The sequence below is a fragment of the Oribacterium sp. P9 genome (assembly GCF_046365365.1).
Classification (GTDB): Bacteria; Bacillota; Clostridia; order Lachnospirales; family Lachnospiraceae; genus Oribacterium.
Map to the genome: position 1 here is coordinate 1 of NZ_JBKEIS010000007.1, position 57,671 is coordinate 57,671.

Here is a 57,671-nt window from a genome sequence, read left to right on the forward strand (position 1 = left end):
CGGCAACGGAGGCACAGTACTCCGAGACCGGTTCAATCTAAGCCGGGGACCCTAAGCGGCACTAGGCCCTCTGCAATCGCTGAGTTTTCTTCATGAAAACTCAGCGTTGCTAGAGGGTGCTAAGGAAAAAAGTACCAAGTGCCGCTAAGGGGACCCGGCTTGATTTCACACGGTCTCTACGTATGGCCTCCGTTGCCGCCCCTTCGTAGCCCCTGGCTAACGTTCCTATCCAATATGGTTTGATTATGAAAATACTGGATATGTTTTTTGCCTGTAAGCATGACAGGCGGCTGCAAACTATCCACTCTTAGGCGATTTCAAAAATACTGGATACGAAAAACCTTATTTCCTAAGAGGAATCCGGGCTCGCGTATCCAGTATTTAAAAAAAGAAGTGTTATTGGATATCTGCCGAAAGAAAATCTTCTCTGAAGTCAGAAATACATATCCACTATTTTAAAAAGCGAGGATTATTCGATGGTACGCATATATGCGTATGCCTGATTTCGCAGAAAACTATCCAATAAGCTCCTTATTTCGAAATCGTGGATATTTTAGCTCTGCGCACAAAAATGATAGATGGTGCTAAAAATATCCACGATTTCAAAATTAACCGGTTATTAGATAGTGCCATCCATCTTCATCCAGTTCATCAGTTAAAATTTCCGGGCCGCGCGCGATAATCGTCTGGAAATCGAGCAGTATTCCAGCGCGGCAGAGTTACCGTTCACAGGTGTACTGATCAGGCAGAGGGGCCGGTTTACGAGTGAACAGTAATGGCCAGACTGTTACGTTTCTACATCGCCATGTAAGCGCTTTCCATACTGCGTCATCGGTGATATAATCGTAAAGAAGAACATAAGCGTGCTGGTCGACAGCATTCCATAGAAAAAGGAGGATTTTGATATGGCAGATATGGCGAAGGAACATCCAGACTGTGCGTACTGTGCAAAGGGTGAGCTGGTAAAGAAGTTCGGTTATGAGATCTGTGAGCTTCCGGCTTCCACCGTTTATCTTTTCAAGGAGCAGAGCCATCCGGGCAGATGCATCGTGGCATCGAAGCACCACGTATCCGAGATGCTGGAGCTCAGCGAGGCAGATCGCGCAGCATTTATCGCGGATGTCGTCACGGTTGCAAATGCGATTCATGCGGTATGCCACCCGAACAAGCTGAACTACGGTATGTACGGCGACACGGGCTGCCATCTTCACATGCACCTCGTTCCGAAGTATAAGGATCAGTTCGAGTGGGGCGGCACCTTCGCGATGGATCCGAACATGAATAAGATCACTGACGAGGCCGAGCTCGAGAAGATCGCTGCACCGCTTCGCGACGCGATTCTCGGAAAGTGAAATCAGAAACTGAAAGGCGGGAGGATATCGATTCCTCCCGCCTTTTCTGGACCGCCGAAATAGACTCTTCTGACGACGGGTGCTGATAGATTCCCGCCTGTAGAACCGTGGATCCATGTTTATAAACCTCAAAACCGGAAGACAGCTCTGCAGTGCCTTCCGGTTTTTTTATTTCTTCACTTCGTCGAGAATCTCCGCAAGGGCAGCGACCTGTGCGCTCGTGGTCGCCCAGGAGCTGCAGAAGCGGACGACCATCTGGTCCTCGCCGTACGGCTCCCATGGGGTGCAGATGACGTCCCGTGCCTTCAGCGCCTCAAGCGTCGTCTTCGGCAGGATCACAAACTGCTGGTTCGTCGGAGAGTTCAGGAAAAACGCGTATCCGCGGTCACGGAAAACCGCCTTGAGCTCCTCTGCGCGGTCGATGGCATTGACCGAAATCTCCGTGTAGAGCTGGTCGGTGAACAGCGCGTCGAACTGCACGGCGTTGAGGCGGCCCTTCGCGAGCAACGCGCCATGCTCCTTGATCATCGTCACCATCTGCTTCGGTGCCCCGCCGTGCGGATACACGACAGCCTCGCCACAGAGTGCGCCGACCTTCGTGCCACCGATGTAGAACACATCCGTGAGTCGGGCAATGTCTTCGATCGTTACGTCGGTGTCACGGCTCATGAGTCCGTAGCCGAGACGTGCGCCATCGAGGAAGAGCGGAAGCTTCCACTTCCGGCAGACCTCAGCGATCGCCTCGAGCTCCGCCTTCCGGTAGAGCGTGCCGTACTCCGTCGGATGGCTGATGTAGACCATGCCCGGGAACACCATGTGATCGTGGTCGCCGTCCGCATAGAACGCTGCCACCATGTGGTCGAGCTCCGCGGCATCCATCTTGCCGTCGTGGCTCGGAAGCGCCAGGACCTTGTGTCCCGTGAACTCGATGGCGCCCGCCTCATGACAGTTGACATGACCGGACTGCACAGCGACCACACCCTCGTACATCCGAAGCGTCGTATCGATCACCGTCTGGTTCGTCTGCGTGCCACCGGTCAGGAAAAAGATTTCCGCCTCCGGATGCCCGATGAATGCACGGATCTTCTCCTTCGCACGGTCACTGTAGATATCGGTACCGTAGCCCGTCAGCTGCTCCATATTCGTCCGTGTCAGTGCCTCCAGCACCTTCGGATGACAGCCCTCTGTATAATCACTTGCAAAATTCAGCATGATAGTCCTCCTGGATTTTTCTCCGCCCTGTGCGGAAACATACATAGATAGCATTTTAACACTGCGCGGCGTTAAAGCCAACTGATTTAAAGATTTTGATGACGTCCCTGTCGTCTGTCGAAAATGTACCTCCTGCAAGCAGAAAATCCAGTCGAAAAGGCGACTGGATTCATATAAGTTTCGAACCTCCGGCTGCCGTCCGCCGTGTCACGAGTGAACAGTAACGTTTTGCCAGGGGCAGCGGAGAGGTAGCCTATCAAAGCCATATAGAAGAATACTCCATAGCCCCTTAAGGAAAAATAGTGGAGAAATAATGGAATTTTGAATCGTTCCGCAACTCGTAAACCAGCGTATCCGTTCCTATACGCTCAGCGATTTTGCAAAGAATCATGAAGCTGAGATCCTGAAGGAAATCGGATAGGCACAACAGTGCTCATGATAACTCTTTTAACACGTCACACAGCAGTTCAAAGCCGGTCTGTATATCCGCTGCAGCGGTGGCTTCTGCCGGATTATGACTGATACCTCCGATACTCGGCACGAAAATCATCGCGGTCGGGAAATGCTTTCCGAATACCATCGAGTCGTGACCTGCACCACTGTTCATATGCTTATATGCCAGTTGTTTTTCTTTACAGTGCCGTTCGATCACCTGAATCACGTTCGGATCCATCTGTGCGGACGCCAGACAATGGTTCTGTCTAAGCCGGGTCTTAAAGCCCTTGCGTTCGATGGATTCCAGCGCACGCTTCAGAATCACTTCATCCTGAAGCAGTGCCTCTTCGCTGCCATCGCGCATATCGATGCGCAGATCTACGTGATCTGCGATGACGTTCTGCATCCCAGGAAATACCTGCAGCATGCCATAGGTCAGGGTGGCGGAAGGGGCCTGCTCCATCATCTGACGGGTAGACTCTGTGATAAATTCCGCAGCAGCCACCACCGGATCGTGCCGTAACGGCATCGAGGTGGTGCCTGCATGGTTCTGGCTTCCCTGAATGGTCAGCTCATAGTTAAAGATACCGACGATGCTGTCCACAATACCGATCTGCTTCTGCTCACTTTCAAGCACCGGTCCCTGTTCGATATGCAGCTCTACGATCGCTCGAATATCATCACGTTTCGCGCTTTTCAGCGCTTCCGGCTGATACCCGGCAGATAACAGTGCTTCACGAAGTGTGACACCATCACGGCCGACTTCCTCAAGATCCTCCTCTTTCAGCGTGCCACAGATCGCACGGCTCCCCTGACAGCCAGAAGCGAAACGACTGCCCTCTTCCTCCATCAGACCGACCACTTCCAGGCTGTGCTTCGGAACGTAGCCCGACTGTTTGAGGTATCCCAGCGCGGCTACACCGGTCACAACGCCCAGTGCGCCATCATATTTTCCACCATTCTTTACAGTATCCAGGTGGGATCCCGTCAGTACGGTACCTGGCTCTGTCCCCGGAAGCCGCCCATACACGTTCCCGATCGCATCCTCTCTGTATTCCAGCCCCTGCTCTTCGATCCACTCACGCAGGATGGTCTTCGCGATTCTGTCTTCCGGAGTGTACGCTGCACGCCAGATCTCTCCGTCGATACGTGTCGCATCGGCCAGCTGACACAGCATCTCTTCTATTTTCAACCCAGCTTCGTTTCCCATCATAAATGTCACCTCATTTTATCGGCTGTTTTCTGTCAATATTTCCCGAAATCGGATAGGCCATCCGCAATCATTCATCATATCCATACTGCACTGGTCTTTCAGCGACCATGCTTAAATCCGGTTGCGGCTGGTAGGAATACTTCGGCCTGTCATATTCATGCTGCCCCATATCATTGTTATCCGTCCACAGCTCACACTGTGTCATCACCGTCTGCACAGCATCGTCCATTCCCTCCGGCGGATAACGATGACTTCTGAGCAGACGTTTTATCATGATACGCATCCTCGCTCTTGCCGAGTCGCGCTTCTGCCAGTCGATTGTACGATTTTTGCGTAATGTATCTGCCAGCTCTTTGGTAATCGCAATCAACTCTTCATTTTCATAGAAATCCTTGATTGCCTGTGGCTTCGTCAGCGCATCATAGAATGCCAGCTCATCTGCTGTCAGTCCGAGCTGCTCTCCTTCTTTATTTGCCGCTGCAATCTGCTGTGCAAGATTTAACAGTTCCTCGATAACCTGCTCGTTCGTTAACATGCCGTTCAGATAAGCATTCATTGCCCTCTGAATGATCTCGCTGAACTTCTGCGATTTTACGACATTCGTATGACGGTAAATCTGTACCTGCTCTGCAATCAGCTTTTTCAACAGCTCTACGGCGAGATTTTTCTCCTTCATCTTCGAAATTTCCTCAAGGAATTTCGGATCAAAGAGTGAAAATTCCCTATCAACATCTGAGAAAAGATTAATGACACCTTCGCTCTGCACGCTGGCTTTCAGAAGCTCGTTAATCCGGGCATTCATTTCCGGCAGAGATATCTTCTTGCCTTCGCCCTGGTTCATAAGCCGCGTTACAAGCACGCGCACAGATTCAAAGAATGCCGCTTCTACGCGCATATCCTTCTCTACCAGAGAAGAACACAGCGATAACGCCTGTCCGAGAAGCAGTCCTTCTTTCAGAAAGTCCTCACGCTCCTGCTCCTTATCTACGCCAACGATAAAATTCACTGCGCCACTGATCGCTTTCGAGCGTTCCAGATTCGTGCCACTTATGAACTTCGAATAGTTATATCCATGGAACAGATCCCGGCAAATCGACAGCTTTTCGAGGAACTTCGGATATGCTACCTTTGCAATATCCGTATCTCCATAATTCTTCTTATCGCGGGCGGTATAGTCGTTCATCGCCTGCTTAAGAGCAGATGCGATTCCCACATAATCTACAACGAGGCCGCCTTCCTTGTTGCCAAATACACGATTAACTCTCGCAATCGCCTGCATCAGGTTATACCCCTGCATCGGCTTATAAACATACATGGTAGCCAGGGACGGAACATCAAAGCCTGTCAGCCACATATCTACAACGATCGCGATCTTGAGCGGACTGTCATTATCCTTAAACTGTTTTGCAAGTTCATCCTTGCGATGCTTATTCCCTATGATTTTATTCCATTCCTCTGGATCCTTGTTGCTGCTGGTCATGACAACAGCAACCTTCTCTGTCCATGACGGACGCAGCTGAAGGATGCGCTCATATATCTTCATGGCAATTGGTCGCGAATACGCTACGATCATTGCCTTTCCGGTCAGCAGACTGGCACGATAATTTTCGTAGTGGTTCAGGATATCATCCACCAGCGAATGGATGGTCTTCTCATTACCGAGAATAGCCTCCATCTGTCCCAGCTCTCTCTTGCTTTTCTCGATAACACCAGGATCCGCATTATTCGCCATGATATCATATTCCTGATCGATGAGCTTCAGTGTCTGCTCATCCAGCTTCAGCTTAATGACACGGCTCTCGTAATATACCGGACGGGTGGCACCATCTTCCACCGCCTGCGTCATATCATAGATATCGATATAATCACCAAACACCTCACGAGTGTTGCGATCTTTCAAAGAAATAGGTGTACCAGTAAATCCGATGAAGGTCGCATTCGGCAGCGCATTTCGGATGATACGCGCAGAACCGATTTTGATTTCACCGGTCTTAGCATCGACCTTTTCCTTTAAGCCATACTGTCCACGATGCGCCTCATCCGCCATAACCACAATATTTCTACGTTCAGAAAGGCAATCGAAGGACTCCTCGAACTTCTGCATCGTAGTAAAGATGATACCGTTCGCTTTTCTGCCATCCAGCAGTTTCTTCAAATGTGCGCGGCTCTCAGCATGAACCGGCTCCTGCCGCAGGAAGTCCTTACACTTTGCAAACTGCCCATACAGCTGGTCATCCAGATCGTTACGGTCTGTGATGACCACAATGGTCGGACTATCCAGCGCATCCTGCAGACGATGTGCATAGAAAACCATCGACAGGGATTTTCCGCTGCCCTGCGTATGCCAGAACACGCCGCCCTTACCATCCGTTTTCGTAGCGCGTCTGGTAGATGCTACCGCCTTATTGACCGCAAAATACTGATGGTATCCTGCCAGAATCTTAAATTGCTTTGTGCCTTCGTTGGAGAAACAGATAAAATTCTTTATGATATCCAGCAGACGCTCCTTTTCAAAGATGCCCTCAAAGAAGGTATCAAACTGAGCATACTGCGTATTCTCGTAGCTGCCGTCCTTGGTTTTCCACTCCATGAAGCGATCTTCACCGGATGTGATTGTGCCGGCCTTTGAAGTCATAAGATCACTCATGACGCAGATACAGTTGTAGATAAACATGGAAGGAATCTCATGCATGTAATTCCGGATCTGCGAGTACGCCTCCGATGCATCTGTCTCCTCACGAGACGGAGATTTTAACTCCACCAATACCACAGGCATACCATTCAAGAACAGCAGAACATCGGGGCGCTTATTGCTGTTCTCTACGAACGTCCATTGGTTCGCTACGATAAAGGAGTTGTTGCCAGGATTACTATAATCCACAAGATAAACAAGACCTGAGCGCTCTTCACCCTTAACAAAATAGCGCACTTCAACACCATGCTGCAGATAATCCATAAACAGGGCGTTTTTCTGCACCAGCTCAGCATTTTCAAAATTTTTCAGCTTATACAGCGCATCTGCAATCGCATCCTCCGGCATAGTCGGATTCAGACGGTGCAGTGCATCGTCCAGTTCTTCTTCATATAGAGGGCTTTTAAAATCACGCTCCAGGTCAGGAGCATAGACATGCCGATACCCCATGTTCTGAAACATCTCTATAACAGAATTTTCATAGTCTGCTTCGGTATAAAAACCTGCCATAGGTTAATCACACTCCTTTTTTCGTTATATTTTTCGTGGCAAACAAGAATTTAGCGGCCTAAAGGTCAATGTCAGAGACATCAAGCTCACCGGACATAAGTTTAGGTAAGAGTGTGTCTCGAAGAATTTCTAACCGCTTATTTTGCAAACGGTTATTTACGATTTGCTCTATCATTGGAGCAGTTATTGAATCAAAACTATCAAGTGTTGCTTCATCGGGAAGAATAATTTCAAATGCATCGAAGTCTTTTTTGCCGATATGAATTACTGTTGTAGCAACTTGTGTTTGTTCAATTTTATTCAAAAGAGGTTTTATAGTATAGAGAACAAATGCTTTTCCTTGAGGGCGATTGTTTTCAAAAATGCAAACTCGTTGATTTAACCAAGCAGGCTCATTTCCCCAAATATACGGACGAAATTCGCCATCCATACCTACAACAATATCTCCGGGTTGAATTAAATGCCCTTTTGGATGTTCTTCGGTAGTAAAAGTCACAAATGCTTGTTCTTTCAAGTCACGAATACGGATAATTGGTTTACCGAGTCCATCTGTATTAAATAGCTTGGAGGCAAAAGGCGCACCATATATGATGTTTGCAATAGCGTATATGTTTGTGTCATTCCAGTTAGAAGGTCTAACGCCACCAAAAGGCTCGAAATCAACAAACCAAGCTTTGTAAAGAGCTTGCATTTGCTCAAGTAAATTCTTGTTTATCTTGTTATTTAACTCAATTTTATCATCAAGTGTAGATAGTATAGAGGCGATTTTACATTGCACCTCGATTGGCGGATAAGTAATAGGTACTTCACCCATAAACTTAGTGTTGATTGATGGCATTGTAGCTCCAGTAGCTATTCCACGTACAAATTTCTTTGTTGATTCAAGTGTGAAATAGTAATAGAGATACTGTGAATCAATTTCACTAAGCGGACGAACCCTTAAACAACGCCCTGAGAACATCCACCCATCATAATCATCACTAACATAGGAACAACGGTCTACCGAACCGACACGACTAAAAACGATATCACCCTTTCGCAAAATATATTTGCTGAGGCGTGCTTTATCCGTATCAGAAACACATGGCAAATTCTGTTCGGTGAATTTTTTCTTACCCAAATGTTCAACCGTCACGATTGGAGTTCCAGTCTGGACATAGTCTTCTTTATGTAGCTGACTGCCAAAAGGTCCAGTCTGTATGTCTGCAAGGTCAGAAAGAGGCTTCGCTATAAACTCAGATTTCATACCCAATCGCCCCCAGTTTTCTTCTAATTTCATCCTCCAGCTCATGGGACTTCGCGAACATATCCGACAGTTCCGATGTCAGGCGTGCCATTTTCTCCTCGAACGGTTCACCGTCATCTTCCTGTTCCTCAATTCCCACATAGCGTCCAGGAGTCAGAATATAATCCTGCTTTGCGATATCCTCTATAGTTGCGACCTTACAGAAGCCCTGCACATCTTCCAGTGTGCCGTTCTGGAATGCTTCAAAGATATCTGCCAGTTTCTGAATATCCTCCTCGGTAAAGTCACGATGCTTGCGGTCAACCATGTGTCCCATTTTACGGGCATCAATGAACAGTGTCTTGCCGGACTGCTTCTTGCCTTTTGTGATGAACCACAGGGTAACCGGAATCGTTACGCTGTAAAAGAGCTGTGTCGGCATAGCGATGATACCTTCGATCAAATCATCCTCGATGATTCTTTTACGGATTTCACCTTCGCCGCTGTTCTGGGTAGATAAAGCACCATTCGCAAGCACCAAACCGATTTTTCCGTTCGGAGCCAGGTGATGAATCATGTGCTGAATCCATGCATAGTTTGCATTGCCCGCAGGCGGTGTTCCGTACTTCCAGCGCTTATCATCCAGCAGTTTTTCCTGATTCCAAGGATGATAGTTAAAAGGTGGGTTAGCAAGGATAAAATCCGCCTTCAATGTCGGATGCAGGTCATTTGTAAAGGTATCTGCATTGTACGGTCCCAAGTCTGCATCGATACCACGAATCGCCATGTTCATCTTCGCCATCTTCCATGTATCTGGATTTGCTTCCTGTCCATACACAGAAATTGAACCGCGCTTGTGTCCGTGCGCCTCAATGAATTTTTCGCTCTGAACAAACATACCGCCACTGCCGCAACAGCAATCGTATACGCGACAGTTATCGAACGGACGCAAAATGGATACCAGCGTTTTTACCACACTGGACGGCGTATAGAATTCACCACCGCCGACACCTTCCTTTTCTGCAAACTGTGCAATACAGTATTCATAAGTACGACCGAGCAAGTCTTCACTTGCCATCGTATCGCTCATGTCGATGTTGTTGGTAAAGATATCTACCACATCGCCCAACACTTTCTTATCCAGGTCAGGGCTTGCATAATTCTTCGGCAGCACATTCTTCAGCTTCTTATTCTCGGCTTCAATGGCTCTCATGGCATCATCGATAGCCGTACCGATTTCCGGAGTATGTGCCTGAGATGCAATATTGTCCCACCGTGCCACTTCCGGCACAAAGAAGACATTATCCATCTCATATGCATCACGGTCATTCTCGAATCCGTCTCCCTCATCTACCAGCTTCTGATGCTGCTTATCAAATGCTGCTGAAATGTATCGAAGAAAAATCAGTCCGATGATGACCTTTCTGTATTCTGCTGCTGGGATATGCCCCCACAGGACGCAGGCCGCATCCCACAATTGCTTTTCAAAACCGATATTGGCATTTGTCTTATCCGACATTGAATTCCCCTCCATCTGTTGGTTGACTTCCTATATACTTTTGCTTACTCGTCCAGTGTTTCATGACTGACTAAAACGGCAATGAATCGTTCCACCGATACGCAGAGTTCATACGTAGTAAACCTTTTAGACAGATTATAGCACGTCCCCTCCGCTCAGACATCACTCTGCTCGTCGATGCAGGGCGAAAACACCCGAAGATCTAATAATATCGTAAGAATCGGTAAGCTTCTCTCTATAGCATTTTTCGTTCGGATTCGCTAACATAGAGATAGTAAACTTCGCGGGACGTGTGTCCCGGAAGTTTTTGGAGGGTGAATGTATGAGAAAGAGCATGAAGAAGTATCTGGCGGCGGTTGTGGCGATGAGCGCGCTGCTGCAGCTAACCGCGTATGCGGGGCCTGGTTTTTCGGCGAGCAGCTCGCGGGAAGCGGCGGCAGCGGCAAACGCACAGTATGAGGCGGCGGCTCAGCAGGCAGCAGCTCAGCAGGCAGCGCAGCAGAAGGCGCAGAATAGCACGGGTACGGGCGCTTCCATCAACATGAATTCGATCAATCAGGGCACCGTATCCCCGGCGGAGGCCATGGCCATCGGTCAGAAGCTTGCCACCGTGAACGGCATGAGTGTCACCTACCAGCTGCCAAACAATCAGACGGAGGTCCTCGACGGTCTGACGATCGCAACCTGGGTAAATGGCAGTCAGGGCCTGACCGTATCCGTCGATGCGGCGAAGGTGGCCGCCTATGTACAGGGGCTCCGGAATAAATATGATACCCCGGCCGGTACACAGACCTGGCAGAGTGCGGACGGCACGGAGAAGTCCATCAAGACGAATTATGGCTGGCACATCGATCAGGCGAAGGAAACCGAAGCCCTGATTGCAAACATTCAGAGCCTGCAGTCCGTGACCCGCGAGCCGGTATACGCCTCCCGCGCCGTGCAGACTGAGATGCCACAGTGGGGAAAGACCTTCGTGGAAATCGACCTCTCCTCCCAGCATGTCTACTTCTATCAGGATGGCAACTGCGTCTGGGACAGCAAGTGCGTGACCGGTACCGCAACAGATCCGGACCGTGCCACCCCGACCGGTGTCTTCGCGCTGAAATACAAGCAGCGGGACCGTGTCCTCCGCGGACGCATCAATCCGCAGACCGGAAAGCCGAGCTATGAATCTCCGGTCGCCTACTGGATGCCGTTTAACGGCAACATCGGTCTCCATGACGCAAACTGGCGCTCCAGCTTCGGCGGAAACATCTACCTGAAGAACGGAAGCCACGGCTGCATCAACCTGCCACCGAAGAACGCGAAGACGCTCTACGAGCTCATCACGCCAGGCACGGTCATCGTGGTATGTGACTGATGAAAGGTCGGAGACATTGACCTAAGCCAGCGTGTTTTCGGCTATCATGACCAAACAATAATCCACCAGATGGCGGTTTATAGCCATCTGGTGGATTTTTTGTTCAGTCAAAGTCTTATTATGCTGCTGACCCTTTGATTTGTTCGTATATTGTTCGGGTTCTATCAAAGTCGCTATCTTCAGCCGCAATTATGTAGACAACGTTCGGATGATTCTGCTGCAGTTGTCCGATTGCCTGTAAAATCCTTTTTAAGAATAATTTGTTAATTACTGTCATTGGCGAGCAATAATCAATTTTAATGACTAACTCTTCAAGACTATTCAACAGGTCAATCTGGCCAGATATCATCGCAAGGTCATCTATCAGAAGTCTGGAACCTGGCAGGACGCGCCTGCAATGAGGAAAATCGAGTACATTGAGATCAGCATCTATAAAGAACAGATTTTCGTCCTCTGAAGACCACGCCCTCACTTGAACATCCTTCGCAAGTGGTCTGCCATCTAAATACGAGGACAAAATTTGATAAGTTGACTTCAAAAATATCCTCCTCAAAAATCGAAGCTCATGCCCGTATCATTCTGGATTGCAAGATCCGACAATTCCAGCATGGTTTCATATACCTTCTTTAACTGGCGGTCAGCCGGACTCTTCAGTCTCTGTTCGATCCATTCTTTAAATTTCACGCATCTTTCAGGGTGAAAGTACTCATAGTCACCCCAATCAAACATTGCATCCAGTTTGGACCACATTTCTGAAAGAAAACCATCTTCTTCCAATGCCTTTGCAGTCTCATCGCCAAAATAAAATTCTTTGATATTCTCTCCATCCACATACGTATACTCAGGGCTATTGCCATAGTGAACGGCATTCTTATCCAGAGCTACACGAATCCACATACTTACATCTCCTCTCTACGCTTGATCTTAAAATGCGTCTTTTCCGGATTTTTTGACAACGTTCCATCAAGTAAGCAGTAGGATTTTTCTTTTTTATCGTAAATTCGCAGATAGCCAGCAACTTTATCGCATCGAACAATATACCGGCTTCCTTCAAAATTATATTTCACGCCACCTTCTGTGCGCTGTGTTACAACATCGCCATTTTCTGGAATGAACTGATCAACGATTTCATTCAGATTAACTTTTTGCTTGATCCAGTTCTCATTGTTATTTGCCTCACGTACCTTACTACGGTCATACCGTTCCTGTTCCAAAGAACTTGACGGAACCAGATTTTCAATATAGTCTTTCGAGATATCAGAGTAAGCCGATTTGTAATCTGCCATTATGCGACCCTCCTTCTCTCAAACGGACGAGAAGCCCTCTTGCTACGAGTATGGAAGTCAGAAAAGTAGCGATAGTCAATTCCTAAAATATCAAGTTGGCTATCAACAATGGAATCATGCTTCCCATATATCATCAGTTTTGAAGGTCTTAAACCAAGTATCTTGTTTACATACGGAGTTGCAGAAATGGCATCCTCAGCATTGTCACAGCCAAGAAAACCTGATGCACACATGACGTGTCTTGGTACATTTTTGAAGTGACGAGTCGTTATCTGAATTCCACTCCGAGTATTGAACACGATTTTTACGTTGTTTGCTACCAATACTGCTGCAAACAACTGGTTTGCCAGCATCGCCATTTCCTGCATTTCACAGTCCATATCCCTGGTGATCGTTATATCTGGAACTACAACACCTAAGTAGCGCTGATAAACCGGAATATCATCCGGAAGATTTTTGAACCGACGAAAGTTCTGAACGTCTCCCATGTAGAAACATAGAACCGTTTCTGTTTCTGGTAAAATCAGGTTACTCTTTCTGTTTTCGTACGTAACCATATCTCGAGGCCATTCATCCAGAAAGTGTTCTTTCTGAAAGATGGGCCACCCATCTGAATCAAATTCAATTTTCCCATATGCACATCGGTATAATTCGTCCGATATGTGTATCAGTTCCATCAAAGTCATACTGACCTCCTTCTGGCGTTCAATCAAAAAGGGCGCCGACAAATTGTACACTTTGTACAAAACGCCAATTGTTGCATAGAGTCAGATATGCTAAAATGCAGATGTTCGATTTGCTAATAGCATATCTGTATGAAGCGCACTGGATTGCCGCGGGTACGGCTTTTCAGTGTGCTTTATTATTCACAAACATAAACATCACCACCTTTCATCGATCACTTCCACAATGAAACAACATGCGCTATTGTGCTCTTGCCAAATCCACCAGTTGGACGAAGTAATACTTTCTTCCACGTTTGCGATCATCTCCCAGAAGAATCTGCTTATCCTCAAGTTTGTCTAAATAGCGTTTTGCTTGTCCATTCGTTACTGAAAGCTGCTCGGCAAGATAAGCCACGCTAAGAATTGGTTGTGTGAAGATACATTCGATGATCTGATCGAATTTAGGGCTGTTGATCGCTTCCTTGACTTCAGCCTTTGTTTTTTCGTAAAGCTTGTTAAGATCATCGATGTAACCACTCAATTTTTTGGCCTGCACAATACACTTCTAGTGCATATCTGAATTTCCGACGATAAATGAAAAGACGAGCCGGATAAATAATTCGCTCATATCGAGTCCGCGCTGCGCGGAATAGCGCTCGATCACCTTCGCACAGCGCTCATAGGAGCCCCTGTATTTGTCCTGCGTCAGTCGGAGATCCAGCTGGCAGAAATCTTCCATGGCAATCTTCCGTACGCCCGTCTTTTCAGGGATGCGATCGATTCGTTTCGTGATGTACGCGAACTGGTCATCTGCCCGGATCAGTGCAAGTGGCACCGTCGCGATTCTGGCTGCATCCGCCATGCACATGACGAGCTGCTCTGCTTCGGGCAGTGCTTCGAATTACTAAACCTGTGGCATTAAGATATAGCCGTTCGGATAGTTAACGAGCGTTAGCCGTGGCTGTTCTTCATTTGACAGCAGGTGGAGTGACAGCTTTTTCCGGACACCGGTCACGGTATATCCATGTTCTGTATTATCCTTTGTAATCTGCCCCAGCGTTTCTTTATCGAGTTTGATTTCCGGAAGTACACTCGTTCCGAAAAAGCGCTTGATGCACTTTTTATAATTTTTATTTTTCCAGTATCTGCGGATCCAGAAGAAAGTCATAAATATTCACAGTCAGGATACCATACTCATCGTAATATGGCTGAACGATGTCTTTGGTAACAACGATTTTCTTGAAAGAATCATCAATCTTTCTAAACGGTCTGATTTCCTGAGTGCGCTTTGCTTCATCTGGCAGCGAGTATGCAGACTGGATATAGTATCTAAGCGAACCAAGATTGCATACAAAATCAACCTCAAGTTGTTTGCGAATAACTTTACCGTCCTGATCACGATCTGCAATGGGGATTACACCTACATCAACACTGTAACCACGCATACGAAGTTCATTATAAATTACGTTCTCCATAGAATGGGTTTGCTCAAACTGGCGAAAATTGATTCTTGCATTGCGAAGTCCAAGATCGGAAAAATAGTATTTCTTTGGAGTTTCGATATAATCCTTTCCTTTAATGTCATATCTTTGTGCTGATTCAATCAGGAAAGAATCCTCAAAACAATCCAGATATTTCTTAATGGTAGCGGAAGTAATTCTGGATTTCTTAACCGTCTTGAACGTATTCTTCAATTTTTCCGGATTGGTCAGCGAACCAATAGCAGAGGAAAGAATGTTCAAAAGATCTTCCAGTTCTCCAATGTTCTTCACTCGGTTACGCTTGATAATATCTCGAAGATAAATTTCATTGAACAGATTCTGTAATACAACTGCCTTCTCGTTTGCTCCCTCACGAAGAACAACCAGAGGGATACCGCCATATAACATATATTCAGATAATCCCATGTATTTATCACCGTTATAAATGGTCATAAACTCGGCAAAGCTCAGAGGATACATATGAACCTCGTCGCCACGACCGGCGAACTCGGTGGCAATGTCTTTGGACAGGAGCTTTGCATTACTTCCAGTCACAAATACATCCATATTATCTTTGCGCAGATAACCATTCAGAACAGCCTCAAAGCAATCCAACATCTGAATTTCATCAAGAAGCAGATAATACATTCCTTCGTCTACGACTTTGGAATGGATATATGCCATGAATTTTTCGGGTTCAACTCCACGCTTTTCCTTTTCAATCTGAATCAGGCTTTCGCCAATCAGATAAAGATCATCTGCTGAGTCAAAGGCAAAACGAATGATGTGGTCATCATCGACTCCGTTTTCCAGCAGGTGATGATAAAACAGATTATTCAATAAGTAGGATTTGCCACATCGACGAATACCAGTAATTACCTTAATCAGTCCATTGTTTTTTCTTTTTATCAACTTATCCAAATAAAAATCTCTGCGAATCTCCATATCAAAATCTCCTTACGAAAGATTTTTGCAACATGTTGCACTTTTCTATTTTATTATGTCCAGATAGACTTCAAAAATCAATATGGCAGTAAGAAATCAGAATAGATTTTTGTAACTTGTTGCATTTTTCTATTCTACAATCACATTATATGCTGATGAGATATCGTTCCGGTCTGAAAAACCACAAAAGAAAATCCGGACAGGCTGTCCACAAACAACCTTCCGGATAAGAAAAAACAGTCAAAAATATAATTCAGATCAGCTCCAGCAGCCAGTCGGTGATGGTTTCGATGAGGGCGATGCGGCAGCTCTGGAAGCCATGGTCACCCGGGAGATAGACCTTCCGGTGGTTTGCGGCGGTGCCGAGCTTCTCGAGCTCGGTCCAGAGTGGCTCGATCATCTCCTGTACCGGTGCGACCTGATCGAGGATGCCGCCGATCATCAGAAGGTTTCGATCCTTCATGTCCTGTACAGCCTGGGTGAAGTGAAACGTCTCCCAGTGCGCCTCCGCATCCTGGAAAACACGATTCTGTTCTTCCTCTGTGTTGAGACGGAGAAGTCGGCCATCGGAGGATGCGATCATGTCCCGGAGGCTCTGCTCCTCATGCTTCGTGAAGGCATAGGCGAGGTCATAGGGTGCCATCATGATGGTACCCCGGATCCACGAAAGTGCCCGCGTCGCCTGGAGAACGGTGTTGCCGCCCATGCTGTGTCCGCAGAAGAAGATCCGCTCTGGATCTGCACCATAGCGCTCTGCGCCCTCGCTCGCCGCATACTTCGCGAGCGTGATGGCATCCGTGATGCAGCCGGAGATGGCATAGCTGCCCTCGGAGTTCCAGGCTCCGCGGTGATTCATGCGCATCACGAGGAAGCCGGCACGGCAGAGCGCCTGGGCGAGGTCGTCGCTCGAGACGATGCCCGGAAAGCCATGCACGAGCAGCACGGTCGGCAGCGGACGTTCATAGATCTCACCGGGCACATAGATCTCACCATACAGCTCGGCACCCTCTACGAAGATGTCCAGTGTGTCGACATAGGAAATTCGCTTCGCGGGATCGGCACTGTAGTCCGGATCCCGAAACAGATAGTCTCGATTCTGATACATGAGAAAATCCCTTTCTATACTTTACGCATGGGCCCGTCCAGCTTCGGCGGCCCACCTCTGGCTGCTGCCGAACTGTACCGGTCTGTGCGCTGATGTAGTCATTGGCCTGAGATGAGGTAGCTTAATCCGCCTTTTCCGGGGCGCGCTTATACCAGTCCTTACCATAGAGGAAGCGGCTGACCATCATGGACGCGACGGTGTCACCGCAGGAGTTGACGAGGGTGCAGCCCGGGTCGAAGAGCTGGGTCATCATGATGAGGATCGGCAGGGCCGCACTCGGGAAGCCGAAGCTCGAGATCAGCATGGTTTCCATAGCGGCACCACCGCCCGGCACGGAAGACACGGCGATGGATGCGGCGACGGCGATCACCAGTGCATACGCATAGTCACCGATGCCGTTCAGCGGATGATTGAAGAGCGCGCAGCAGAGCACGATCTCATAGACCGTCGCGAGGCAGGCACCATCCATGTGCATCGTCGCGCCCATGGGACATACGACCGAGGAGACCTCCCGCGGCACGTTCATGTTGTCGCAGGCACGGAGCTGGAGCGGCAGCGCGGCGGCAGAAGAACGGGTACCGAGCGAAGTCAGGGCCGGTACGAAGATTTCCTTAAAGAAATGCTGTACGCCCCACCGTCCGGCAGCTACGAAAGCATAGAGGCCGAGGAAGATGAAGAAGTACGCAAACATCGTCGGATAGTAGATGAGCAGTCCGCGACCATAGGAGGCGAGCAGCTCCGGGCCGTAGGTACCGGTCAGGTTTGCGAAATAGCAGGCGAGGCCGATCGGTGCGAACTTCATGAGGATGTTGACCATCTGGTAGAAGACCGTGGACATGTTCGCGAGCCACTCGGAAACGGCACGGCCCTTCTCACCGAGGGTCGACACGGTCATGCCGAAGAACACGGTAAATACGATCAGCGGCAGGATGTGTGCACGGGTGATGACATCCGGGAAGTCACTGACGGTGAAGGTGTTGACGATCTGATCACCGATGGACTGCTCTGCGCTCTCGACGGCGGCACTGGTCGTCTCGATCGTGATGCTGGTGTCCGGCTTGAAGATCGCCGTCACGATGAACATGATGGTACCCGCGATCGCAGCGGTGATGATGAAGATCGCGATCGTCATGATCAGAAGCTTTCCGACACGGCGCGTATCCCCGATGGCGGCAATGGAGCTCGAAATCGAAAAGAAAATCAGCGGCACCAGAAGCACGAAGAGCATGTTCAGCCAGATCTGACCGATCGGATATAGAAACGCTGCCTTGTCGCCCAGCACGATGCCGAGAACCGCACCCACCAGCACACAGGCGATCAGAATCACCGGCTGCTTATAGGCTTCCCACTTACTCTGCTTTTCAGTACTCATAATTTTCCCCTTTCCACTTATGCTGAAAGATAGTAGATAGCTATCGTCATAGCACTTTAAAGCAGTAAAGGCAAGTAAAGAGACGCCCGGTCTGGACATCTCTTGAAAATCATTTCGTAACAGTGAAGGCAGGGGGACCCGGACTGTTACAACTATTCAGTTTACAGAATCACCGGCTGAAAGTTTACCTATCTTCTGCTCCTCCGCAGCGCGACGAGGAGCAGCGCGGCGGTGAGGGCTTCGGCGGCGGTGAAGGCAAGCCAGATGCCGGTCATGCCGAAGAGCCACGCCATGAGGAGGGCACAGAGGATGATCGCCACGATGCCGCGGACGATCGAGACGAGGAAGGACCACATCGCGGATTCCGTCGCGGAGAGGTAGCCCGCACCGACGATGTTCGCGCCGGCGAAGAGGTAACCGAGGAAGTAGAGCCGCATGCCCTGCACGCCGAGTCGCGCCATGTCCGGGTTCTGCTCGCTGTTGAAGATCTCCACGATCTGCACCGGGAAAAGATTAAACACGAGCAGGAACAGGAGCGCAAACACCAGCGACGAGATCATCGCGAGCCGCAGCGTTTCACCGACCTGCTTCGTCATCCGCCGGCCGTAGAAGTCACTGAAAAGCGGCTGCGCCCCCTGCGCGATACCGCCGAAGACCGCCGTTTCCACGAGGGCAATGTTGCAGACCACACCGAAGGCGGCGACGCCGACCGTGCCTGTCAGCGAGAGGATCAGGAAATTGAAGACCAGCATCGTCACACCCGATGCGATGTCGCCGACGAATGCAGAGGTCCCGAGCTGCGAGGCCTGCAGAATCATGCGCCATGACGGTTTCCAGTTCTTCATCCGGATCGAACACTTCTTCGTAAACATATGCGTTCCGCAGACCGCGCAGCTCACGATCGGTGCGATACCGGTCGCGAGCGCGGCACCGGCGATGCCGAGCTTCATCGGGAACATGAAGATGTAGTCGAAGATGATGTTGAAGACACCGCTCAGGAACACGGCGACCATCGCGGTGCGCGGCGCACCGTCGTTCCGGGTGAAGGCGCTGACACAGCGGTTCAGCATAAAGAGCGGTGAAAACATCATGAAGATCCGGGTATACGGAATGCCCATCGCAGCGACCTCCGCATCCGCACCGAGAAGCTGCAGGATCTGCGGTACGCAGAAGAGTCCGAGCAGCATGAACGGGATGCTGCAGATCAGCGACCATACGATGGAATTCGTGAAGTAGCGGTCCGCCTCCTCCTCGCTGCGTGCCCGGCAGATCGTGAAGCGTGTCGCCGAGCCTACAGAAAACATATCGCCGAAGGCGAAGATCAGATCATAGAACGGGAGCACCAGGTTCAGCGCCGCCATACCGGTCGCCCCACCCGCGATGGAGATGAAGAAGGTATCCACCAGGATGTAGGCGGACATACCGATCTGCCCGATGATATTCGTCGCTACGTATTCTGTAAAGAGCGCCGCGACACTCGTCGGCCGCGCGTTGTTCTGATTCATAAAAACCTCACTATTCAATGCAATGTTGTTAAGGGGCCCCGGAGCATCGGCAATCGAAGCACAGTACTCCGAGACCGGTGAACTCTAAGCCCCCAATCTAATGTATCATCTCTCGGCGATGTACTCCGCGGTCGTCATGAGCTCGACATGCAGTGGACTCAGCCCTTGCAGGATCGTCTGCACCGCGCGCTCACTGTCCGCATCCACCCCGGCGCAGGCGTCGGTGAGATACACGAAACGGTAGCCGGCATCCGTGCCCTCGAAGAAGGTCGAGAGGACGCAGCACTCCGCCACAACACCCGTGAGGACGATGCGTCCGCCATGCACCATGCTGCGGTCGGCGGCGACGCGCACGTACTCGTTCGAGAAGCAGCTGTAGGTACACTTGTCGATATACGGGAACTCCTCCACGTAGCGGGCGATCGCCGGGATGAACTCGCTCATGACCGGATTCTCGTTGATGGCGCGGTTTTCCCGATTGTAGTCGGCCCAGACGCCCTGCGCATCCTCGTCTGCCGGCGCGATGTAGCGGGTCAGCAGGACGCTCGGCGCGTCGCGAAGCTCCAGCACATGATCGAGGAGCATCTCGATCTGCTGTGCGGCCTCGTTCACGTGCGCGCAGGCCCAGGGATTCCCCGGCTGGTAGACCTTCTGCATATCGATCACCAGGATCGTATCTTCTTTTCTCATAGCTTCCATCCTTTCTGACGCATAGTGTCACGAAGCGTACCATATATTTGAAAAAAGTCACGCGGTAATAGCGCCGAATTCCTTCTCGAATACATCACATACTTGTGTGATTCTTAACAAAGATTTCGAAACATCCGCTCTTTTCGGTAAAATGAATGTAAATTTTGATACTCCATGTTATAATCTTTTGTAACTATAGCATATTTTATGCGTTGAGCTATAGACCTGTATGAAAAGGGGAGAATCATGGGAAAGCTTTTTAAAACAAACTTCACCACACCTGTCATCGTTCTGATTCCGGCCTGTATCGGTATCAACTACCTCGGTAAGCTGTTCGCAGCGGTACTGAAGCTGCCACTCTGGCTCGACTGTATCGGTACCTGCATCGGCGCGATCCTGGGCGGTCCGGTCATCGGCGGTATCTGCGGTGCAGCCAACAACCTGATCTATGGCTTCACCACCGGCGACAACATCACACTCGTGTATGCACTGACGTCCTTCTTCATCGGTATCGCGGTCGGCGTGATGGCACGTCTCGGCTACATGAAGACCCTTCCGAAGGCAATGCTCACCGCATGTGCCGGCGGCTTCGCAGCGGTTCTGGTTTCCACACCGCTGAACATCATCTTCTGGGGCGGTACCACGGGCAATGTCTGGGGCGACGCTGTATTCGCAGCGACACAGGCAGCGAAGATGCCGGTGTTCCTCGGTTCCCTCCTCGACGAGATCGTGGTCGATGTACCGGATAAGATCATCACCCTCGCGATCGTCTATTTCATCATCAAGGGTCTGCCGAAGAAGCTCACCGCGCTCTATGATGCATCCAGCGATATTCAGTCGCTCGACTGATATTCATTGAATCCCGGAGGGGCGGCAACAGAAGCTCAGTACTCCGAGACCGGTAAACTCTAAGCCGGAGAGTCCTAAGCGGCTTGTGTCTCGACGGATGGATAAACATTTGCTACAATAAAAATTGAACATTGAAACATGGGCGGTCATCGGATTTGGGTGGCCGCCTTTCTTTTAAAGATTCTGTCTGCTCCGGCCCAGGCATCCATCGGGATGCCCGCCTGTCCGGGACCGAAAGCCACTGCAGCGGAATCGACAGGGTGAACATCATGAAATCCATCTCTCTTTATACGAACAACGGCTCCTGGCTGACGAAGCTTCATCCGTTCTCGAAGATCTTCTATCTCGTCGCGGCGATCGCGGTGCCGCTGATTTCCGGGCATCTCACGGTCTTTCTCGGCGTGATCCTGCTCAGCATCCTGCTTCTGAAGAGTGCGGGGCTCGTGCACAGGGCCTTCCCGCTGCTGGCCTTCTCCTTCACGATCATCCTGACCGTCGTGATCATCCAGGGCATCTTCAACCAGAAGAACATGACCGTCCTCTTCTCCCTGGGACCGATTCACTTTTATAAGGAAGGACTTCTCTACGCTGCGCACATCGGTCTCAATATCCTGAACATGCTGCTCAGCTTCGCGATCCTCGTGCTGACCACGAGTCCGTCGGAGCTGGTCGAGGAGCTCGAGAAGAAGGGCTTCAGTCCGAAGTTCGGCTACATCATCAATTCCGTGTTCCAGATCATCCCGCAGATGACCGGCACGATGAATACGATCTCCGACGCACAGCGAAGCCGTGGCATGGAGACCGAGGGCAGCCTCCTTACCCGTGCAAAGGCGTTTCTGCCGCTCATCTCCCCGGTCGTCATGTCCGCACTGACCTCGACCCGTGAGCGTGCCATCGCCCTCGAGGTACGTGGCTTCGGCGGCTCCGCGAAGAAGACCTATCTCTACAGCCACCCGTACTCGAAGGCAGACCACGTGTTGAAGACGCTCAGCATCCTCGCCGTGGTGGTGACCCTCGTGCTGCGCGTCACCCACGTACTGTGACGGCAGACGGCATTGGCCCAGGCAGCTGCCGCGGGGAGCAGACCATCATAGGGTTATAAAGCGGGCCCGCCGCGTATGGTGAGCATCGCGTAATTTCGAAATCGGAGGAAATCATGTCTCTCATCGAAGTGAAGGATCTTAAATATCGTTACCCGGGAACGACGCAGCTCGCGCTCGACGGCGTCAGCTTCACGGTCGAAAAGGGCGAGTTCATCGGCATCGCCGGTGAGAATGGCGCGGGCAAGAGCTCACTCAGCCAGGCGCTGCTCGGTCTCATCCCACAGTTTTACAAGGGCGCGTACGGCGGCTCCGTCACGGTCTGTGGCATGGATGCGCGCAGCACGCCGGTGTCCGAGCTCTGCCGCCACGTCGGCCTCGTCTTCCAGAATCCGTTCAATCAGCTGAGCGGCGCGAAGGACACGGTCTACGACGAGGTCGGCTACGGTCTTCAGAACCTCGGCTTCCCGCCGGAGGAGATCCGCACCCGCGTCGAGTCCGTGCTCCGCTGCTTCGGCATCTGGGAGTACCGCGACCGGAACCCGTTCGACCTGTCCGGCGGACAGCTTCAGCGCGTGGCCATCTGCTCTGTGCTTGCGATGAAGCCGGACGTCCTCATCCTCGATGAGCCGACCTCCCAGCTCGATCCGGAGGGCTCCGAGGAGGTCTTTCATACCGTGGACGAGCTCACGAAGATGGGCATCACGATCATCATGATCGAGCAGAAGATCGAGAAGCTCGCCGGCTACTGTGACCGCGTGCTCCTCATGCACCAGGGCCGTGTCGTCGACTACGACACGCCTCGGAGGATCTTCTCCCGCGAGGATCTCTATGATCTCGGCGTGAATCCACCGGCCTATACCTGCTTCGCCCGTGCCAATGCACTCGTCTTCGAGGATGGCACCCTCCCGGTGACGCATGCGGAAACGCTGGAACGCGTGAAGGCGTCCGGCGCGGACCGTGCGACGCTCATCGCGTCGCTCCGGACGATGACCGCCGGGGTTCAGATGGAGAGTGCGACGCCGCAGCCGGTCGCAGCTCAGCCTGCTCGCGCTGGTGTGGATGCCGCTGCCGCCGCTGCTTCTGCTTCCAGAAGCAGCGACCACGCTTCGGAAGCTGCCGGCGCAGCGGACGCCACCTTCCAGGTAAAGGACCTGCGCTTCTCCTATGTGAAGGGGCGGGAGGTGCTGCATGGGCTGAACCTCGCACTCGACCACCGGCCGACGGCGATCATCGGACAGAACGGTGCCGGCAAGACGACCCTCGTGCGTGTGCTGAAGGGCCTGCTGAAGCCGGACAGCGGCGAGATCCGCTACCAGGGAGAGAACCTCGAGACGAAGACCGTCGCGGAGCTCGCGTCCCGCGTGGGCTACGTCTTCCAGAATCCGGACGACCAGATCTTCAAGTATAAGGTGCTCGAGGAGGTCATGTTCGGGCCGCTGAACATCGGCATGTCCCCACAGGAGGCGGAGGCCAGCGCCCACGAAGCACTGCGCATGGTCGGCCTCGATGAGAAGGCCGGCGAGAACCCGTATGATCTCGAGCTTTCGGACCGGAAGATGGTCGCCATCGCTTCGGTGCTCGCGATGAACACCGACGTCATCATCCTCGATGAGCCGACCATCGGCCAGAGCTGGAACGGACGTGAGAAAATCCGCGAGATCATGCAGGCGAAGGCCGCAGAGGGGAAGCTCGTCATCGCAATCCTCCACGACATGGACTTCGTCGCGAACTCCTTCGCCCGCGTCATCGCGATGGCGCACGGCGAGATCCTCGCCGACGACACACCGGCTGAGATCTTCCGGAACCACCCGGTCCTCGAAAAGGCCGCCCTCGCCGCCCCACCGCTCTACGAGCTGCTGGAAGAACTGGAAGCGATGTGATGATCAAAGAAGCATTGCCGCCCCTCCCGGATCCCCTGTCTGAACCGTCTACGAAAACTTGACATAAATTTAGGAAGCGCCTACAATCTAAAAGATTCTGCAGAGTAAAATCTGCGTAAAACGCACAGGAGTGGTCTGTATCGAGACCACGGTCGGTGCACTTGTGGCGACGGGGAGCTCACTCATGTAGACATTCGCCTGCGCAGGGATTGGAAAGCGCAGGGCCCGCGAGGGTGTTGTCCGGCACGGGTGGGAGTTCCAGAAGGAAAATTATGGCAAGTTCATATGAGCAGCAACAGCGGGATCGCGAGCGTTTCATGCCGGTGGTTCTCGCAATAGAAGAGCTGATACATACCGAGGATGATACGCTACTGATCGCAATCGAGGGCCGTACAGGTGCCGGAAAGACCACCATCTCGAAGTATCTGCACCAGAAGTTCGGTGGAAATCTGTTCCATCTCGACGACTACTATCTCCAGGCGCACCAGCGCACACCGGAGCGTCTCCGGGAGGTCGGGGGCAATGTCGACTACGAGCGTTTTAAGGCCGAGGTGCTGGAGCCTGTGCTCCGGAAGGAGGTCGTGTACTACCGTCCGTTCAACTACCACACGATGGACTTCGATCCCGAGTTCGCCCGGGAGGTGCCGGTGAAGCGCCTGAACATCATCGAGGGCACCTACTGCATGAACCCGTACTTCGGCGATCCATATGATCTTCGCATCTTCATGGACATCAAGTATCCGCAGCAGATCGAGAACGTCATCGACCGCGAGGGAACCGCCGAGCTCGACGATTACATCGATAAGTGGATCCCGAAGACGGACATCTACATCGAGCGCATGGGCATCCAGGAAAAGTGCGACATCACGATCATGTTTTCATGATACCGTATTTCGATCGCACATGTTGCCGCGGATCTCATGAAGCGGTCAGACGATTCTGTCACGCGTAACGCATCCACACATGTTGCCACCATGCCAGACCGACAAAAACAGAATAAAATCCAGATACCAGAAAGCCGTCAGCGATTGCTGACGGCTTTTCTTATTCTTAGAATCCCTCCCTGCTTCATGGGCCACGTCATACCTTGTTATATCTTGTTATATCTTCATTCTTTTGTTATATCTCCCAGTGTATACAATCGAAGATTTCCGCTTTACAGCTCGAGCATGCGGGCGGCTTCTGCGCGGAGGGTGCTGCGCTGGTCGCGGAGGAGCAGGAACTGGTTGTACTGGTAGTACGCGTCGTTTCCGCACTCCCGGATGAAGCGGAGGCATGCGCTGCTGGCGTTCAGGTTCGAGAGGAAGATGACGATTTCCTGGCCGTCGGAGAAGGCGTCGTGGAGGAAGTCGAAGGCGTTCGTGAGATCGGCGCCGGTCTTCTCGATCGCGGCCTTGCGTGCGCTCTCCCGCTTCGTGAACCACTGCTTCGCGAGGGCGTACAGCGCTTCGTCCGTGGTGGCCGTTCCGTCGCCGCGGGCGAGGCTGAGCTCATGCATGAGCTCCTCGAGTGCGAGGATGACCTTCCGTTCGATGCGCTCTGCGCGGTGGCTGAGCAGGTGCGCCTTCTGCCGGCGCTGGAGCTCGGCGACCATCGCGTCGTGATCCGCCGCGAGCTGCGCCTGGAGGTTGCCTGATGTGAGGGCGTCGCTCGAACCAGAGGCTTCTGGCTGTCGGTCGGCAGCGTTCCCTGCCGGGGCCGTCGGCGCGGCCGGCGCGGTATGTGCGTTCCGGTCGATGGCATTGGCCGACGAAAGGGCGTCGCGGAGCTTCTTCATCTCGGTGAAGACGGCGCGCTGGATATCCACCTGCTCACCATAGGCGCGGAAGTCCTGGCCGAGGGCGTCGGTGAGGAGGCCGATGAGGGAGAGCTTCTCATCGAACGGGGCGCTGACGAGCGCGTGGAGGTCGGTCGGGCGCTGGCCGGCGAGGATCTCCGGCACATGGTAGCTCGTGCGGTACTTCTGATAGAGGGCGTAGTAGGTCGCGAAGTCGCGCGCCACCTCCGGGTCCTCGAGGTACTGGAGGACGAGCTCGCGCGTGATCGGGAGGCCCATCTCCTCGTAGACCGTCATGATACGGCTCAGGTCCTCCCAGCCACGGGCGGTGACGAACTGTGCGCCCGCGAGGTCAGCCTTCACGATGTAGAAGTTCTCCTTCTTGATGTCGAGGTAGGCGAGGATCGCGCCGTGGACGCCCATCTGGTAGGCGTAGCGCTTCCAGGCCTCGACATCCGCGGTGATGTCGAGACGCTTCACACGGTCGAGGGTCACGATATCAAAGTCGCGCACCGAGCGGTTGTACTCCGGCGGATTGCCGGCGGTGACGATCACGAAGCCATCTGGAACCTTATGGGTGCCGAAGGTCTTATACTGCAGGAACTGCAGCATCATCGGGGCGAGGGTCTCGGACACGCAGTTGATCTCGTCGAGGAAGAGGATGCCCTCGTGGATGCCAGAGCGCTCGATCTGCTCATAGACCGCGGCGATGATCTCGGACATGGTGTACTCGGTGACAGAATACTCTTCGCCGCCGAAATCGCGCTTCGAGATGAACGGGAGGCCGATGGCGGACTGGCGCGTGTGGTGTGTGATGGTATACGACACGAGGTTGATGCCGAGCTCCGACGCGATCTGCTCCATGATGGCGGTCTTGCCGATGCCCGGCGGGCCCATGAGGAGCATCGGGCGCTGCTTCTCGACCGGGATCCGGTAAGCGCCGGTCTCGTCCTTCATGAGATAGGCGCGGATCGTGTGGATGATTTCCTGTTTTGCTTCGATGATGTTCATTTCTATGCCTTTCGTGGGTTTGAGTGCGGCTTAGGTGGGGGCCGGAGGACCGGCAACAGAAGCACAGTCCTCCTGGCCTCCTGTCTATGTGTCTATATTTGGGCTGTGTCTTTCAGGTAGAGCTTCAGGGCCCAGTCGGGGGCGGACTGGTCGTCGATGTCGGCCCAGGTGTCGTAGACGAAGGCGGTCTGGTAGTCGGTCGGCTTCGTCGGGTACGGGCCGTGGCCGTCAGTGAAGTACATGAGTCCGCGGAGCTCCGGCAGTGCGCCCTGGGTCCGCAGCTTCTCCACGTACTGGAAGACGGGGCGGAAGTCGGTGCCGTAGCCACCCTTCATCTCGAAATGGGCAGCGTAGTCTTCGATCTCCTCCGGTTTCGTCAACACGATGTCCTCCTGCACGCGGTCGTCGCAGAGGACGAGGTGCACGCGGATCCGCTGGAAGAAGTTCGTCCGCCGGCGGAGGATCGCGGCGGTTTCGTCGAGGAAGCGCTGGACCTGTCCCTGCTCGGTCGAGGCCGAGGTGTCGATGGCGATGACGAGGTCCGAGATGCGGCGCTCCTCGCGGAATTCGTTCTCCTCGATGAGCGGCATGTTGCCGTAAACCTCCATGCCGTAATTGTAATAGCCGTAGTCGAAGCTGTCCGGGTCGACGTGCGTGACCTCGCGGAGCACGGTCAGCTTCTCGAGAAAGTCGCGGAAGTCGGTCTCCTGGCGGTACTGCGCGGCGAGCACCCAGGCGAGGCTGCCGGTCTCGTCCGACGCCTCGGCACCGAAGGTCGTGAGCTCCGTCTGCAGGCGCTCCGCCGTGTCCTTCCACTGCTCATCGAGCACCGCTTCGTCTACCTGGGCCAATGCTCCTGTCCCGTTCTTCGGTGGTGTGGCGGGGTCTGGCTCGGCGACCGGCGGGCTGTCGGGAGTTCCGGCATCCGAAGCGTTCGACGCGGCCGCCGGATGATCTGGATTTTCAGGATCTGTGGCGTCGGAGCCATCTACGTCCGGGTCGCCTGCATTGGCATCCGGCAGGGTCGAGGCGTCGTCCAAAAGATCCTCCGGGATCTCCGGCTGGCTGCCGCCCGCCGGATCCTCCATCCGCTTCCAGAACTGATGGTCACATTTGTGGAACTCGAGGGTCAGCTGCTGCAGCGTGTCGAGGTCCGGCTTGTTCAGGTGAAAATAGTGGTAGATACGCTCGGCGCTCAGCACGCGGCACTCCGCCCGCAGGCGCTCGTACCACTCCTCGCGGAAGGGATAGGCCGGGCGGTTGATGATGTCGTAGTCCATCGAGTCGAGGACAGACTCGACCTGGATGTCCGCGGCGAGGTCCCAGAGCGCCTGATCCTCGTACTGGTCCGAGCTGAACATGTGCCGGAAGATGCAGTGCAGGAGGATGTGGAGGTAGAGGCGGTCCAGCTTCTGCGGGCTCTCGAGGAAGAGCGCGAAGACGAAGTTCGGATTATAGTGGATCGTTCGCGCGTCGGTGCCCATGGACTGCGTCGCGAGGTCCATCGTGTAGCCGAGGCTGTCGAGCGCACGCGCCATGAAGCGGAGGTGGATGTAGAGCTCGGTCCGCGCTTCGTTCAGTATTCGGTTTCCGAAATCGATCAGGTCCTGATGGGCCCGCATGCGTTCCAGTTTCGCCACGACGGCTCCTTTCTATACTGATTACAGTTCGAAGATTTCCGGGCCGCTGCTCGAGGCAGCGGCGAAGTGCTTCCGGTTATAGTCCATGAGGAGGGCAGCGCTGGTGATGTCCTGCACTTCGGTGCAGACGTCGAGGGCCGGCTGGATGGCTTCCTCCAGGATGAGTTCGTGCGTAACCAGGAAGCTGAGGCGCTCTGCAGTCCGTGCCGGATCCTGCGGGATCCAGCGAAGCTCACCTTCCTGGCCGAAGCGCTCCTCGCGCTCGCCGCGCAGCATGCGCGGCAGGATCGTCGGACTCTGCGCGCGGAGGTAATCCTCGTACTGAGCACGGAACGAGGATTCCAGACGATAGGGATGCATCAGACGACCGAAGGCAGCATTGACCGCACTCGCGGGCTCGTCGTAGGTGAAGCGCGGGAACTGGCGGTCGTAACCCTGGAAGTCGATACCGGTCCGGGTGACGAGCTGGCGCGTGGCGTAGCCGGCACCCTCGATGTGCTCGTGGATCGCGCGCGCCATCGTGTCCTCCTGGTAGTTGTCCGCATAGGACGGGAAGGTCAGCGCCGCAGTCGCGCCCATAGGTAAATGGATCGTCAGCGGGAGCATCGCGTCGCTGTCGCCGACGAGCTCCTTCAGGAGGCGGAAGTGGCCCGGGGTGTGGAGCGTGAGTTCGATGTCCTGGAGCTCCGGGCACTGACGGAGCGCGCCGTCATAGTAGTCGACGACGCTGTCGCTCAGCTTCACGTAATGGAGGTGGGCACAGTTATGGAAGGCAAAGGAGCGGATACAGCGGATGCTCTCCGGGAGGATCAGCTCCTCGAGGTCTGCGCGGGAGGCGAAGGCGCGGCCGGCGATTTCCTCGACCGGGATATGATCCGCGGTTTCTGCCGGCACAAAAAGCGTCCGCACCGGGCCGTCATAGCCCGTCACGGACGCAAAGGTACGATTTCGTTCGGTTTTGATTTCAAATGTGAATGCCATGTGCGATCCAAAGTCCTGTCGTTTCATAATTCGGGTACTTCTGACGGAGCTCCGCAAGGGCGGCTGCCTTTGCGGCACGCTCAGCTGCCTGATACTCGGTGGCCTGCTGGAAGAGGCGGTTGTTTTCCGCCTGCACTTCCGGGGAGATCGGCTCGACCGGTGCTTCTACATATGAAGCGCTTCCCTGCATCGCCTGGTACACCAGCTTTGCGAGCTTTCCATACGCAGTGCCGGTAAGGTGCAGGCCGTCGCTGAGGTAGTCCTCCGGGTGCCCGAGGAAGAGGTAGTACGGGTTGATCACGATCGCCGGGAGCTGCTGCCCGAGGGTCATCACCGGCTGAATCGTCTGCTGGATCAGGCCGAAGTGAAGGTCACGGGAGTCCGGTGCGATGATGAGATAGATCTTCGGGTGCTTCTTCGTCTGCCGGAAGCTGTCGATCAGCTCCCTGTACTGATTCTGGAAGTAGAGCGGCGTGAAGTTGTAGGCGCCCACATCATTGGCCCCGAACATAAAGATCAGGATGTCGGCGTCGTACTGGATGGCCGCGCTGTAATCCTCGGTGTTCCGGTACTCGACCGGGCCGTCGTCGATGACGTAGCTCGAGGTATGACCGAAGTTCCGCACCTCGTACTGCGCGCCCAGCAGCTGCTGGAGCTGCGCCGGGTAGGACTGCGCGTCCTCGAGGAGATAGCCGCGCGTCAGCGAATCCCCGATGCAGGCCACCTTCGTCTTCGTGTTCGTCTGCGCACAGACGCTCATCGTGAAGCTGAGAGCGAACAGTGCGCTGAGAAGGATACGGGCCAGCACAGACGTAATGATCGACTGCATCAGCAATCTCTTTATAATACGATGAGGTGGATAGTTTCGCTTCATAATATCCTCTTCTGGTGGAGTCACTTGTGTTTCAGGATGCCGAGTGCAGTCAGCACTTCTTCGATGCTTTCCACCGGGATGATCTCGAGCCTGTCGCGGACTTCGGCGGCGACGTCGCGGAGGTCGTCAATGTTCTCCTTCGGGATGAAAACCTTCTGGACGCCGGCGCGCTCTGCGGCCATGAGCTTCTCCGGGAGGCCGCCGATGGCGCTGACGACGCCTTCGAGGGAAACTTCACCGGTCATGGCGATGTTCGGCGGTACCGGGATACCGGTTACGAGGGAGGCGATAGCGGTCGTCATGGTGATGCCGGCCGATGGGCCGTCCTTCGGGGTCGAGCCGTCTGGTACGTGGATGTGGAGGTCGTTTTTCTCGAAGAGCTCCGCCTGCTCCGGGAAACGGGACTGCACGAGAGCCTGCGCGATGGCGCTGGATTCCTTCATGACGTCGCCGAGCTGGCCGGTGATGATCGTCTTGCCGCTACCCTTCGTGAAGAGGCTTTCGATATAAAGGATCTCGCCGCCCACCTGGGTCCAGGCGAGACCGGTGACGACGCCCGGCTGTGCAGAGGCCTTCACCTTGTTATGCGGGAGGGCGTGCATGTCGAGGAAGTCGCGCAGGTTCTCGCGGGTCACCTGGATCACCGGATGCTTCTCAGCAGCTGCGGTCGTCTCAGCATTGGCCGGAACAGAAGCGGCGGTCTCCTCTTCCTGGATGTACTTCACCGCGGCGATACGGCAGAGGGTATCGAGGCGCTTCTTCAGGCCACGGACGCCGCCTTCGCGTGTATAGTCCGAGATGATCGTGTCGAGGACGTCATCCGTGAGCGCCACATCGCCCTCCGCGAGGCCGACGTTCTTCAGGGCCTTCGGGAAGAGATGACGCTTCGCGATCTCGAGCTTCTCGCTCGGAGTGTAGCCCTGGAACTCGATGACCTCCATACGGTTCAGCAGCGGAGACGGGATCGTGTCGAGGGTGTTTGCCGTGCAGACGAAGAACACGTCACTGAGATCATACGGTACGTTCATGTAGTGATCGGTGAAGCTGTTGTTCTGCTCCGGATCGAGGACCTCGAGGAGGGCGCTCGCCGGATCACCGTTGAAGGAGCTCGAGAGCTTGTCGATCTCGTCAAGCACCATGACCGGATTCGACACGCCGGCCTTCGCGATGCCATCCATGATACGGCCCGGCATCGCCCCGATGTAGGTACGGCGGTGGCCGCGGATATCCGCTTCATCCCGTACGCCGCCGAGGGAAACGCGCACGTACTTGCGGTGCAGCGCCTTCGCGATGGACTTTCCGATCGAGGTCTTGCCGGTACCCGGGGCACCGACGAAGACGAGGATGGAGCCGGCCTGGGACTTCCGGAGGTTCATCACCGCGATCTGCTGGATGATACGCTCCTTCACCTTCTTCATGCCGAAATGATCCTCATCGAGGATCTGCTGGGCCTCGCCGAGGTTGATGGTCTCCGGCGCTTCCTTCTTCCAGGAAAGACCGGTCACGAAATCGAGGTAATCGTAGAGCATGCCGGACTCGGCAGAATTCGCGCCGTCGTTCTTCACACGGTTCAGGACCTTCGTCGCTTCGCGCTTCGCCTCCTCGTTCATGCCGGATTCCTCGATCTTCCGCTCATACTTCCGGGCATCGGATACCTGCTCCGGATGCATCTCGTCGAGCTCGTTCTGGAGATAGTCGATCTGCTTACGGAGTGCCTGCTCCTTGTACGCCTTCTGATAGTCCTCCTGCTGCGCCGACTGCGCGTCGGAGGTCACCTTCGCGACCTCGGAATACTCATAGATGATGCGCTCGAGGCGTTCGAAACGCTTCTTCGTCGAGTCCTCCTGCAGCAGGCTGTAGCGCTCCTCGTTCGTGAGGGTGAACCATGAGCTGAGCACCGACGCCGCCTCCTCGATCGAGCTGTACTGATCGATGCAGGTGCGCATCATGTCGCCGAAACGGAAACGGGACACCATCTCGCGGAGCCCTTCCTTGATTTTCGCAAGCTTCATGTGCGCCTCGGCCGGATCCATATCCATGATGTCCGCGCGCTTCGTCGTCTCAACGAAGATTTCGTGATTCTCGTTGACCAGCACCTGATGCACGTCGACACGCGCCGCGGTCTGCACGACGACGTAACCGTCCGTACTGATCTCCTCGACGACGCCCTCGACGCCGATCGGATAAAAGCTCTCCGCCGTCATCTCCTCGCGCGTCTGCTGATCCCGGAGGACGAGGATGGTCACTTCATCACCCTGGTAGATGTTATTCCCGGCCATCGCACGGAAGGCCTGGGTCTGGAAAAATATATTGGAGTGCGGTAACACCAGCACGTTGTAAAGTGGTAAAACTTTCATATTTTATGCTCCTGAAAAGAGTTTGTGTAACACAAGGCTTTTTGAACGACACTCTCCCACTGCAGGCCGCAGCCTGTTAGCAGTCTATTTATACGAGTGCCAATTCTATAAAAGAATACCACTCGCCCTATGTGCTGTCAATTAGTCGCCGGGAGTTCATGGTTTTTTTAGAACTCGCCTAGGCCAATGTTTCCGCCGGTCAGCAGATGACCGCCCGGGGACATTTTCTTCCCGAGCAGCCATGCCGGCACTCGCTTCACTTCTTCTTGATTCGGTGAAGCTGCGGCCGCAGGATGATCTCCGGGATGCAGGTGCCGGCGCGGGTAGTCAATGCATACTCGACAGCGTCAGCGACATCTTCTGCTTCGAGGTGCGCGTCCATCGCGGGATCCGCCGTGAAGTCGGCATGGCGGTAAAGCTCGGTGTCGGTCATGTCCGGGAGGATCGCCGTCACGCGCACACCATACTTCCGCGCTTCATCGAAGAGACTCCGGCTGAAGCTGAGAAGCCCAGCCTTCGTCGCACCGTAGGCGACGCCGTGCGGGTTCGAGCCGATCGCGGTCACCGAGGAAATGTTGATGACCGTGCCGTGATTCTGCTTCAGTGTCCGAAGCAGCTGCTGCGTGAGGAGCATCGGCACCTCGAGGTTCACGCGCACCATCTCGGAGATTCCTTCCGGACGCAGCTCCTCGTGAAGCCCATAGTACGCGGTGCCGGCGTTATTGACGAGGAGTGTGAGGGTTCTCTTCTCCTGCTTCCACTCCTTCTGAAGTGACGCCACCACGCTCAGCAGCTTCTTCGTATCCAGGAGATCGCAGACGATCGGGTGGAAGGCAGCGGGCGACCCGGCGGCTGCAGCGATTTCAGAAGCAGACGGATTCGTCGGCGTCCTGGCCGCTGCCTCTGCTTCCGGCGCGAGCGGGGCCTGCGGACGGGTGCCTGCAGACCGATCGGTTGCATTGACCAAAGCCTTCGGAAGCTCCGCCGGGAACTGCCGGCCAATGCCATAAACCTCGTAGCCGAGCGCGAGGAGGCGCGCACTGATCGCGCGGCCAATGCCGGAGGAAGCGCCGGTCACCAGCGCCACTTTTTTCTGACTTTCTTCCATAGTAATATCTCTTTCTTTCCGTGACATGTTTTCGAGGATGCATCGATGTCGCGACACCGGGATGTCGTGCGGAGCGCAACGGAGCCGTGACGCCCGGAGCGGGTCCCGGCGCGGAGGCCGACTGCATTGGCCGAATCACCGAGGGAAGTCAGCTCTCCCAGCGGAAGATCCGCTCGCGCGGCAGGACGGTCGTGAGGCGCTCCAGCATGAAGCGCTCCATCTCCTCCGTCAGCGCTGCGTCATAATGATAGACGCCGTTTTCATTGACGTAAGGGTACTGGACGACGGCGCTATCCGGCATGTTCCGGCGCATCTGCTTCAGGTAGCTGTCGCTCAGGCGGAAGCTGCCGAGGCTGACGTCGCGCACCGCCGCCATCGGAATCGTGCGGAGTACCTCGTCCAGCATCCCACCGTAGACCGTGCGCCAGTCCGGGCAGGCGATCATCGGGTCGAAGCAGAGACGGATCGTGAAGCCGAGCGCCATGCCGCGGCGGATACTCGCGAGCCGCTGGGTGAGGGTGCCGGTCCGGTGCTCATAGTGCGAGACGACGTAGTCCGGCGACAGCGTGAAGGCGAAAATGTTCCGCGGGCAGGGATTGAGACCCTCCCACAGGTGCTCGCTGCCGGACTTCGTGCGGATCTCAATGCTGAGATCGGGGTGCGCGGCGGTGAAGTCGGTCCAGGCCTTCACGTAGCCACAGAGCGGCTCGATCGCGAGGAGGTCCGTGTCGTAGGAGATGCAGAGGTAGACCGGATGCTGGCGAAGCAGGGCCTCGACCTCCGCGAAGATGTCCTCCAGATTCAGGAAAATCACGAGATTCCCGGACGGGTACATGCCCTTCAGATAGCAGTACTCGCAGTCGAACAGGCAGTTCATCATCGAGCTCGCGTAATAGAAGTGCTCTTCACCCATGCTCTGGCACACCGGCGCGCCCGGATAGACGGAGCGGCCATGCTTCACCGCGAGGATCAGCGCCTGCGTGCGATGCTGCGTCGGGTAGCTCTGGTGCCGCCGGTTGAAGACATCCTTGTAGTGCTCGATCGGGATGCAGGTCGCCCGCGGAAAGTGCCGCAGGATCTGCTCCGCCCGCGCCCGCCAGCGCGGATCCTGGTCGACCGCCCGCTCGATGTAGATATGTGAAAATGACGGGTTCAGAAAATCCCCTTGCATACTGTTTCCCTTCTCTTTATCTGGCCAATGCAGGCGACCACCACTTGGGTGGTGCGCATCGACACTGCGCCGCTGGCACTAAGCTCTGCACGCCCGATTTGATTTCGGCAGCTGCATATCCATGCATCCTGAAATCACTTGCCCTTCACGCTTTCATGCCTGCGGATTGATCTCTTTTACAGCGATCATCGAGGATGCGCGCCCTGAGGTGCCGCTCCAGGATGATCTTCCCGGCGCGCTTATCGCGGGTCGGCACGAGACCCTCCGCGTAGAGTGCCGCGATCGGCTGCTGCCAGTCGAGCTCGCTGAGCGCCGCATAACGGATGAGCTGTACACATTCATCCGCCATCACCTTCGAAAAGTGCGCATCGGCGATGAGTTTATCCACCAGCTGCTGCTCGTTTTCCGTGAGCACCTGGTGCCCGGCGGCCTCCGCCGCCATCAGCGCGCGGAGCTTATCCACCACTGTGACGATGGTATCCACCTGCTGCTCGACGCAGTCGGTCACATGCGCAGCGAGGGAGCGAGGGGCGGACGCTTCCGTACCTACTGCCGGCTTCGACTCGGTTCCAGATGCTGCATTTGTTACCGTACGCATGGTCATTCCGGTTTCCATCTCTTCCTGCGTCAGCCCATCGTCGGTCACGATGCGCAGGAAGTTCATCTGATGCGGTCCGAGAAACATCGACGCCGCCTGGTAGATCGCGGCGGCCTCCATGTCGTAGAGATCTGCCGCATATCCAGATTCCTGCTTCGTATACAGCTTCGCGCCGGTGATCAGCGAGGCCTCCGGAAGGCCTGTGTTCAGAAGCATATCCGGATAGAAATCCCGCATGGTAGCTGCTTCCGTGATTTTATTTACATGATACATGGATGCCGGGCACGTGGTCAGTCGAGCCGCGGTGCCGAGCGAGAGGAGCTGGTCCTGTGCACCGGCGTCGTAATCCGTGAGGACCGAGGCAGTCACAGCGGCCGCCTGCAGCGGCCCGACACCGGTGATGGTCAGACTGAGGTCCCCCTCCTCGGAGAGGAACTGCTGGTAGTGCGTCTGGGTGGCGCGTTTTTTCAGGCTGAGCGCCTGAATCAGCGGCTTCGCCTCCGGATAAAGTGCGGTGAAAATGTGAATCATGTTGCGTCCCTTCAGTTTATGGGGTCTGACCCCATAAACTTCTGTTTAGATTCTGTTTAGAAAAATTTAATGGGGTCAGACCCCCTTACGAAATTCTTAAGACAGGGCCTGGTCGATGAGGGCGTTCAGCTTCTTCATCTGCGCGTCGGAGGAGATCCCACCGACGATCGGGTCGCCGACGATGCGGCCGTTCCGGTCGACGACGTAGGTGGTCGGGAAGGCGTAGAGTCCGGCGGTAAAGAGGCCGGCGTCGCTGTTCGAGGCGAACCAGATGTTCGGATAGGTCACGCCCTGCTGCTCGAGCACGGACTTCGCTTCGTTCGTGTCCTTCGTGCTGCCGTCGAGGGTGAAGGCATTGATGCCGATCACGGTGCCGCCCTTTTTCGCGAGCTCCTGATGAAACGCCTCGAGATCCGGCAGCTCGCCGACGCAAGGCTTACATGTGGTGAACCAGAAGTTGACGACGGTAACGGCGTTGTTCGAGAAAAGCGTCGCGCTGTCGACCGGGTTGCCATCGAGATCCTGGCCCTCGAAGCTCGGGAAGGCGTCCGCACTGTCACCCGCGGTGCCTGCATCGCCCCCCGCCGTATTCGCGCTTCCACCCGTCATGCCACTAACCCCGGTGTCTCCTGTCATGCCAGCAGAACCGGCACTTACGCTTTCACCTGCCGCCGCAGTAGCTGCTGCGCTGTTCGTATTTGCAGCGCCGCCACACGCTGCAAGACTCAGGCTCAGTGCAAAAGCGAGGGCAAAGGTTTCGATTTTTGTCATTCTTGTTTTTCTCATTTTTCTTTCCATTTCTTTCTATATTTGATGGTCGGGCTTTTCACAAACAAATCCTTTCCGGAAATTCTACATTATCAGTGTTCGCAGACTCTGTTTCTTTCCAGAATTCAGCATTATGGGGTTGGGACAATGCTGATTTTCCGAAACTTTCTCGTTTGTGTAATTATGTATCTGCCTGCTGCTTCTGTTCCCCGAATCCGTAGCGGAAGTGAAGCGCGTCGGTCGGGCAGGCGCTGATGCACTTGCCGCAGCGGATGCACTCCGCGTGGTTCGGGGACTTCAGGATGTCGACATCCATCTCGCAGGCTTTCGCGCATTTCCCGCAGGAAATACAGTTCTCAGCATTGGCCTCGATCGTGAGCAACGACACGCGGTTCATGAGTGCGTAGAAGGCACCGAGCGGGCAGAGCCACTTGCAGAACGGGCGGTAGATGAGGATGCTCAGGACGACGACCACGATCAGGATGAGCAGCTTCCAGCGGAAAAGCGGACCGAGCGCCGAGCGGATGCCGGCGTTTGCCAGCGAGAGCGGGATCGCGCCCTCGAGTACACCCTGCGGGCAGAGGTACTTGCAGAAAAACGGATCGCCCATGCCGAGCTCGTCGACCGCGAAGGCCGGAAGCAGCACCACCATGAGGAACAGGACGAGGTACTTCAGGTACGTGAGCGGCTTCAGCTTCTTCGTGGAGAGCTTCTTCCCAGGAAGCTTGTGCAGCAGCTCCTGAAACCAGCCGAACGGGCACAGGAAGCCGCAGATGAAGCGGCCGAGCAGCACGCCGAGGAGGATCAGGAAGCCGGTGATGTAGTAGGAGAAGCGGAAGCTCGACGAGCCGACCACAGCCTGAAAGGCACCGATCGGGCAGGCACCGGACGCCGCCGGGCAAGAATAGCAGTTGAGCCCCGGAACGCAGGCGATCTTGCCCTGCCCCTGGTAGATGCGGCCCGTCCGGAAATTCGGCAGGTGGAGGTTTGTGAGCAGCGTCGCCTCCGCCTGAATACCGCCGCGGAAACGGCTGATCATTTTTGATTTTGTACTTTTCTTATCCAATGCCGACACACTCCAGACATAATCGAATCGCCTTCGCGAGAACGGTATCCGCCTCACCACGCAGCGCGCCGAAGCTCAGCATCGCGACGCCGACAACGAGCAGCGCGAGCTGCAGCACAGATTTCTTTATTCTAAACACGATGTACTCCCTTCCATAAAAAACCTGTTTTCTATTATACCATGGCATCCATGAAAACTCTGTGAACGCGTATAATTAAGAAATCAGAATGGCGTATGACATAAAAATCCCTCCGCACATGGCGGAGGGTGATGAAATCGAGCGTTGATTACCGCTGCTGGTTGTACGCACTGCAGATGGCGTTCACGTTATTCAGCAGGAAGTAGATGCCGACATAGCTTCCGATGAAGCAGAGCAGCGAGCCGATGAGCATCCAGAGGAGGAGCGTCGTGCCGTTTTCCTGGAAGTGGAGGCCGTAGCGCGGTGCGTTGTCCGCGAGGCGGTTGCCGACACTGTAGAACCAGTAGAGGTCGTAGATGCCACAGGTCAGGATGCCGAAGAGGATGAACTCGAGGAGTCCCGGGGTATGTCTGCCGTCACCATCGCAGGCGACATTGACATCACGCATGATGGTGTAGAACACATACAGCTGGTAGATGCCGCAGGTCAGGAAGCCGAGCAGGATATAGAGCACGAGGCTTCGATCCGTCTTCAGCGGGCCGGTGTACACGCTGCCCGTCTGGCTCTGCGACTGGTAGTAGCGGTTGAAGTTTCCGTCGGCGTCGGCACTGGTCGCTCCACCCGCCGTGCTGTGGCCTGCGGTACCGGTCTGTGCGCCAATGCTGCCGTTCGCAGCGCCATATGCCTTCGCGTCCGCTGCATTGGCTCCCGCTGCCTGAGGGTTACCGCCGCCGAAGGTATTCGTGTCATAACCGCTGCCATCGGTGGCGCCGCTGTTCTTTCCCTGCGCGAGATCAGTCACGCGGTCCAGGTCGCGGCGAAGTCCGTCCGCAAAGTTTCCAGCGAGACCGGCGAATGGATTCAGCTGCTTCTGGGTGATCAGCACGACGAGCAGCACGATGGCGAGGATGGCGAAGCCGATGCCCCAGCTGGCGCTGCCGATCGCATAGTAGCGCTGGAAAAGAGCGGAAAGGATGCCACGGAGCAGGGCCTCAAGCACGAGCATGACGCCACCGGCGATGACGGTCATGAGGAGCGGCTCGGCGTCACGATCGGACCACTTCTTCCAGACGAGGTACAGGCCGCCACCGATGAAGCCGTAGCCGGCGAGCTTCACGACGTTCAGGATGAAGTTCAGGAAGCTGTACATGAGGTTTACGAAGCCGTGGAAGCTAAAGCTGACCAGATTCTGGAGGATGCGGAAAAAGGAAGCGATGGTAGTCCAGATCTGCGGCACGGCAAACAGCACCGTGAGGATCAGCAGGATGAAACCGACCGTTCGGATCGTGCCATCGCCGTCCGGCTCGGACGGGATACCGTTCATGGTCGGACCATGGTTCACCGGAGGTGGCGTCTGCTGCTGCGCGGTTCCGCTGTTCGGCTGAGTCTGATCCGAGCTACCGCTATGCGACTGTGCAGTGCTGCCGTTTGACTGTGTGTCAGTGGCTGCGGCGTGTGTACTATGCGCAGCACCCGAGGTGTTCCCCTCGGTACCGGACGCGGCGCGCCCCTCCTCGAGGCGGTGCTTGTACTGCTCCGTCGTGTTGCCAAGCGGTGTATCTGCCGGCGCGCTCTCCGCTGAAGCTTCTGCATCGGCTGCTGCCGACGTATCTTCCAGGGCTGCACTCGCAGCTGTGGTGCTCTCCACAGTCTCCACGGCTGCATCATCTGCGCCGAGGTCAGAAGCATTGGCCGCGTCTGCAGTTTCCGGTGCCACCGGCTGACCACAGTTCGGGCAGAACTTCATGCCATCCTCGAGTTTCTGTCCACAATTCGTGCAAAACATACTATCACCTCCGTAAGAATGTCTTTCTATGTCGTAAATAAAAGTCGCAGCAGGCGTCCGACGAGGCCGTTCCATGGCGCAAACACCACGATGTCCTGGCCCGGGATGAAGAAGCGCGCGATCCACACGAGGAGGAAGGCCGCGATCATCAGTCCGAGGAGTCCCTGGTAAAGCACCCTCGGGATGCGCTCCCGCAGCATCCACAGGGCGAGCGCCAGCGGCGGGAGTGGCCACAGCGGATGGAAATAGAAGGCGCGCGGGAAGTCGCCCCGCAGCACCGCCGCGAAGGCACGGCTCATGCCACAGCCCGCATCCGAGATACCCGTCAGAAATTTGAACGGGCAGCCGATACCGAGCAGCATCTCCAGCACGATATAAAACAGTGCGATCAGCGCCAGCGCGCCCAGATCCTCCAAGCGATGTTTCATGGCGCTATGATGCCCTCCGGTCCATTACTTGAAAACGATTGCTACTTTATTATACATCAACTGACAGATGCAGACATTAAATTATCGTGAAATATAGACTTTTTTAACCGCCGGGAGTTTATGGGGTCTGACCCCATAAACTTCAACTTTAGATTCTGTTTATAAAAATTTAATGGGGTCAGACCCCTCGGCATCTCGGCTTCACTTACAGGATGATCTGTCCGATCAGTACGACGATGCCGGCGCAAACATACGCGATGGCGCACTGAAGGAGCACCATGCCGACGGCCCAGCGGGTGCCGAGCTCACGCTTCACGGAGGTGATGGCGGCGATGCACGGGGTGTAGAGCAGGCAGAACACGAGGAGGGCAGCGGCTGCGAGCGGGGTCAGAACCGCACGGAGCGCATCCATGCCGCCGAAGAGGATGTTCAGGGTCGATACAACGCTCTCCTTCGCGAGGAAGCCGGAAATCAGCGATACCGTGATGCGCCAGTCACCGAAGCCGAGCGGTCGGAAGATCGGCGCGATCGCACTCGCGATCGCCGCGAGGATGCTGGCCGAGGAGTCACTCACCATATGGAGGCCGAAGTCGAAGTTCTGCAGGAACCATACGATGATCGTACCGAGGGTGATGATCGTAAAGGCCTTCGTAAGGAAGTCCTTCGCCTTCTCCCAGAGCAGCTGCAGTACGTTCTTCGCACTCGGCAGGCGGTAGTTCGGAAGCTCCATGACGAACGGCACCGCCGAACCCTTGAAGGTGAAGCGCTGGCTGATCTTCGCAAAGAGGATGCCGACGAGGATGCCGGTGAGGTAGAGCGCGATCATGATCGGCCCGCCCTTCCCCGGGAAAAAGGCCGCCGTGAAGAAGCCGTAGATCGGCAGCTTCGCCGAGCAGCTCATAAACGGGGTCAGCATGATGGTCATCTTACGATCCCGCTCCGACGGCATGGTGCGCGACGACATAACCGCGGGCACGGTACAGCCGAAGCCCACCAGCATCGGCACGATCGAACGACCAGAGAGACCGATGCGGCGGAGCAGCTTATCCATGACGAAGGCGATACGCGCCATATACCCTGTATCCTCGAGGAGGGACAGGAAGAAGAACAGCGTCACGACGATCGGCAGGAAACTGAGCACCGAACCCACGCCGGTGAAGATACCGTCGATGATGAGCGAATGCAGCGCGTGGCTGACATTGGCCGCCGTCAGCAGCTGGTCGACGAGCTGTGTCAGGAGGTCCACCAGCGACGCGAGCGCATCCTGCAGGAAGGCACCGATGACGTTGAAGGTCAGGTAGAACACGAGGCCCATGATGACGATAAACGCCGGGATCGCCGTATGCCGGCCAGTCAGGATCTGGTCGATCTTCGCCGAACGGACCGCCTCCCGGCTCTCATGCGGCTTCGTCACGCAGCGACGGCTCATGCGCTCGATGAAGTCGAAACGCATATCCGCGATGGCGGCGGCACGATCGAGCCCACGCTCCTCCTCCATCTGGACGATGATGTGCTCCACCATCTCCTTCTCGTTCTGACTAAGTGCCAGCGCTTCCTCGACCCGCGCATCCCCCTCGATCAGCTTCGTCGCTGCAAATCGTACCGGGATGCCGGCTGCGACCGCGTGATCCTCGATCAGGTGCATGATGCCATGGACGCAGCGATGAACCGCGCCGCCGTGGTCGTTCTCCGCACAGAAGTCGAGCCGCTGCGGCTTCTCCTGGTAGCGCGCGACGTGCAGCGCATGAGCCACCAGCTCATCGACGCCTTCATTTTTCGCCGCCGAAATCGGCACGACCGGTACGCCGAGGTGACGCTCCATGCGGTTGATGTCGACGGAGCCGCCGTTGCCCTGCAGCTCGTCCATCATGTTGAGGGCGACCACCATCGGGATGTCCAGCTCGATCAGCTGCATCGTGAGGTAGAGGTTTCGTTCAATGTTGGTGGCATCCACGATATTGATGATGCCTTTCGGTCGGTCGTTCAGGATAAACTGACGGGAGACGATCTCCTCGCTCGTGTACGGCGACATCGAGTAGATGCCCGGCAGATCCGTGACCTCCGTTTCCGGATGGCCCTTGATGGAGCCGGACTTCCGGTCCACCGTGACGCCTGGGAAATTACCGACGTGCTGGTTCGAGCCCGTCAGCTGGTTAAAGAGCGTCGTCTTTCCGCAGTTCTGGTTGCCCGCCAGTGCGAAGCTGAGCTTCGTATCCTCCGGAAGCGGATGTTCGCTCGCCTTATCATGGAAACGACCGCCCTCACCGAAGCCCGGGTGCTCGTCATCATCGAAGAACTTTCCGTCCTTCGCTGCTTCTGCCGCATCGAGCTCTGCCTTCGTCGCCGGGTGCTGCTCCTTCTTCCAGAGCTGATGCTCCTTATGCTCCTCCGCCGTGATCGGCCGCGCCTGAATCTGCGCCGCATCCGCGAGACGAAGGGTCAGCTGATAGTCATGGATCCGCAGCTCCATCGGGTCGCCCATCGGTGCAAACTTCACGAGCTGCACCTCTGCCCCCGGAATCACGCCCATATCCAGGAAATGCTGTCGAAGCGCGCCCTCGCCTCCGACCGTCGTCACGATGGCACTCTGGCCGATGTCAAGATCCTTTAATGTCATAAAATCACTCCCTGATGAAATTTATACTCCTGTAAAATCAAAGCTATACCGTCTCGAACTTCCCGTTAAGACAAAATCACTTAGAAACGTCCATTTCCAGATGAAAACTCGTCAGTTTAAAAAGCCGATACCATCTTGTATATCTTTAAAACTAACATTATAATTCGCGATTAGCAAACGTAAAGACGTTTAAAAAAGATTACCGAAAAATCGCTTTAAAAGAATTAAAACGATTACCGAAAAAACACATTTCAGGAGATTCGTATGACACTTGATATGACGAAGGGAAACCCGTTTCTGATCATCTTAAAATTTATGATTCCGCTGTTTATCGGCAATGTCTTCCAGCAGCTCTACAACATGGCAGACACCATCATCGTCGGGCGCTTCGTCGGTGCTGATGCGCTCGCTGCGGTCGGTGCCACCGGCACCATCATGTTTCTCGTGCTCGGCTTCTCGCAGGGCCTCTGCACCGGCTTTACCGTCCTGACCTCTCAGGTCTATGGTGCAAAGGACTACGCACGCGTGAAGCGCAGTGTTGCGAACGGCATCCTTCTCGCCGCGATCGTCATCATCGTGATGACCACGCTTTCCGTATCCACGATGCAGACACTGCTCCGACTCATGAATACACCGGCTAACATCTTCGAGGATGCCCACACCTACATCAGCATCATCTGCATGGGCATCGTCGCAAGCGTCTACTACAATCTCTTCTCCGCCTTCCTGCAGGCCGTCGGAAACAGTAAAGTGCCGCTCTGCTTTCTGGTGTTCAGTGCCTGCCTCAATGTCGTGCTGGATCTTTTCTTTATCATCGTCCTGAAGCTCGGTGTCGCGGGTGCCGCACTCGCCACAGATCTCTCCCAGGGCATCTCCGCCACCCTCTGTCTCTTCTATATCTATAAGAAAGAGAAGGTGCTCTGGCCGGAGCATCACGACTGGCGCATCACCGCCGGTGTCTACCTCGTGGTGATCCGGAAGGTACGGAAGGAACTCGCCGCATCATAAAACCAAATACCGATACCGAAAGGGAGCTTCGCACCGCCAGGTGTAAGCTCCCCTTTTTTCGTCCGAATCGTGCATGATGCAACAAGTCGTCCCGTCATCTGTTTTCAGCGTGGAATCCCCTGTACTTTTTAAGGCGTTCAGACTTCTGGTCGGTACAGTAAAAGTAATGGCTGTGACGTCCGAAGATGCCACAGCCATATATGAAAACTCTCCCCTCTCCGACTCAGCGCCGGAGCTATCGTAAACTGTCGCAGAGGCCGATGCTTCGGCCTGTCACGCAGTCATGCGAACATAAATGGTGCTCAGTCCAGCATGAAGAACTGTGCCAGACTGCTTTTCAGTGATACGATCATGCTGTCATCGGCGGCACACTGTCCGCTCGGAATCGGATCATACTGCCGGATATACTCTGATTTTCCGGTTTTCTCGAAGATGATCGTGTTTGTCTGATCCGGAAGGACCATGCCGTACTTCTGGACCGCATCCCTGTAAATCTGATCCGGGTTCACCGCGTCGTTGATCTTCGCCTGAAGATCTGCGTTCTGCACCCGCAGCTGCTCGAGCTGAGTACGCTTCTGCTCGATCGTCGAGAGACGCGTGGAAACCATCGTATCGAGGTGTACACATTGGTAGCAGGTCAGGAAAATGAAAATAATCGAACAGGTCAGTAACAGACGACAGGCACCATCGAGCACACGCTCCGGAATCAGCCGGAAAAGCGGGGCGATGATGCTTTTATCTTCCTGGTACTCCAGCCGAAGCTGTCCGTCGTACCGGTCCCGATAGAGATGAATCTGATTCCGTCTTCCGCGTTCCTCTACGACCAGAGTCTCACGTACCAGCGGACGTCTCTCCGAAACATCAGCACGAACTGTATTCCCATCCACATACGTTCGTCCCATACTACACTGCTTTCCTTACATGATTCTGACATCTGCGAAATCACGTTCAGACGCAGATATCAGTTTTTACACATTTTTTCAATACTTCACGCACCTGTTAATTACCCAAAAGTAATTATTCAGCAATCATTATACATCAGATCGTAAGAATTCATACGGTTTCTTGATATTTCCGTGGATAATTTTTTTAAATGGATGATATAATTCTTTCTAGAGACTTCCCGAAAACCGGGCTTGACAGGAGGATACTATGAATGACCGAATACCGATCGTGCTGAAAGCAGATGGCGACTGCGCCTATGCAGAGGCACTGGCCGCGCATCTGAAGACAGCACTGCTGCATACGACGCCGGATGCACCGGTCTGGCTCTCTGTGAACGCAGCCGGCCTTTCGCTCACAGATGGCGATCAGGCGATGCGTGGCGACTTCACGAAGCTGCAGAAGCGCCTCCAGTACCATAATCTGACGCATGAGCTCCTCGTGAAGGCGACGAAGGTGAAGGGTCGTGAGAATCTGCGTGTGATCGATGCGACCGCAGGCATGGGTGAGGATTCGCTGCTGCTTGCAGCGGCCGGCTGTGAGGTCACGCTTTACGAGCAGGATCCGGTCATCGCCGCACTCCTGCAGGACACGATGCGACGCGCACTCGAGGAAGCGACGCTTCACGAAATCGTCATGCGCATGCAGCTCGTCGAGGGCGACAGCATTGACCATCTCCGAAGGCTTGGAGAAGCAGGCACGGGTTCGGATGCACCAGAGGACGATGCTGGACACGCCTGTCCGGCTCTAACAGCGTCGGCTGCCACGGGGAACGGCGCTGATGCCTCGACAAGCGGTGCAGAAGTCACAACGAACGACGCAGCTGCCACGACGAACAGCGCAGATGAAGCGCTGAAGCGCCCGGATGTCATCTACCTCGATCCGATGTTCCCGGAACGGCAGAAAAGCGGCCTCGTGAAAAAGAAGTTCCAGCTCATCCACTACCTCGAGGCACCAGCGGAGAACGAAGAGGCGCTGATGCAGGCCGCCATCGCCGCGCACCCATTTAAAATCGTCGTGAAGCGCCCCGCGAAGGGCCCGTACCTCGCCGGCCTGAAGCCATCCTACTCGCTCGATGGAAAGGCCATCCGCTATGACTGCTATGTCTTTCCGGAAAACGTATAGTTAAAGAGGCTGTCGTAACAGAGACAGCCTCTTTACATTATCGATCTGATCACCAAAAAAGCCCTCCTGATTTCTCAGGAGGGCTTTCAGTCGAGCGCGAGACGGGGATCGAACCCGCGATCTTCGCCTTGGCAAGGCGACGTAGTACCACTCTACTACTCGCGCAATATGCGTTTATCCTTTTGACCGGATAAATCGGTTTGTCTGGATGATGTTTCTCAATCGCTCCATAGAGCGCGAGACGGGGATCGAACCCGCGATCTTCGCCTTGGCAAGGCGACGTAGTACCACTCTACTACTCGCGCAATATGCGTTTATCCTTTTGACCGGATAAATCGGTTTGTCTGGATGATGTTTCTCAATCGCTCCATAGAGCGCGAGACGGGGATCGAACCCGCGATCTTCGCCTTGGCAAGGCGACGTAGTACCACTCTACTACTCGCGCATTTTTAATGTCCCAACCGACTTTCATTTCTGTGAAGGTGGGTGCATTATACAAAAGATCATCAGTGTCGGTGTGAATGTTATCGCCGTCTTAATCATCTTGAGTGCCCAGAACCGGAATCGAACCAGTGACACGAGGATTTTCAGTCCTCTGCTCTACCAACTGAGCTATCTGGGCATCGAGCGGGTGATGAGAATCGAACTCACATGTTCAGCTTGGAAGGCTGACATTCTACCATTGAACTACACCCGCAAGTGACTTCGTGTGTCGCCTTATCGGTGACGCGAGTGTTATAATACTCTACTCCGAAAGCTTTGTCAACACTTTTTCAAAAAAAGTTTTTTGGGTGCCGCTATGGGCGTAGCAGTTCAGACCGGGGCCCGTAGGTTCAGCACCAGAAGCACAGTATGCCTGGCTTCTGGTGCCTTTCCCCCTGAGGTTTCCGTCTGTTTTACATATCCGGATCAGCCTTCGGCGTCTTCTTCGCGTAGTAGATTTTTCCGGTGTGTGCCCACATCTGGGATACGAGGATGCCGTCCTCGCTGTGACGCTTCGTGATACCGACGTTGTAGCCCATGTCGTCGGTGCGGAGGAGACGGCGGATCTCGACGTCATCCTCGATTCCGGTCACCCAGGCCGGGATGTTCAGGGTGATCTCCTCTTCGCCGCAGTTCACAGCCATGATGGCGACCTCATCCTCATACTGTCTCGCATAGACCACATAGTTATGGCCAGCCATCAGCTTCATGAGGGCGCCTCTCTTCAGCACCGCATTACGCTTATGCATACCGCCGAGGTAATTATGGAACTCGATCAGCTCAAGGTCCTCGTGGCCCCACGGATACGGACGGCGGCAGTCCGGCTCGGTCCAGCCGGTCATGCCAGCTTCGTCGCCGTAATAGAGGGTCGGTGCGCCCGGCCAGGTCATCTGCATCATCGCCCCCAGACGGTAGAGTGCCTGCGAAACGCCGGCATCTGCAGCGGCTGAGCCGCTCGTACCAATGCGGCCGACCGTCTGATTCGTGCGCGTCATGAAGCGGCTGTGGTCATGATTCGAGAGCTGGTTCATCGAGCAGAGAATCGAGTTCTCCGGCATGCGGGACATATGGTAGAGGATCGCGTTGAAGAACATCTCACCGTCACCGCGCATCGCCTCGTTTTTCGCGTCGGAGTGCTTCTCCATGCCGGTCAGGAACCAAGTCACCGGCTCCATGAAGGCATCGTAGTTCATGATGGTGTCCCACTCATCACCCTGGAGCCAGCTGAACGGGTCGCCGTAGTGCTCGGCGAGGATGATGGCGTTCGGATTCGCTTCCTTCACCACCATGCGGAACCTCTTCCAGAACATATGGTTGTAGGTCGCGGAGTGTCCGAGATCGGCGGCGACATCGAGACGCCAGCCATCGACGTTATACGGTGCGCTCACCCACTTGCGTCCGATCTCGAGGATCGCTTCCGCGAGATCACGGGAGCCCTCGTAGTTCAGCTTCGGGAGGGTATCATTGCCCCACCACTTCTCGTAGCTGTTGTTGTTCGGCCAGGCCTCGTCACGGTTGTCACTGAACGCAAAATAATCGTGGTACGGGCTGTCCTTGCGCTGGTACGCACCCGCGGCATAAGCATTGGCCCGATCCTTATAGTTATAGAAGCCGGAACGGTTCATCCACTTGTGGAAGGAGCCGCAGTGGTTGAACACACCGTCGATGATGACGCGCATGCCGCGGGCATGGCAGGCCTCGACGAACTCGACGAAGAGCCGGTCGCTGGCGTCCAGGTTTTCACGGCTCGTGGTGCGGATCGAGTAGCGGGTCGCGCGGGCATTGTCATCCTCCCAGTCCTCGACGAGGGTGCCGCCGTCCTTCACGATCTTGCCGATATGCGGATCGATGTGGTCGTAGTCCTGCGCGTCGTACTTGTGGTTCGACGGGGACACGAAAAGCGGATTGAAGTAGATGACGCTGACGCCGAGGCGCTGGATATAGTCGAGCTTCGAGCGCACGCCGGCGAGATCACCACCGTAAAACCGGTGCACGTCAAACGCCTCGACCGGGGCGTTCCAGTCCGCTACACCACGCGCTGCTCTGCCGAGGTAGATGTACTCGTTGTCGACGACGTTATTCGTCGGGTCGCCATCACAGAAGCGATCGATGAAGATCTGGTACATGATGGCGCCCTTCGCCCAGTCCGGGATATGGAAGCCCGGCATCAGACGGTACGAGAGCTCACGGTTCATGTCGTCGCAGACGCCGAGACGGTTGAAATGCAGTCGCTCCGGGCCCTTCTGGATGAAAAAGCTGTAGCTCTGGGTGGCCTGACCGACCATGACCTTATGCTCATAATAGTCGAAGCGTGCATCACGCTCGACGAGCTGCATCTTCGTGCTGCTGTTGGCTTCGTGGAAAAAGATATAGACGGCATCCACGTCCTGCCGTGCTGTCCGAAATCGGAGCGTAACGGTATCTCCAGGATTCGGCTCCTCCGGGATGCGGTAGCTGGCCGTCCCCGAGGTGTACAGTGCCGCCTGGTTAATCGTACTCTGGTTCATTTACTTTCTTACTTCCCTACTGACATATTCTCTGTACCCGGCCGCGCATCCGGCCAGGCGCTCTATCTCTCTCCTGTGTCTGATCGATCCCCGGCGAACATTCCCTTCGCCAGGTCGTCGGCACAGCGAAAACAGCCTGGCAGACGCCAGGCTCTCCGAAACTGAATTTACTGATCGAACTCGACCACCCCGATGAACGGGAGATTGCGGTAGCGCTGGTCATAGTCGAGACCATAGCCGACCACGAACTCGTCCGGAATCTCGAAGCAGGAGTACTTCACCGGTACTTCCTTCTCGCGACGGGACGGCTTGTTCAGCAGCGTGCAGATCTCGATGGACAGTGGCTTCCGGTCGAGGAGCATCTTGCTCAGATGGTTCAGCGTGTGTCCGGTGTCGATGATGTCCTCGACGATCATGACATGCTTGCCCTCGAGCGGCTCATCGAGATCCTTCACGATCTTCACGATACCGCTGGAGGTCGTGCCACCGCCGTAGCTGGAAACGGACATGAAGTCGAAGGATACATCCACGTCATGGATGCGCTTCGCGAGCTCGCACATGAACATCGCGCCGCCCTTCAGGATACAGATGAGGTGGAGGGACTCGCCCTTATACGCCTCTGAAATCTGATCCGCAATTTCTGTGATACGTGCTTCGATCTGATCCTCCGGGATCAGGACTCTGACATGCTCAGCCATGATTTTTTCTCCTTTTCACACTGATAACCTCTCGATTCTCCTGTAGAATCAAGGTTTTTTTACGATACTCTGCGCTCATCCGGTACGGAAGGTCGAGATGCGCGCCGCCCGGCCCGAAAATCAGGCGGTCGATGTCCCGGTAATGCACGGCGCTCCAGTCCTTCTGGGGCGTTCCGATCCGGCGGAGCAGCTCGCTGTAGACGTACTGCCGCACGAGCTCCGGGTACTCCCTCAGCGCGGTCACGGGCAATGCAATCGACCGTAAAATCGTCGCCTCGTCCGGGGCTTCTGCTGCGCCCTCCGCGCTTTTTTCTGCCAATGCAGGCGGCCTCGGGGTCGTACCTCGGGTCGAGGCACCTGGCTCCGGTAACGTTACCGGTGCATCCTGGAACACAGCCGTCTGTGGGCGGGTATGTGCATCTCGGTCGATTGCATTGGCCGAATCCGGGGCGACCGTCAGCGTCGCGTGCGCGTCCACGTACTGAAGAGCGAGCGCATGAAAGAACGCATCCGCTTCACGAAGGAGCGCTGCGCTGTGTGCGATGTGGGCGCTCGCCTCCGGGTTGATCTCGCGAAGCTCCGGCAGCACCGTGCTGCGGATACGATTCCGGGTGTAGTGCGGATCCGCGTTCGTCGAATCCGTCACGTACGGTATATCATACTGTTTAAGCCACTTCAGTATATCTTCTCTTTTTATGGAAAGCAATGGCCGGATCACGTGATTTCGCCGATTCTCCATGCCCGCGAGGCCGCGAAGCCCTGCGCCGCGCACGAGATTATGGAGGACGGTCTCCGCCTGATCATCGAGATGATGCGCCACCGCGATCCAGGCGGCAGGAGCAGACGGGGCTGGGAGGCCTTTCATCGACCGAGCATCCGGAAGACGCGACGGGGAGCCGGCGGTAAATGCCGGGGAGTCTGATGTTCTGGCGGAATCCGGCACCGGGGAGTCCGACGTTCGGTCGATTGCAGCTGCCGGGGCGTTTGACGTTCCGGCGGACGAAGCTACAGGGGAGTTTAACATCCGGTCGGCCGCCAGAGTCTGCCCCAGCTGCTGCCGTGCGGCCTCGAGGGCCTCGTAACGGAGGATGCGCGCGGCCTCCTCCAGGCTGAGCCCATGCTGCGCCGCGTACGTCGGAGCCGCGACATGCACGGCCTGGAACGGGATGTCGAGCTTCGCGCAGAGCTTCTCCGAAAACGCCTCGTCGCGGTCCGCCTCCGCGCCACGGATGCCGTGATGGACATGCACCGCCCGCAGCGTAAAGCCCATCCGGGCCTGCAACGTGTGCAGCGCATACAGCAGGAAGACCGAATCAGGGCCACCTGAAAGGCCGACCACGACGCCGTCGCCCGGACGGATCAGCTGATTCGCCTCGATATATCGTTTGATTTCCAGCATAAGCGCATCCATGCGAAGCTCCTCTCAAAAACAAAGGTGGAGAAACCTGCGTCTCTCCACCTCATTTTACTAAGTTCTCTCTTACTTTTCATCCGGTTTGATGATGATTTCGTCCGGCAGCTTCAGTCCGAAGATCTCGCGGGCCTTTTCCATCGTGAATTCCTTCGTTTTTACGTAGACCTTTTTCTCTTCCAGCTCCTTACCGTGCTGCTCTTCATCGGCGATAGCAGCATCCAGGCTTTCTTCCTGGGCCTGGTAATCCCGCTCCTGCTGCCGAAGCGTCTTGCCCCGGATGTTGATGGCGATCGCAAGGAACAGCACCACGATCGTGATGCCGATGATCGCCAGACGGTTGCTGGATAGATTTTTACGCGGACGCTGTCTTCGTTTCATAGATACTTAAAAAGGTCTCCTGCCTCTTCCTTATGTACAGTTTCCTGTACCGCCAGAACCTCTGCCCGGACGGATTTCTCACCGAAGCGGATCTCGATGACGTCCCCCACCTTCACATCGTAGGATGCGCGCTGCGGACGGTCGTTCACGAGTACTCGGCCTGCGTCGCAGGCTTCGTTGGCCACCGTACGACGCTTGATGAGTCTCGATACTTTCAGGTATTTGTCTAGTCTCATGATATCCCTAAGTTTATGGGGTCTGACCCCATTAAATTTTTCTAAACAGAATCTAAAGTAGTAGTTTATGGGGTCAGACCCCCTTACGAAATTCTTAAGGTAATGGTCGGTTTCACGAGGAGATATCCCCGCATGGCTCCGATCAAGAAAAAAGAGACGGCCATGTAAGGCCGCCTCCGGATTTTATCCGATTCGTGATTAACCGTTGATCTTATCCTTGAGGGCCTTACCAGCCTTGAATCTCGGAGCCTTGGAAGCCTCGATGTTCATGGTAGCACCAGTTCTCGGGTTTCTGCCCTCGCGCGCTGCTCTCTCAGCGACATCGAAGGTACCGAAGCCGATCAGCTGAACCTTATCGTTCTCAGCGAGTGCATCAGCGATGGTATCAAATACGGCCTTTACAGCTGCATCTGCATCCTTCTTGGAAAGGTCTGCGCTCTTTGCAACGGCTGCTACTAATTCAACTCTATTCATTTTGTTTTCCTCCACGTGATTAAAGGCAGATTTCTAAAAAAGCCCATAATCTCCATATTTAAAAATTGACATAAAAAGTATAATCTCTGCGCCTCTGCATGTCAATAAAGAAACGGCCGCCGAGGGGCCCGGCAGAAACGGCCACCGAGGGGTCAGACTCCCGCGTGGATTTTTCGACCACCTCGTAAAGCAAGCGGGCAAGCGGAGGAGGGGTCAGACCCCCGCGTGGATTTTTCGACCACCTTAAAAATTTCGCAAGGGGGTCTGACCCCATAAACTTCAGCTTAAAAGGGGGTCTGACCCCATAAACTCACGCTTACAGCTGCAGGCGCCGGAGGGTCTTTTCGGCGTCGTCCATGGTTTCGAGCAGGGTCCAGGCTTTTTCGCGGGTGCTCTGTCGGAAGACGAGCGTCGCCTGCCGGCCGCTCAGGAAGCGGAGGCGGCCCTGCTGCTCGCGGACGAGGAGCGGGATCTCCTCGACGCGGATCCGAGCCTTCGGATCGAGCTGGATCTTCCAGCTGCCCTTCCGGATGTCCACCTCGGTGGCGTAGCTTCGGTGCGCCTCCGCACGGAGGAGCGCGATGCGGAGCAGGTTCGCACATGGCTTCGGGATCTCGCCGAAGCGGTCGATGAGCTCATCCTGCATCTCACTGTAGTCCTCCTCTGTCTCGATGGACGAGATCCGCTTGTAGACGTCGAGCTTCTGCGACTCGTTCGGGATATAGGTATCCGGGATGAACGCGTCGATATCGCAGTCGATCTGGGTATCGAAGCTCGGCTGCTCCTGCAGCTCGCCCTTCTCCTCCTTCACGGCGGTGCTCAGCAGCTTACAGTACAGATCGTAGCCGACGGCCTCCATGTGGCCATGCTGCTCTGCGCCCAGGACATTGCCCGCACCGCGGATCTCGAGGTCACGCATCGCGATCCGGATGCCCGAGCCGAGCTGGGTGAACTCGCGGATCGCCTTCAGGCGCTTCTCGGACTCCTCCGTCAGCATCTTACCGCGGCGGTACATGAGGAACGCGTACGCCGTCCGGTTCGAGCGTCCGACACGTCCGCGGATCTGATACAGCTGACTCAAGCCCATCCGGTCCGCGTCCTGGATGATCATCGTGTTCGCATTCGGGATGTCGAGGCCGGTTTCGATGATCGTCGTCGACACCAGCACGTTGACCTCGCCGTTGATGAAGCGCAGCATGATATCCTCGAGCTGCGTCTCCGACATCTGGCCATGCGCATACGCGATGCGTGCCTCCGGGCAGAGCTTCTGCACATGCCCGGCGACGTCCGCGATGTTATTGACCCGGTTGTAGACATAGTACACCTGGCCGTTTCGCGCAAGCTCGCGGTTGATCGCCTCGCGCACGAGCTCGTCGTTGTACTCCATGACATAGGTCTGGATCGGCACACGGTCGATCGGCGGCTCCTCGAGCACCGACATGTCACGGATGCCGACCAGCGACATATGCAACGTCCGCGGGATCGGCGTCGCCGTCAGCGTCAGCACGTCGACGTTTTTCTTCAGATTCTTGATGCGCTCCTTATGCGTCACGCCGAAGCGCTGCTCCTCGTCGACGATCAGGAGACCGAGGTTCCGGAACTCGACGTCCTTACTGAGCAGACGGTGGGTGCCAATGACGACATCGACACGGCCGGCCTTCAGGTCGTCGAGGGACTTTCGGATCTGCTGCGGTGTCCGGAAGCGGCACAGCAGCGCGATGTTCACCGGGAAGCCCTTCATACGCTCGACGAAGGTGTTGTAGATCTGCTGCGCGAGGATGGTGGTCGGCACGAGGTAGGCCACCTGCTTACTGTCCTGCACGGCCTTGAAGGCGGCGCGCAGTGCGACCTCGGTCTTACCGTAGCCGACGTCACCGCAGATCAGGCGGTCCATGATCTTATGGCTCTCCATGTCCTGCTTCACCGCTTCGATGGCGAGGTCCTGGTCGACCGTCTCCTCGTACGGGAACATCTCCTCGAACTCCTTCTGCCAGACGGTATCCGGCCCGAACTTGTAGCCGGACTCCGACTGCCGCGCCGCATAGAGCTTTACGAGGTCACGTGCGATCTTCTTTACGGCATGCTGCACACGTGAGCGGGTTTTCGTCCACTCCGTGCCACCAAGCTTATTCAGCTTCGGCTTCGTCGCCTCCGCACCCGCGTACTTCTGGATACCCTCGAGCCGGGTCGCCGGCAGGTAGAGATTACCGCCGTCGCCGTACTCGACCTTGATGTAGTCCTTCGTCACGCCCTGGCTCTCGATGCGCTCGATGCCGCGGTAGATGCCGATACCGTGGTCCTCATGCACCACGTAATCGCCGACACTCAGCTCGCTCAGCTTCGCGATGTGCTGACCGTCGAGCTTCTTCTGCTTCCGCTTCTTCTGAACTGCGTTCGTGTTGCCGAACATGTCGCCCTCGGTGAGCAGCACGAAGCGCTCCGCCGGGAACTGGTAGCCCGTGTTCAGCACACCGAACATGACCATGATGGCTCCGCGCGTCTCCGCCTCATGTGCCGCACGGATCTCCCGTCCGGCCACATCGAGGATCTGCGCCGACAGGCTGCTGCCCTGACCGCTTCTCATGTTGGCCGCCTTACCCGAGGCCAATGCTGTCGTGCTCTGCTTTGTACCTGCGCTCGACGCATTCGCTCCCGCCAGGTTGCCGGTGCCGGCTGCGCCATCTGCTGACGCGCCGCCTGCATTGGCCTCCGGCACATCCGGGCAGTAGGCCCGCAGATCGTAGTCACGGAGGTTCTGTGCGAGACGCGACGCACGGGTCCGGGACGGGCTCAGCAGCACGATCTGGTACTGCTCGCTCTGCCAGCGCTGAAGATCCTTCAGCAGCATCTCGAAGCCGGACTTACTGTACGGCGTCACCTCGGCCGTCTCGAAGTGGAAGCACTGCTTTGTCTTCAGCGCGCTCAGGTTCGTGCCGAGGGCACTGAAGGCGATCGTCCGTGGCGTGTCGAGCCGCTCCATGATCTGGTCGATGCCGTAAATCAGCTTATCCGGATCGCGCTCATCCTTCTCTGCGAGGCCCTGCGCCTCGAGGGTCGCCGCCAGCTTCGCGTGGTGCTGCATCTCCTCCACCCGCGCCTCGAAGCTCTCGCGGAACTCGGTTTCGACCGCCGTGCCCCGCTCCCGGAGACGATCCGGCTCATCGAGGAAGAGCAGGGTACGCTCATCGAAATAGTCGAGGAGACTCACCTCCTGCTTCTCACCGGCTGCGCTGTCCGCACGATCGGACGCCGGGTAGATCTCCACACGGTCCAGGGTGTCGATCGAGCGCTGCGTCTCCGCGTCGAAGGTCCGAATGCCGTCGACCTCCGTGTCCCAGAACTCGATGCGGACCGGATTCTCCGAGGTGAACGGGTAGACGTCGACGATCCCGCCGCGGATCGAGTACTCGCCCATCGCGTCGACCTCGACCACACGCTCGTAACCGAGGCGCGACAGCTTCGTGGAGAGTGCCTCCATCTCCATCGTCATCCCCGGCTCGACCGTCAGCACGGACTCCGAGAAATTCTCCCGTCCGAGCACCCGGTCCATGAGTGCGTCAATGCTGGCGACCACGACGCCGCCGTCGTCCTCCATGATGTGCTTCAGCACCTCGACCCGCTGCCGGGTGATGAGCGTACCCTGGGTATCCGCCTGATAGAAGAGAAAATCCTTCGCCGGGTAGTACCAGGCCTGCTCCGAAAAGGCATGAATGTCGCGCACGAAGCGCTTACCCGTCGCCTCGTCCTTCACGACCAGCAGCTTCCACGGACGCCGATCGTTGCCGCCCTTCGTCGCCGGTGCTGTCTTCCTGGCGTCGAGGGCTTCCGGTGTCGATGCGGCCCGGGTCGCCCGTGCGCTCGTTTTCCGGGTGTTCTGGAGCGACACCAGGAGCTGTGCCTTCACCGGATCCACGGTTCCGGTCACTGCAAGCGGACCCACACCCGCGGTGAGGGCCTGCTGCAGCGCCTGATAGCTTTCGGTTTTCAGAAATGGGTTGATCATCATACTTCCTCTACTGAGCACATGGAGTGCAGGCATCCGGAACAGCCTGCCCGTCGGAAAACGCAGCGCGCACAGGGCAGCACTGCGTCGTCGGTATCATCGGCGCGCCGGCTTATGCCTGCGCGCAGTTCATCGGATTATAGTGATTCATCGCGTGCTCCACGCCCTGGTTCACGATGTCAAGGATGGCGTCCGCCACCGCGTCGTAGGTATCCGCCATCACCGCTGCGTCGTTCCGATCGAACTTCGCGAGCACATGATCCGCAAGGTCCATGTACTCCGGCTTCTGACCGACACCGACCCGCACCCGCGGGAACTGATCCGTACCGAGGCACTGAATGATGGACTTGAGGCCATTGTGACCACCCGCCGAGCCACCCTTCCGGATCCGCATGCGACCGACAGCGAGGTTGATGTCATCCGACACCACGATGACCTGCTCCGCCGGAATCTTATAGAAGTTCGCGAGCGGCGCGATGCAGTTGCCCGACAGGTTCATGTAGGTCAGCGGCTTCACGATGATGAGCTGCTCCGGCCCCGCCGGCGTCATCACCCGTGCCTTCGTATAGACCCCCTGAAACTTCGTCTCGTTCAGCTTCAGCCCGCCCAGCTTCTCGCAGAGCGCCTCCACCGCCGCGAAACCCGTATTATGACGTGTACCGATATATTTCTTCTCCGGATTTCCCAGACCCGCAATCAGATACATAAAACTCCTCCATATAGCAGTCACCGTTCAGAGCGACTCTCCAGACGCTTGTCTGAATGGTAACGGTTGTTAACGATTATAAGCACAACAAAAGCAGCATCGAAGGATATCCTACTCTCCGTCCGGTCCCACCGTACACGCCATCATAACACAAATTAATATATTTCACATCATATAAGCGATTCCATGAATGGATATATTTAAAGAGACGGTAACAGTTCAGCCGGGGTGATTTTGTAAGGCGGATAATTTTTAAGGGATGTCCATACCGGGCACCTCTTCTCGTTTGCCTGCATGGGGCGGGGCCGATAAGTAAATAGATAAAGGCAATCGAATGGGGTGGGCAAACAAACAAAAAGAGACGCCTGCCGAAGTCCCTTATCGAAAAATGGCGCAGGGCTCTCGCCCTGCGCCATATACTATTGAAATCAATATCCTTCCGTCTCGGAAATCATCTCCGCCTGATACTTATCCAGGATGATCTCATGGATCGCTTCTCTGGTCGA

At 55.4% G+C, this 57,671-nt stretch carries 48 protein-coding genes and 5 tRNA genes (1 of these 53 running past the window's edge); 8 read left to right on the forward strand and 45 right to left on the reverse strand.

Features of this window, described 5'->3' with window-relative positions:
* Positions 1-905: 905 nt before the first annotated feature.
* Positions 906-1,352: an HIT family protein gene (locus tag ACK8P7_RS05800; RefSeq protein ID WP_410043282.1), complete on the forward strand. Its 447-nt coding sequence runs from the start codon at positions 906-908 to the stop codon at positions 1,350-1,352.
* A 168-nt stretch (positions 1,353-1,520) separates the two neighbouring features.
* Here the strand turns inward: ACK8P7_RS05800 and ACK8P7_RS05805 are convergent, their stop codons facing one another.
* From ACK8P7_RS05805 to ACK8P7_RS05825, 5 genes are all read right to left on the reverse strand, one after another.
* The gene (locus ACK8P7_RS05805; protein WP_410043283.1) at positions 1,521-2,564 is read right to left on the reverse strand and encodes a threonine aldolase family protein; all 1,044 of its coding nucleotides are present in this window, start codon (positions 2,562-2,564) and stop codon (positions 1,521-1,523) included.
* A 433-nt stretch (positions 2,565-2,997) separates the two neighbouring features.
* On the reverse strand, positions 2,998-4,212 hold the full coding sequence (locus ACK8P7_RS05810; protein WP_410043284.1) for a M20 family metallo-hydrolase: 1,215 nt from the start codon (positions 4,210-4,212) through the stop codon (positions 2,998-3,000).
* Between the two features lie 67 nt (positions 4,213-4,279).
* Complete coding sequence (locus ACK8P7_RS05815; RefSeq protein ID WP_410043285.1) at positions 4,280-7,414, reverse strand: type I restriction endonuclease subunit R; 3,135 nt, start codon at positions 7,412-7,414, stop codon at positions 4,280-4,282.
* A gap of 58 nt (positions 7,415-7,472) precedes the next feature.
* The gene (locus tag ACK8P7_RS05820; protein WP_410043286.1) at positions 7,473-8,693 is read right to left on the reverse strand and encodes a restriction endonuclease subunit S; all 1,221 of its coding nucleotides are present in this window, start codon (positions 8,691-8,693) and stop codon (positions 7,473-7,475) included.
* On the reverse strand, positions 8,650-10,158 hold the full coding sequence (locus tag ACK8P7_RS05825) for an N-6 DNA methylase (protein ID WP_410043287.1): 1,509 nt from the start codon (positions 10,156-10,158) through the stop codon (positions 8,650-8,652). Before ACK8P7_RS05825 ends, ACK8P7_RS05820 begins: the two co-directional genes overlap by 44 nt.
* Positions 10,159-10,480: 322 nt before the next feature.
* On the opposite strand from ACK8P7_RS05825, the gene ACK8P7_RS05830 reads away from it, so the two are divergent.
* Positions 10,481-11,518 carry a L,D-transpeptidase family protein gene (locus ACK8P7_RS05830; RefSeq protein WP_410043288.1) on the forward strand — a complete coding sequence of 346 codons (1,038 nt, stop codon included), beginning with the start codon at positions 10,481-10,483 and terminating at the stop codon, positions 11,516-11,518.
* A gap of 118 nt (positions 11,519-11,636) precedes the next feature.
* Here ACK8P7_RS05830 and ACK8P7_RS05835 read toward each other — a convergent pair whose 3' ends face one another.
* The 11 genes from ACK8P7_RS05835 to ACK8P7_RS05885 all read right to left on the reverse strand — a co-directional run bounded on the left by ACK8P7_RS05835 (position 11,637) and on the right by ACK8P7_RS05885 (position 20,567).
* Positions 11,637-12,056 (reverse strand): hypothetical protein, encoded by a 420-nt coding sequence (locus ACK8P7_RS05835; protein ID WP_410043289.1) that lies wholly within the window; start codon positions 12,054-12,056, stop codon positions 11,637-11,639.
* A gap of 11 nt (positions 12,057-12,067) precedes the next feature.
* Entirely contained in the window at positions 12,068-12,415 is a 348-nt protein-coding gene (locus ACK8P7_RS05840) for a hypothetical protein (protein ID WP_410043290.1), read from the reverse strand.
* Between the two features lie 2 nt (positions 12,416-12,417).
* On the reverse strand, positions 12,418-12,804 hold the full coding sequence (locus tag ACK8P7_RS05845; RefSeq protein WP_410043291.1) for a hypothetical protein: 387 nt from the start codon (positions 12,802-12,804) through the stop codon (positions 12,418-12,420).
* A complete protein-coding gene (locus tag ACK8P7_RS05850) occupies positions 12,804-13,490 on the reverse strand; it encodes a DUF4417 domain-containing protein (protein ID WP_410043292.1) in 687 nt (228 codons plus the stop codon). Before ACK8P7_RS05850 ends, ACK8P7_RS05845 begins: the two co-directional genes overlap by 1 nt.
* 238 nt (positions 13,491-13,728) lie before the next feature.
* Positions 13,729-14,025, reverse strand: coding sequence for a hypothetical protein (locus ACK8P7_RS05855; protein WP_410043293.1), 297 nt, complete (start codon positions 14,023-14,025; stop codon positions 13,729-13,731).
* A 9-nt stretch (positions 14,026-14,034) separates the two neighbouring features.
* A complete protein-coding gene (locus tag ACK8P7_RS05860; protein WP_410043372.1) occupies positions 14,035-14,361 on the reverse strand; it encodes a HipA domain-containing protein in 327 nt (108 codons plus the stop codon).
* A gap of 238 nt (positions 14,362-14,599) precedes the next feature.
* Complete coding sequence (locus ACK8P7_RS05865; protein WP_410043294.1) at positions 14,600-15,895, reverse strand: ATP-binding protein; 1,296 nt, start codon at positions 15,893-15,895, stop codon at positions 14,600-14,602.
* A gap of 253 nt (positions 15,896-16,148) precedes the next feature.
* A complete protein-coding gene (locus ACK8P7_RS05870; protein WP_410043295.1) occupies positions 16,149-17,000 on the reverse strand; it encodes an alpha/beta hydrolase family protein in 852 nt (283 codons plus the stop codon).
* 121 nt (positions 17,001-17,121) lie between these two features.
* Positions 17,122-18,372 (reverse strand): dicarboxylate/amino acid:cation symporter, encoded by a 1,251-nt coding sequence (locus ACK8P7_RS05875; protein ID WP_410043296.1) that lies wholly within the window; start codon positions 18,370-18,372, stop codon positions 17,122-17,124.
* Between the two features lie 188 nt (positions 18,373-18,560).
* The gene (locus ACK8P7_RS05880; RefSeq protein ID WP_410043297.1) at positions 18,561-19,877 is read right to left on the reverse strand and encodes an MATE family efflux transporter; all 1,317 of its coding nucleotides are present in this window, start codon (positions 19,875-19,877) and stop codon (positions 18,561-18,563) included.
* A 105-nt stretch (positions 19,878-19,982) separates the two neighbouring features.
* On the reverse strand, positions 19,983-20,567 hold the full coding sequence (locus tag ACK8P7_RS05885) for a cysteine hydrolase family protein (protein WP_410043298.1): 585 nt from the start codon (positions 20,565-20,567) through the stop codon (positions 19,983-19,985).
* A gap of 246 nt (positions 20,568-20,813) precedes the next feature.
* On the opposite strand from ACK8P7_RS05885, the gene ACK8P7_RS05890 reads away from it, so the two are divergent.
* From ACK8P7_RS05890 to ACK8P7_RS05905, 4 genes are all read left to right on the forward strand, one after another.
* The gene (locus ACK8P7_RS05890; protein WP_410043299.1) at positions 20,814-21,416 is read left to right on the forward strand and encodes an ECF transporter S component; all 603 of its coding nucleotides are present in this window, start codon (positions 20,814-20,816) and stop codon (positions 21,414-21,416) included.
* Positions 21,417-21,685: 269 nt separating this feature from the next.
* A complete protein-coding gene (locus tag ACK8P7_RS05895; protein ID WP_410043373.1) occupies positions 21,686-22,459 on the forward strand; it encodes an energy-coupling factor transporter transmembrane component T family protein in 774 nt (257 codons plus the stop codon).
* A gap of 113 nt (positions 22,460-22,572) precedes the next feature.
* On the forward strand, positions 22,573-24,339 hold the full coding sequence (locus ACK8P7_RS05900) for an ABC transporter ATP-binding protein (protein ID WP_410043300.1): 1,767 nt from the start codon (positions 22,573-22,575) through the stop codon (positions 24,337-24,339).
* 272 nt (positions 24,340-24,611) lie between these two features.
* Complete coding sequence (locus ACK8P7_RS05905; RefSeq protein WP_410043301.1) at positions 24,612-25,223, forward strand: uridine kinase; 612 nt, start codon at positions 24,612-24,614, stop codon at positions 25,221-25,223.
* A 272-nt stretch (positions 25,224-25,495) separates the two neighbouring features.
* On the opposite strand, the gene ACK8P7_RS05910 is transcribed toward ACK8P7_RS05905, so the two are convergent.
* The 14 genes from ACK8P7_RS05910 to feoB form a co-directional block, all read right to left on the reverse strand.
* Positions 25,496-27,127: an ATP-binding protein gene (locus tag ACK8P7_RS05910; protein WP_410043302.1), complete on the reverse strand. Its 1,632-nt coding sequence runs from the start codon at positions 27,125-27,127 to the stop codon at positions 25,496-25,498.
* A gap of 92 nt (positions 27,128-27,219) precedes the next feature.
* Positions 27,220-28,767, reverse strand: a complete 1,548-nt coding sequence (locus tag ACK8P7_RS05915) for a VWA-like domain-containing protein (protein WP_410043303.1) — start codon at positions 28,765-28,767, stop codon at positions 27,220-27,222.
* A gap of 21 nt (positions 28,768-28,788) precedes the next feature.
* Positions 28,789-29,748: a leucine-rich repeat protein gene (locus tag ACK8P7_RS05920; RefSeq protein ID WP_410043304.1), complete on the reverse strand. Its 960-nt coding sequence runs from the start codon at positions 29,746-29,748 to the stop codon at positions 28,789-28,791.
* The gene (locus ACK8P7_RS05925; RefSeq protein WP_410043305.1) at positions 29,732-30,577 is read right to left on the reverse strand and encodes a GDSL-type esterase/lipase family protein; all 846 of its coding nucleotides are present in this window, start codon (positions 30,575-30,577) and stop codon (positions 29,732-29,734) included. Before ACK8P7_RS05925 ends, ACK8P7_RS05920 begins: the two co-directional genes overlap by 17 nt.
* 65 nt (positions 30,578-30,642) lie before the next feature.
* A complete protein-coding gene (lon, locus tag ACK8P7_RS05930; RefSeq protein ID WP_410043306.1) occupies positions 30,643-32,979 on the reverse strand; it encodes an endopeptidase La in 2,337 nt (778 codons plus the stop codon).
* Between the two features lie 256 nt (positions 32,980-33,235).
* Entirely contained in the window at positions 33,236-34,087 is an 852-nt protein-coding gene (locus ACK8P7_RS05935; RefSeq protein ID WP_410043307.1) for an SDR family oxidoreductase, read from the reverse strand.
* Positions 34,088-34,235: 148 nt separating this feature from the next.
* The gene (locus ACK8P7_RS05940; RefSeq protein ID WP_410043308.1) at positions 34,236-35,258 is read right to left on the reverse strand and encodes a radical SAM protein; all 1,023 of its coding nucleotides are present in this window, start codon (positions 35,256-35,258) and stop codon (positions 34,236-34,238) included.
* A 145-nt stretch (positions 35,259-35,403) separates the two neighbouring features.
* On the reverse strand, positions 35,404-36,387 hold the full coding sequence (locus tag ACK8P7_RS05945; protein WP_410043309.1) for a hypothetical protein: 984 nt from the start codon (positions 36,385-36,387) through the stop codon (positions 35,404-35,406).
* A 96-nt stretch (positions 36,388-36,483) separates the two neighbouring features.
* Complete coding sequence (locus tag ACK8P7_RS05950) at positions 36,484-37,158, reverse strand: TlpA disulfide reductase family protein (RefSeq protein ID WP_410043310.1); 675 nt, start codon at positions 37,156-37,158, stop codon at positions 36,484-36,486.
* Positions 37,159-37,336: 178 nt separating this feature from the next.
* Entirely contained in the window at positions 37,337-38,221 is an 885-nt protein-coding gene (locus tag ACK8P7_RS05955; RefSeq protein ID WP_410043311.1) for a 4Fe-4S binding protein, read from the reverse strand.
* Entirely contained in the window at positions 38,214-38,351 is a 138-nt protein-coding gene (locus ACK8P7_RS05960; RefSeq protein WP_410043374.1) for a CD1871A family CXXC motif-containing protein, read from the reverse strand. The genes ACK8P7_RS05955 and ACK8P7_RS05960 overlap by 8 nt, the downstream gene beginning before the upstream one ends.
* Before the next feature lie 157 nt (positions 38,352-38,508).
* A complete protein-coding gene (locus ACK8P7_RS05965; protein WP_410043312.1) occupies positions 38,509-40,146 on the reverse strand; it encodes a DUF4234 domain-containing protein in 1,638 nt (545 codons plus the stop codon).
* Between the two features lie 26 nt (positions 40,147-40,172).
* The gene (locus ACK8P7_RS05970) at positions 40,173-40,574 is read right to left on the reverse strand and encodes a DUF2752 domain-containing protein (protein ID WP_410043313.1); all 402 of its coding nucleotides are present in this window, start codon (positions 40,572-40,574) and stop codon (positions 40,173-40,175) included.
* A gap of 205 nt (positions 40,575-40,779) precedes the next feature.
* Entirely contained in the window at positions 40,780-43,191 is a 2,412-nt protein-coding gene (gene feoB / locus ACK8P7_RS05975) for a ferrous iron transport protein B (protein WP_410043314.1), read from the reverse strand.
* Positions 43,192-43,455: 264 nt separating this feature from the next.
* Here feoB and ACK8P7_RS05980 point away from each other — a divergent pair, with 264 nt between their 5' ends.
* A complete protein-coding gene (locus ACK8P7_RS05980; RefSeq protein WP_410043315.1) occupies positions 43,456-44,199 on the forward strand; it encodes an MATE family efflux transporter in 744 nt (247 codons plus the stop codon).
* Positions 44,200-44,501: 302 nt separating this feature from the next.
* Here the strand turns inward: ACK8P7_RS05980 and ACK8P7_RS05985 are convergent, their stop codons facing one another.
* The gene (locus tag ACK8P7_RS05985) at positions 44,502-45,101 is read right to left on the reverse strand and encodes a hypothetical protein (RefSeq protein ID WP_410043316.1); all 600 of its coding nucleotides are present in this window, start codon (positions 45,099-45,101) and stop codon (positions 44,502-44,504) included.
* Between the two features lie 250 nt (positions 45,102-45,351).
* Here ACK8P7_RS05985 and ACK8P7_RS05990 point away from each other — a divergent pair, with 250 nt between their 5' ends.
* The gene (locus ACK8P7_RS05990) at positions 45,352-46,266 is read left to right on the forward strand and encodes a class I SAM-dependent methyltransferase (protein WP_410043317.1); all 915 of its coding nucleotides are present in this window, start codon (positions 45,352-45,354) and stop codon (positions 46,264-46,266) included.
* 93 nt (positions 46,267-46,359) lie between these two features.
* Here ACK8P7_RS05990 and ACK8P7_RS05995 read toward each other — a convergent pair.
* The 14 genes from ACK8P7_RS05995 to spoVG all read right to left on the reverse strand — a co-directional run.
* Positions 46,360-46,431 (reverse strand) — tRNA-Gly (locus ACK8P7_RS05995).
* 68 nt (positions 46,432-46,499) lie between these two features.
* Positions 46,500-46,571 (reverse strand) — tRNA-Gly (locus ACK8P7_RS06000).
* A gap of 68 nt (positions 46,572-46,639) precedes the next feature.
* A tRNA-Gly gene (locus tag ACK8P7_RS06005) sits at positions 46,640-46,711 on the reverse strand.
* Between the two features lie 104 nt (positions 46,712-46,815).
* A tRNA-Phe gene (locus tag ACK8P7_RS06010) sits at positions 46,816-46,888 on the reverse strand.
* Positions 46,889-46,892: 4 nt separating this feature from the next.
* Positions 46,893-46,963, reverse strand: a tRNA-Gly gene (locus ACK8P7_RS06015).
* A gap of 199 nt (positions 46,964-47,162) precedes the next feature.
* Positions 47,163-49,256, reverse strand: coding sequence for a glycoside hydrolase family 13 protein (locus ACK8P7_RS06020; protein ID WP_410043318.1), 2,094 nt, complete (start codon positions 49,254-49,256; stop codon positions 47,163-47,165).
* A 167-nt stretch (positions 49,257-49,423) separates the two neighbouring features.
* Positions 49,424-49,954: a hypoxanthine phosphoribosyltransferase gene (gene hpt, locus ACK8P7_RS06025; protein WP_410043319.1), complete on the reverse strand. Its 531-nt coding sequence runs from the start codon at positions 49,952-49,954 to the stop codon at positions 49,424-49,426.
* Positions 49,947-51,365 carry a tRNA lysidine(34) synthetase TilS gene (gene tilS / locus ACK8P7_RS06030; protein WP_410043320.1) on the reverse strand — a complete coding sequence of 473 codons (1,419 nt, stop codon included), beginning with the start codon at positions 51,363-51,365 and terminating at the stop codon, positions 49,947-49,949. Before tilS ends, hpt begins: the two co-directional genes overlap by 8 nt.
* Before the next feature lie 69 nt (positions 51,366-51,434).
* Positions 51,435-51,746 (reverse strand): septum formation initiator, encoded by a 312-nt coding sequence (locus tag ACK8P7_RS06035; protein ID WP_410043321.1) that lies wholly within the window; start codon positions 51,744-51,746, stop codon positions 51,435-51,437.
* The gene (locus ACK8P7_RS06040) at positions 51,743-51,982 is read right to left on the reverse strand and encodes an RNA-binding S4 domain-containing protein (protein ID WP_410043322.1); all 240 of its coding nucleotides are present in this window, start codon (positions 51,980-51,982) and stop codon (positions 51,743-51,745) included. The genes ACK8P7_RS06035 and ACK8P7_RS06040 overlap by 4 nt, the downstream gene beginning before the upstream one ends.
* A 198-nt stretch (positions 51,983-52,180) precedes the next feature.
* A complete protein-coding gene (locus ACK8P7_RS06045) occupies positions 52,181-52,471 on the reverse strand; it encodes an HU family DNA-binding protein (protein WP_410043323.1) in 291 nt (96 codons plus the stop codon).
* Positions 52,472-52,772: 301 nt separating this feature from the next.
* Positions 52,773-56,459 (reverse strand): transcription-repair coupling factor, encoded by a 3,687-nt coding sequence (gene mfd / locus ACK8P7_RS06050; protein ID WP_410043324.1) that lies wholly within the window; start codon positions 56,457-56,459, stop codon positions 52,773-52,775.
* 112 nt (positions 56,460-56,571) lie between these two features.
* On the reverse strand, positions 56,572-57,165 hold the full coding sequence (gene pth, locus ACK8P7_RS06055) for an aminoacyl-tRNA hydrolase (protein WP_410043325.1): 594 nt from the start codon (positions 57,163-57,165) through the stop codon (positions 56,572-56,574).
* A 428-nt stretch (positions 57,166-57,593) separates the two neighbouring features.
* Positions 57,594-57,671, reverse strand: the end of a protein-coding gene (gene spoVG / locus ACK8P7_RS06060) for a septation regulator SpoVG (RefSeq protein ID WP_410043326.1). 198 nt of this gene lie beyond the right edge of the window; only the last 78 of its 276 coding nucleotides appear in the window; the start codon falls outside the window, past its right edge; its stop codon occupies positions 57,594-57,596.

Excerpts from the sequence above, each read along its gene's own strand:
- ACK8P7_RS05800 (WP_410043282.1), top strand. The coding sequence starts at position 906 with ATGGCAGATATGGCGAAGGAACATCCAGACTGTGCGTACTGTGCAAAG.
- ACK8P7_RS05805 (WP_410043283.1), bottom strand. The coding sequence starts at position 2,564 with ATGCTGAATTTTGCAAGTGATTATACAGAGGGCTGTCATCCGAAGGTG.
- ACK8P7_RS05810 (WP_410043284.1), bottom strand. The coding sequence starts at position 4,212 with ATGATGGGAAACGAAGCTGGGTTGAAAATAGAAGAGATGCTGTGTCAG.
- ACK8P7_RS05815 (WP_410043285.1), bottom strand. The coding sequence starts at position 7,414 with ATGGCAGGTTTTTATACCGAAGCAGACTATGAAAATTCTGTTATAGAG.
- ACK8P7_RS05820 (WP_410043286.1), bottom strand. The coding sequence starts at position 8,693 with ATGAAATTAGAAGAAAACTGGGGGCGATTGGGTATGAAATCTGAGTTT.
- ACK8P7_RS05825 (WP_410043287.1), bottom strand. The coding sequence starts at position 10,158 with ATGTCGGATAAGACAAATGCCAATATCGGTTTTGAAAAGCAATTGTGG.
- ACK8P7_RS05830 (WP_410043288.1), top strand. The coding sequence starts at position 10,481 with ATGAGAAAGAGCATGAAGAAGTATCTGGCGGCGGTTGTGGCGATGAGC.
- ACK8P7_RS05840 (WP_410043290.1), bottom strand. The coding sequence starts at position 12,415 with ATGTGGATTCGTGTAGCTCTGGATAAGAATGCCGTTCACTATGGCAAT.
- ACK8P7_RS05845 (WP_410043291.1), bottom strand. The coding sequence starts at position 12,804 with ATGGCAGATTACAAATCGGCTTACTCTGATATCTCGAAAGACTATATT.
- ACK8P7_RS05850 (WP_410043292.1), bottom strand. The coding sequence starts at position 13,490 with ATGACTTTGATGGAACTGATACACATATCGGACGAATTATACCGATGT.
- ACK8P7_RS05865 (WP_410043294.1), bottom strand. The coding sequence starts at position 15,895 with ATGGAGATTCGCAGAGATTTTTATTTGGATAAGTTGATAAAAAGAAAA.
- ACK8P7_RS05870 (WP_410043295.1), bottom strand. The coding sequence starts at position 17,000 with ATGTATCAGAATCGAGACTATCTGTTTCGGGATCCGGACTACAGTGCC.
- ACK8P7_RS05875 (WP_410043296.1), bottom strand. The coding sequence starts at position 18,372 with ATGAGTACTGAAAAGCAGAGTAAGTGGGAAGCCTATAAGCAGCCGGTG.
- ACK8P7_RS05880 (WP_410043297.1), bottom strand. The coding sequence starts at position 19,877 with ATGAATCAGAACAACGCGCGGCCGACGAGTGTCGCGGCGCTCTTTACA.
- ACK8P7_RS05885 (WP_410043298.1), bottom strand. The coding sequence starts at position 20,567 with ATGAGAAAAGAAGATACGATCCTGGTGATCGATATGCAGAAGGTCTAC.
- ACK8P7_RS05890 (WP_410043299.1), top strand. The coding sequence starts at position 20,814 with ATGGGAAAGCTTTTTAAAACAAACTTCACCACACCTGTCATCGTTCTG.
- ACK8P7_RS05895 (WP_410043373.1), top strand. The coding sequence starts at position 21,686 with ATGAAATCCATCTCTCTTTATACGAACAACGGCTCCTGGCTGACGAAG.
- ACK8P7_RS05900 (WP_410043300.1), top strand. The coding sequence starts at position 22,573 with ATGTCTCTCATCGAAGTGAAGGATCTTAAATATCGTTACCCGGGAACG.
- ACK8P7_RS05905 (WP_410043301.1), top strand. The coding sequence starts at position 24,612 with ATGGCAAGTTCATATGAGCAGCAACAGCGGGATCGCGAGCGTTTCATG.
- ACK8P7_RS05910 (WP_410043302.1), bottom strand. The coding sequence starts at position 27,127 with ATGAACATCATCGAAGCAAAACAGGAAATCATCCACACGATCCGCGCC.
- ACK8P7_RS05920 (WP_410043304.1), bottom strand. The coding sequence starts at position 29,748 with ATGGCATTCACATTTGAAATCAAAACCGAACGAAATCGTACCTTTGCG.
- ACK8P7_RS05925 (WP_410043305.1), bottom strand. The coding sequence starts at position 30,577 with ATGCAGTCGATCATTACGTCTGTGCTGGCCCGTATCCTTCTCAGCGCA.
- lon (WP_410043306.1), bottom strand. The coding sequence starts at position 32,979 with ATGAAAGTTTTACCACTTTACAACGTGCTGGTGTTACCGCACTCCAAT.
- ACK8P7_RS05935 (WP_410043307.1), bottom strand. The coding sequence starts at position 34,087 with ATGGAAGAAAGTCAGAAAAAAGTGGCGCTGGTGACCGGCGCTTCCTCC.
- ACK8P7_RS05940 (WP_410043308.1), bottom strand. The coding sequence starts at position 35,258 with ATGCAAGGGGATTTTCTGAACCCGTCATTTTCACATATCTACATCGAG.
- ACK8P7_RS05945 (WP_410043309.1), bottom strand. The coding sequence starts at position 36,387 with ATGATTCACATTTTCACCGCACTTTATCCGGAGGCGAAGCCGCTGATT.
- ACK8P7_RS05950 (WP_410043310.1), bottom strand. The coding sequence starts at position 37,158 with ATGACAAAAATCGAAACCTTTGCCCTCGCTTTTGCACTGAGCCTGAGT.
- ACK8P7_RS05965 (WP_410043312.1), bottom strand. The coding sequence starts at position 40,146 with ATGTTTTGCACGAATTGTGGACAGAAACTCGAGGATGGCATGAAGTTC.
- ACK8P7_RS05970 (WP_410043313.1), bottom strand. The coding sequence starts at position 40,574 with ATGAAACATCGCTTGGAGGATCTGGGCGCGCTGGCGCTGATCGCACTG.
- feoB (WP_410043314.1), bottom strand. The coding sequence starts at position 43,191 with ATGACATTAAAGGATCTTGACATCGGCCAGAGTGCCATCGTGACGACG.
- ACK8P7_RS05980 (WP_410043315.1), top strand. The coding sequence starts at position 43,456 with ATGACACTTGATATGACGAAGGGAAACCCGTTTCTGATCATCTTAAAA.
- ACK8P7_RS05985 (WP_410043316.1), bottom strand. The coding sequence starts at position 45,101 with ATGGGACGAACGTATGTGGATGGGAATACAGTTCGTGCTGATGTTTCG.
- ACK8P7_RS05990 (WP_410043317.1), top strand. The coding sequence starts at position 45,352 with ATGAATGACCGAATACCGATCGTGCTGAAAGCAGATGGCGACTGCGCC.
- ACK8P7_RS06020 (WP_410043318.1), bottom strand. The coding sequence starts at position 49,256 with ATGAACCAGAGTACGATTAACCAGGCGGCACTGTACACCTCGGGGACG.
- hpt (WP_410043319.1), bottom strand. The coding sequence starts at position 49,954 with ATGGCTGAGCATGTCAGAGTCCTGATCCCGGAGGATCAGATCGAAGCA.
- tilS (WP_410043320.1), bottom strand. The coding sequence starts at position 51,365 with ATGGATGCGCTTATGCTGGAAATCAAACGATATATCGAGGCGAATCAG.
- ACK8P7_RS06035 (WP_410043321.1), bottom strand. The coding sequence starts at position 51,746 with ATGAAACGAAGACAGCGTCCGCGTAAAAATCTATCCAGCAACCGTCTG.
- ACK8P7_RS06040 (WP_410043322.1), bottom strand. The coding sequence starts at position 51,982 with ATGAGACTAGACAAATACCTGAAAGTATCGAGACTCATCAAGCGTCGT.
- mfd (WP_410043324.1), bottom strand. The coding sequence starts at position 56,459 with ATGATCAACCCATTTCTGAAAACCGAAAGCTATCAGGCGCTGCAGCAG.
- pth (WP_410043325.1), bottom strand. The coding sequence starts at position 57,165 with ATGTATCTGATTGCGGGTCTGGGAAATCCGGAGAAGAAATATATCGGT.